Raw genomic sequence first — 56,210 nt, forward strand, 5'->3', positions numbered from 1 at the left:
TCGCGGGAGGTACCAAAGCGGCGGCCCGGAGGGCCGCAAAGTACGGGCTTGGGTTCATCTCGCAGACCGAATCGCCGGGACTGAAAGAGTTCTACGAGTCCGAGTGCCGAGCCAACGGTCACGAACCGGGCGTGACGCAATTTCCGGCGGCGGGTGTGCCGACGGCGGTCTTCGTCGCCGACAACATCGACGCGGCATGGGACGAGCTCGGCCCTTACCTGCTTCACGATGCCGTCACTGCCGCGTCGTACCGGCACGGTGAGGACTCGGTGGCCAGCATCTCCCGGGCCGACAGCGTGGGCGCGATGCGCCAATCTCAAGGTCCCTACCGGATTCTCACGATTCCGGAGGCCGCCGCCTACATCCGCGCCGGGCGACCGTTGCCGCTCCTTCCGCTGTGCGGCGGCATCCCGCCGGATCTGGCGTGGCCCTACCTCGAACGAGCCGTCATGGCGACGGAGCGGGCATGAACCGACAGGAGGATCACGTGACAACTCCGATGCGGATTGTGGTCTGGGCGACCGGGGGAGTCGGATCCATCGCCATCGACGCGGTTCGGCGCAGACCGGACCTTGAACTGGTCGGAGTGTGGGTGCACTCCAAGGACAAGATCGGCAAGGACGCGGGCGAGCTGGCGGGCGGCGACCCGCTCGGCGTGCGTGCCACCGACGACGCCGGCGCGCTGATCGCGCTGCGGCCCGATTGCGTCGTGTACTCCGCGAGCGGACCTGATCGGGATGCCGGCGCGGTGCCTGATTACCTGCGATTGCTGACGGCAGGCATCAATGTCGTATCGACGTCGTCGACGAGTCTGGTCTATCCGCCTGCGTACTACTCGCCCGAATGGCGTGATCAGATGGCGGCCGCGGCCCGTGCGGGGAACGCGTCCTTCTACGCGTCCGGCATCTTCCCCGGCTTCGGCTCTGACCAGCTCGCTTTATTGCTGTCGACGCAGTCGAAGACAATCCGATGCCTCAAAGTCACCGAGGTCGCGCTCAACGACCACTATCCGGTGGCCGACGTCATGATGAACGGCATGGGCTTCGGGCGCCTGCTCGACTTCGAACCCTTGTTGAAGACACCGGGTTTCATCGAGATGGCCTGGCGGGCACCGATTCATCTCATCGCGACGGGCCTCGGAGTGGAGGTCGAGGAGGTCCGTGGCACGCTCGACCGGCGCGTCACGGATCGAGACATCGAGGTGGCCTTCGGCACGGTGAAAGCGGGCACATGCGGTGCGGTGTCCACTAGGGCCGCCGGGCTGGTCAACGGCAGGGAAGCCATTGTCGTTGAGCACATCATCCGGATGGCCCGCGACGTAGCGCCGGATTGGTTGACATCCGAATTCGACGCCAGCTACCGCGTCGACATCGACGGTGAGCCCGACATCCACTGCGCCATGAACGTAGGCGCTTCCGAAGGGCATGGTGCCGGCCACGCCGCCATGGCCGCCACCGCGATGCGGGTAGTCAACGCCATTCCCTACGTGGTCGACGCGCCCGCTGGCCTGTTGAGCTCACTCGATATGCCGAACACACTGCCACGCTACGTATTCGATGACCGGACTGAGGGAGACGACGAATGACCGGCGCCAACTCGACCGATCTGTACTACGACCCCTTCGACTTCGAGATCGACAATGATCCGTATCCGATCTGGCGACGGATGCGCGACGAAGCTCCGCTCTATCACAACGAAAAATACGATTTCTATGCGCTGAGCCGCTACGACGACGTCGCGCGCGAGCTCCACAACTGGGACACTTTCCGGTCGGGCCGTGGGACCACGATGGACGTCATCATGAGCGGGGTCGAGGTGCCGCCCGGTGTCATCCTGTTCGAAGATCCGCCGCTGCACGACATCCACCGGAAAGTGTTGTCAAAGGTGTTCACGCCGCGACGGATTGACGCCATCGAACCGTTGACCCGTCAGTTCTGCGTCCGCGCGCTCGATTCGCTGGCCGGTGCCTCACGATTCGACGTCATCAGCGACTTCGGAGCGCTGATTCCGATGCGGACGATCGGCTACCTGCTGGGCATACCGGAGCAGGGCCAACAGCAGATTCGGGACAACACGGATGCCGCGATCGGTCTCAAAGACGGCAGCTTTCAGTCCGTGTCGGCGGCAACGTTCGAGAACGCGTATGAACTCTTCGCGGAGTACATCGAGTGGCGGGCTGACCATCCGTCGGACGACTTGATGACGCAACTGCTCAATGCTGAGGTCGAAGACGACGGAGAACTCCGACCGCTGACGCGCGTCGAGGTGCTGACCTACACCAGCATGATCGCCGGCGCGGGCAACGAAACGACCACCCGGCTGATCGGCTTCATCGCCCAACTTCTCGCCGAACATCCCGATCAGCGTCGCGAACTCGTCGACGACTTCTCGTTGATCCCGGGGGCTGTCGAGGAAGTCCTGAGGTTTCAGGCGCCGTCGCCGGTACAGGCGCGCTACGTCGCTCGCACTACCGAATGTCACGGGCAGACGATCGCCGAAGGTTCAGTGATGTTGTTGCTCAATGGTTCGGCCAACCGCGACGAGCGCCGCTACCCGGACGGTGAGAGCTTCGACATCCATCGCAGCGGACCCCACCTGTCGTTCGGCCAGGGGTTGCATTTCTGTCTCGGCTCGTCGCTGGCCCGCATGCAGGCAAGGGTCGCCCTCGAGGAGATGCTCCAACGGTGGCCGGAGTGGGAGGTCGATTACGAGAACGCCGCCATGGCGCACACCTCGAGTGTGCGCGGGTGGGGCGCGCTGCCGATCGTGGTGCGCTGAGCGCTGGGTGATTTCGACGTCACGGCGCGCGGACGCTGATGCCGCGCAAGGTGGTGTCACGGGCAAGTATCAGAGCGTTGCGGGTGCCGATCTGCTGCAGGATGTTCTCGGGGATCCACTGCTCACCGATGATGCAGCGGGCCAGCATGTCGGCGGCAGGACTGTCGTTCCGAATTTCGCCGGCGCGGATACCCTCGGACAGAAGGGATTTCATCTGCCGGATCCGCGTTGTGAACGACCATGCGGGGTTCGAGGTATCCGGGGGCGTGTGACGCAGCCAGGCCAGCTGAATCCGGAACTCGTCCGGGAACTGGTCGAGCGCGTTGATGTTCAGCCAGCTCAACGCGTCGAGCTTCTCGATCGTGGTGGCATCCGCACGCACAATGTCCGTCCACGCGCCGCCGACCTTGTGGCCGAATTCCAACATGATCGACATCAACAATTCGTCTTTGGAGCCGATGACGCGGTACACCGTGCCGGTGCCCAGTCCGGCGGCCGACGCGATATCCCGGATGGTCGTCATCTCGTAGCCGCGGCGGCCGAACTCGGCGCGGGCGACTGCTCGCACGTGCGCCGCTTTGAGGTCGCTGTCGTCCTCGGTGTCGACCCAGCTCTGGATCACGTTCTCAGCGGCCGCGAAAGCGTTCGACTTGTCCAGGTCTGTATCCGAAGGGACGTCGATCGCGAGGCCGTCGAGGGCGATGTGGCTTTTCAACGTGGCCAGTTCGTCTGCCGAAGCCTTGTGCCGGATCACGTCGAGGCCGACGTGCAACATGCTCTGGCATACCCGGTCGGCCAGTGTGGGCAGGTCCAGATCGGGTCGGATGTAGCCGCTCCAGCGGCCGGCCCGAAGCGCCTGCAGCATCGCCGTCTGGATGGTCGACGGCGGGCGCTGGGTCAGTTCGATCAGCTCGGGGTCTGAGCTCGGTCCCTCGTAGAACGACATCTGCAGCGCGGCCCGGTGCTCCACCGCACAGCGAGCGATCTCGCACCCGAGGTCGGTGATCTGCTCGGCGACGGGTCGGGGGTCCGGCTCGTCGAGACGCTTGAGCGCCAAGTCGCCGACGCGGTCCAGGTCAGCGTGGTAGCGCCTGATCAGCTCGACGAGAATCGCTTCCTTGGAGTCGAAGTGGTGATAGAGGCTGCCTGCGAGGATGCCCGCCGCGTCGGCGATCTGTTGCAGCGACGTCCGCAGACCACTGGTCGCGATGACCGAGTTCGCGGTCTTGAGGATCTCAGTGCGACGCGTCGCGTCGGCAGCCGGTCGGTCGGTAACCGCGGTGAGCTTGGCAGCACGCTGCCCCTTCATGGCGCCGGGCCGCGCGCTTCTCGAACTGCGCCTCACGGCGTCGGCATCGGCCATCGCTGATTGCGTACCTCTCCTGGCGTCCTCGGCTTCGACAACTGCAGGCGATCCTACCGACCGGCGCTCCTCCTGGGGGAACGCCGCGAACCACGCCCGCTCTCATCGGGGCGTCGGGAAGGCGACTTCTGCGTTGTCCGGCATTGCGCTGATGCCTAGACGGTCGCAGACCTCGAGGACTTCGTCGACGATCGACTCTGGCACGATGAACATGTCGGTCGCCGAGATGTCGTCGAAATGCTCAGCGATGGTTTCGGCGGTCGGTTGCGTCGCGGCGTCGGCCAACCAGCCCGCACCGAGGCCGACGAACACCCGGGCATAGCGGCCCGCGCACGCCGAGTAGTTGCAATGGGTGACCGGGCAGGCACGGCTTGCGAGGAACGTGACGAGCGGTACCACCAGCTCGGCCCGGATGGCGCGCATGAAGCCTGATTTCTCGAGGAAGTTTTGGTCGCCGACCGTCTCGGTAACCATTCGCGAGAAGCCCGTGGGCAGAACGGTATTCGACAGTATCCCGTGCGCGGCGCCCTCGATCGCGATGACGTTGGACAGCCCGACCAGGCCCGTCTTGGCGGCCGCGTAGTGCGCCTCCATCGGCTGGCCGAAGTTGCCCGCCGAGGATGAGATGAATACGAAGCGGCCGTAGCCGCCCTGTTGCGCCATCACCCGATAAGCGGGCTGGCTCAGGTAGAAGCCACCATCGAGGTGCACCTGCAGCATGCGGCGCCAGTCGTCGGCAGAGAGCGCCTGGAACGGAATGGCGTTGAAGATGCCGGCGTTGCTGACGACGGCGTCCAGCCGTCCGAAGCTATCCACCGCGGCGTCGACGATGGCCTGGCCACCCTCGGGACTGGCCACCGAGTGATGCGACGCGAGCGCCCGTCCCCCCGCTCGAGTGATCTCGTCGACGACCTGATCCGCGACGGTGGCGTCCGCGCCTTCGCCGCGCATGGTGCCGCCGAGATCGTTCACCACCACGGCCGCGCCCCGGCGAGCGAGGTCGAGGGCATACAGCCGACCCAAGCCGCGACCCGCCCCCGTCACGATCGCGACTTGACCTTCGAAGTCGATCACGATGCACCCCTTGCGAAGTCGACGCCAGTGCCGGCGGCCGGGCAATCACTTCTATCGCCGGAGACCACTTCGATTGACTCCGGTACGACCGGACTCTACGGTGGAACAGATATTTGGTCAACGAATTCGCGGAGGTGGCCGTGTCAAACGAGCGCCTGCAGTCGCTCGGCCTGTTGGCCTCCGCCATCGCCGGTCGGCCCCTTGCGGTGGCGGCGCTCGATCCAGGCCAGCCGTCGTGGACCGATGGGCAGACGGTGTTCGTCGATCCCGCCGCGAGCCCGCGCCGGAATCTGGAATCGGTCGCGGTGCACGCGTCAATGATCGCGGCGGACAGCCTGACCCCGGAAGTCGTCGGCGCCCTGCTTCGGCATCCGCGGGTGGCCAGGCGTTATCTGGCCGTGGAGGGACACCGCGCTCTCGCCACCAACAGTGAGGTGTTGCCCGCGGCGTTGAGCTCGCTGACCGATCCTGACGTGGCCTGTCGCAGCCACTCTCCTGGATCGTCGTTGGCCATTGCGTCGAGCAGGGACACTCTGACCGATCCGCCGTTGGCATTCGGCGTCATTCGCGCCAAGAAGTTGATGGCCGCCGCCGACCGGGCTGCTGAACAGGTGGCTCACGCGGCGGGTCACATCCCGCGGCGCGATAGCGAGCAGGCACTCGAGGAACTCGATGACGGCGAGGTCGACGACGGCGACGATCCCGATCTGTTCACCAGCCCCGTCGGTGGCGGCGGGTTCATCGGCAAGTGGTTGAAGAAGATGTTGTCGTCGGCCCGCAAGTCGGGCGGCAGCGGCGGCGGACCGCCGGGTGCCGATTCGCCCACCCACCGTACGAACTCCGGTGATCGCGGGGCGTTCGCGGTGTCGTCGACGGCCACAGCAGCGGTCGAGAACGTGGCCGACATCAGGGCGCACGGATTCACCTACCCGGAGTGGGACGCCGACAGCAAGAGCTACCGGGCCGACTGGTGCACCGTGCGCGAGGCCGACCCGCAGGTCAAGGCGTCCGCCGCCGATGCCATCGACGCTGCGATCGGTGTCCGGCGCCCGCTGGCCCGTCTGGGCATGGGTCTGCATCGCCGGCGCCGGCAATCTCAGGGTGACGACATCGACATCGATGCGGCAGTCGAGGCCCGGGTCGAAGTCAGGGCCGGGTCGGTGCCCGATGAGGCGGTCTACCTCGACAGTCTGCGGCGCCGTCGCGACTTGTCGGTACTCCTTCTGCTCGATGTGTCCGGGTCGGCCGCGGAACCGGGAACGGTGGGACGCACGGTGCACCAGCAGCAACGAGCGGTGATCGCCGACCTCACCGTCGCGCTGCACGACCTGGGTGATCGCGTCGCGCTGTATGCGTACAACTCGCAAGGGCGGAGCGCTGTGAACATGTTGCCGGTCAAGCGATTCGACGATCATCTCGATACGCGGGTGATGCGACGGTTGAACAGTCTCGAGCCTGGGGCGTACTCGCGCCTCGGCGCGGCCATTCGCCACGGATCGGCGGTCCTGGAACAGCGCGGTGGAACGTCGCGGCGCCTACTGGTCGTGGTGTCCGACGGCATGGCGTACGACCACGGCTACGAGCGTGCCTACGGCGCCGCCGATGCCCGTCGCGCGCTGACCGAAGCGCGCCGCCGCGGAATCGGTTGCGTATGTCTGACCGTTGGGGCCGGAACCGACGTGGGCACACTGAAGAAGGTCTTCGGAAGCGCGGCACACGCCACCATCGCGCGACCTGACCAGGCGCCGAGCATCATCGGCCCGCTGTTCCGCTCAGCCATCCGATCCGGGGAAGTGCGGCGGCGCGTCTCGTGACATGGCCGGTGCGTCAGCGACGAGAGCCGACACTTGAAAACAAACATCTGTTCCGGCTAGGCTCTGCAATCACCCGCAACGACGCGGAGACGAAAGGGGCGCCATGGGCACCGAGCCCGGGCTTGCGTACCAGAATGACGTGATGCCACAGGCCGATCCCGCACGCCCGTACTACCGGCAGGTGGGCAACGAGGAGGCCGTGTTCAAGGCCGCATACCGGCAAGGTTTGTCGCTGGTCCTCAAGGGGCCGACCGGTTGCGGGAAGACCCGCTTCGTCGAGGCGATGGCACACGACCTCGGCCGACCGCTGATCACGGTGGCTTGCCACGACGATCTCACCACTGCCGATCTGGTCGGTCGATACCTGCTCAAGGGCGACGAGACCGTATGGGTGGACGGGCCGCTGACCCGCGCGGTGCGGGAGGGGGCGATCTGTTACCTCGACGAGGTCGTCGAAGCGCGTCAGGACACCACGGTGGTGCTGCACCCGCTCGCCGACTATCGACGGCAACTGCCGATCGAGCGGCTGGGCATCACCCTTGACGCGGCGCCGGGCTTCGGCCTCGTGGTGTCGTACAACCCCGGTTACCAGAGCGTGCTGAAAGACCTCAAGGACTCGACGCGGCAACGGATGGTCGCCATCGAATTCACTTTCCCGACAGCCGAGATCGAGGAAGGCATTGTCGCTCACGAGTCGGGGGTGGACCACGCAACGGCCGTCGAGCTCGTCAAGTTCGGTCAGGCGATCCGGCGCCTGGAGACCGGGGGGTTGCGTGAGGTCGCATCGACGCGGGTGCTCATCGCGGCGGGACGACTCATCGCCGAGGGTCTGGCCGTGCGCGATGCCGCCAGAGCCGCGATCGCCGGGCCGCTCACCGACGACGCGTCAGTGGGGCGGGGTCTGAACGAGATGATCGACGTCTACTTGGGCGTGTCCGACTTCGATTGACCGTGCGGAGTGGTCCCGCTATGGTCTGAACAAATATTAGGTCACTGAGGTGGAGGTCGAATGTCCTACGAGAGCACGGCCGAGCCCATCAAGGTCGGCTACCTGATGGACTTCACGTTGCCCCCGGGCTTTCCCGAGGAGCTGCTAGCGTCCTTCACCAGGTGCTTCGACCTGATCTTCGAAGAGGCTGTTGAACAGGGCCTGATGGACCGGCCGGTCCGGATGATCTACCGCGAAGTCGAGGGACTTCCGAAGGGTTCGGTGAAGGCGGTCATCGATGCCTACGGTGAGCTCGTCGACGAGGGCTGCCTCGTGGTGTTCGGGCCCAACATCACTGACAACTGCGTGCCGGTACGTGAGGCGATCGAGGAGCGGTTCAAGGTCCCGGCGATAAGCGTCACCGGCACCGACGACTGGCTGGGCGAGTGGACATTCGCCTTCCCTCAGGGGTCGATGACCGACGAGCCGATCTTCCTCGCCGACCTTGCCGCCAAGCGCGGCCTCACCGAGATCGGTGTCCTGGTCGAGCAGAGCCTCATCGGAGAGAGCTATCTGAAGAACCTGCGGACCGCGTGTCGGCGCAAGGGACTCCGGATCGTCGCCGAGGTGGAGATCGCGCAGACGGCCCAGGACACCAACCAGGCGGTGCGAACACTGCACGAAGCGAAGGCCCAGGCGATCATGCACCTCGGTTTCGGATTCGGCATCGTGTTCGTGAATCCGGCTCTGGCAGAGCTTGATTGGGACCCGCCCCGGTTCACCACCACCGCGTTCCAGAACGCGTGGGTCAACCCGATCATGTGGCAGGCGTTCATGGGCTGGGTCGGGGTGGACCAGTACGACGAGCAGAACCCCATCGGGCAGGACTTCCTGGACCGTTACGCCGCGAAGTACGACGGCAGCCGGCCGGAGTTCTGCGTCACAGTGGTGAACCGCGACGTCGCCGCGACCCTGGTGCGCGCCTTCACCGATGCCCACCCACTGAGCCCGCGTGGCGTGAAAGAGGCCCTCGAGCGGGTCAAGATGATGCCCGCCGCGTCCGGGGCGCCGGGAACGCGTGTGTCGCTCGGCAAGTGGACGCGCCGCGCGTGGATGGGGTCGGGGTATCTGGTGGCTCGCACGCTCGACGCCGACGGCGTCAACTCTCATCTGGTCGACCGGTTCGGGGAGGAATGACATGACCGCGGAACCGAGATCGCTCGAGACCAAGCCGGAATCACCTGGCGCCGTTGCGAAACGCCCGAACTGGGGCCGGGTCGTATCCCTGCTCGCCTGGCTTGGCTTCCTCGGTCTGTTCGTCGCGGTCGGGCGGACGGACGTCGATCCCCGGGTGGCCAATCCGAACGTCGAAGGCCGGCCCCGTCCGGTCGAGTTCCTGACCTCCTTCGACCAGTGGCAGATCATCCCGCAGGTGGGTGCGGTGATCATCGTCGTGGTGTTCACCGTCGCCTTCATCCGCGGCTGGCGGAAGAATCCCGGCAGCCCCGTGCTGCTGATGGTCCTGGTCACCACGCTGATCGTGTGGCAGGACCCGATCATGAACTGGTCGCCCTACGCGGTGTACAACCCGATGCTGCTGCACTGGCCGGAATCATGGCCGCTGATCATGATGTCGCCGACCGTCGAACCCTTCATCGTGTTCGGCTACGTGCTGTTCTACTTCGGTCCGTACTTCCCGGCAATCTGGATCCTGCGCAAGATGCAGGCAAAGCGGGGCCCGGAAGCCTTCGTCAGCAGGCATCCGCTGGTGAGCCTGGGCGCGCTGGTCCTGGTGATCGGCTTCATCTTCGACGCCATCCTTGAGATCAGCCTGGTGCGCACCGGGCTGTACATCTACTCGCAGGCCATTCCGTTCGGAACCTTGTTCCCCGGCACTACGTTCCAATTTCCGCTCATCTGGGAGTCGCTGTCAGTGACGTTCGTGATGGTCCCCGCGGCCATCCTCGTCTACCGCGACGACACGGGAAAATCGATGGCCGAGAAGCTCGCCGCGAAGGCCAGGCTGTTTCCCGCCAAGCCGGTGCTCGGCACGTTCCTGGTGATGTTCGCGATCATCAACGTGTCGTACTTCGCCTACGGCGGCTGGTTCTGGGCGATCAAGGCGAGCGGCCTGGCGACGTCGGTCGCCTGCCCGTGGCCGTATCCCGAGGCCAAAGTGTATGACCCGCAGGGCTATTACGAGGAGAACGGCGCCGAAGGACCATACTCGGTCGGCAAGTGGTCGACCTGGCAGCAAGGTCTGCCGGATGGTCGCCCGGATGTCGAGTTGGGTTCGAAGAGCAATCGATGCGCGACCGGCGATGACTGAAAGTCGTAGCGTCGTCATCACCGGTGCGTCACGGGGGCTCGGCCTTGCCTCGGCCGCCCACCTGTATCGACAGGGCTGGCAGGTCGTCGCGGCGATGCGGTCCGTCGATGCCGGCATGGCGAGGCTGCGGGCGAAGACCGGTGCCGGTACCGGTGATGCGCGCCTGACCGGTGTCACGCTGGACCTCACCGACCCGGCGTCGGTCGCCGCTGCGGCGAAGGCCGTCGAGCAGGCCGTCGGCGCTCCTTATGCCCTCGTGCACAACGCGGGCATCTCCGCCGCCGGGATGGTGGAGGAGGCTCCGGTCAGCCTGTGGGAGCGCATGTTCGCCACCAACATCTTCGGGCCGGTCGCGTTGACGAAGGCGCTGCTGCCGTCGATGAGGGCCGCGGGCCGCGGGCGCATCGTGATGGTCTCGAGCGCGGGTGGGGTGCGCGGAATGCCCGCGACCGCCCCCTATTCCGCCGTGAAGGGCGCCCTGGAACGCTGGGGGGAATCGATGGCCGGCGAGGTCGCCCCGTTCGGCATCGGCGTCACGATCCTTGTGACCGGCACCTATGACACCGAGATCATCACAGACGCGGGCACGACGGACAGCCGTGTCCTCGACGGACCCTATGCCCGCCATCACCACACCATGGACAAGCGGGGTCGCGAGGCGATGAAGCGCGCCGCGAAGGCGCCGGACCGCTTCGCTGGCGGCCTCGCACAGGCGCTCGAGAGCACCAAGCCGTTCGTCCGGCGATCCGTGGGACCTGATGCGCGAATGCTGATGATCGCCAACAGGTTGCTTCCCGGCGCTGGAATGCACACGCTGACGCGCCTGATGATGGGCATCCCGCGGTTCGGCGCCCTCGGCGGCACGCCGGCCGCGAGCATGGGAGCGCCGGACCCGAATATCCAGGAGAGCGAAGAGAATGGCTGACACCCCAGTGCGATTCGAGACACGGATGATGATCGACGGCAAGCTCGTCGACGGGGAGGCGGGCACCTTCACCAACATCAACCCGGCGACAGAAGAAGTGCTCGGCGAGGTCGCCGACGCGTCGAAGGCCGACATGCACCGGGCGATCGACGCCGCGCGCCGAACGTTCGACGAGACAAGCTGGTCGACCGATCACGCGTTCCGCCAGCGCTGCCTGCTGCAGCTGCAAGAGGCCATTGAATCCGAGCAGGAGGAGTTGCGCGAGGAGTTGATCCTGGAGGTCGGCTGCCCCCGCGCGATCACGTACGGGCCGCAGTTGGACGCGCCGCTGGCCGACGGACTGAGGTATCCGGCCAAGCTGATCGACGAATATCCTTGGGAGACCTCGCTGGGCGACGCGATGGTCTCGGTCACCGGAATGAACACCACCCGCAAGGTGTGGCGCGAACCGGCAGGGGTCGTCGGCGCAATCGTCCCGTGGAACTTCCCGTTCGAGGTCACCATCCAGAAACTCGGCCAGGCGCTCGGTACGGGAAATACCGTCGTGCTCAAGCCGGCGCCGAACACCCCGTACAACGCCACCCGACTGGGCCGACTGATCGCCGAGAAGACCGACATCCCGCCCGGTGTCGTGAACGTCGTGACGGCGTCCGACCATTTCGTCGGCGAAGAGCTCACGCTGTCACCAAAGGTCGACCTGATCTCCTTCACCGGATCCACCGTCGTCGGGCAGCGGATCATGGAGAAGGGCGCCGCGACCATGAAGCGCCTCTTCCTCGAACTCGGCGGCAAGTCCGCGACGATCGTCCTCGAAGACGCCGACTTCGCGTTGGGCTGCATGATGGGCATCGCCCCCTGCATGCACGCCGGCCAGGGCTGCGCCAACCCCACCCGCCTGCTGCTACCTCGGTCGCGCTACGACGAGGGCGTGGAGATCCTCACGGGGATCTACGAGGGGCAGGCGCCCGGGGACCCGCAGGACCCCGGCACATTGTGCGGACCCGTCATCTCCGACAAGCAGCGCAGCCGCATCCGCGGTTATATCGACAAGGGTGTCGACGAAGGTGCTCGCCTACTGGTGGGCGGACCGGAGCAGCCTGACGGGTTGGACAAGGGATTCTTCGTCAAACCAACGCTTTTCGTCGACGTCGACAACTCGATGACCATCGCGCAGGAGGAGATCTTCGGACCTGTGCTGACCGTCATCCCGTACACCGACGAGGACGACGCGGTCCGCATCGCCAACGACAGTCCCTACGGGTTGGCGGGCAACGTGATAGCCGGTTCGATCGAGCACGGTCTGGCGGTGGCCAGACGACTGCGGGCCGGGTTCATCGGCCTCAACGGCGCCGCCGGATACGGCGCGGACACGCCATTCGGCGGATACAAGGCCAGCGGTGTCGGACGGCAGAACGGCACCGCCGGGTTCGACCAGTACACCGAAGTGAAATCCGTGGCCTACCCGGCCGGCTGAAGGAGCAGACTTTGTCAGACCTATTCGACGACCTCGAGGACTTCGGAGCTTTCGACGACGCGATCTCCGGCGACGTTCGGGACCCGTACACGGAGCTGGCGCGAATCCGCCGCGAGGAGCCGGTGCAGCGACTCGAAACCTCCGGCGCGTTGCCGCATGAGGAATCGCTACCGATGTTCATCGTGTATCGCCACGAGGACGTCCAGCAGATGCTGCGCGACAACGAGACATTCTCGTCCGCCGCGGTCATCGCAGCCTTCGGCCCAGTCTTGGGTGAGAACGTGATGCTGGGCATGGATGAGCCGATTCACGGCCGGCTGCGTGGCCTTGTGTCGAAGGCTTTCGCGCAGAAGTCGTTAGCGCGGTGGGAAAACGAGCTCGTCGCCCGGGTGGCCAACGGCCTCATCGACAAGTTCGCGTCCAAGGGTAGGGCTGATCTGGTCAAGGAGTTCACCTTCGACTATCCGAGCCAGATCATCGCCGGGCTGCTCGGCCTGCCCGAAGAGGACTACCCGCAGTTCCAGCGCTGGTCGATCTCCCTGTTGAGCTGGCTGATGAATCCCGAGCGGGGACTTGCAGCCTCGGCTGCGCTGTGCGACTACTTCGCCCCGATCCTCGAAGCACGCCGTGCCCAGCCGCGCGACGACTTGATCAGCGCGCTCGCGGCGGCCGAGATCGACGGCGAGAAGCTCGCCGACGAGGAGATCTTCTCGTTCCTTCGACTTCTGCTGCCTGCGGGTGTCGAGACGACCTACCGGTCGCTCGGCAGCCTGCTTTTGGCGCTGCTGTCGAACGCGGATCAACTCGACGCGATCCGCGCGGACCGCTCGTTGCTCCCGCAGGCCATCGAGGAGGGTGTGCGGTGGGAGCCGCCGCTGCTGACCATCACGCGCGTGGCCACCAAGGACACCGTCCTGGGTGGGGTGGCGATTCCCGCGGGCGCAACCGTGATGCCGATGTTGGGATCGGCTACGCACCAGGAGGACCGGTTCCCCGATCCCGACAAGTTCGACATCTTCCGTCAGCAGAAGAGCAACCTCGCGTGGGGCCACGGCGTCCACGTCTGTCTCGGCATGCACCTCGCTCGCCTCGAGATGCGAACGGCCGTAAACCTTCTGCTCGACCGGCTGCCGAATCTGCGGCTCGACCCAGAAGGCGACGACCCGCATATCAGGGGACAGGTGTTTCGGTCACCGACCTCGGTTCCCGTGCTGTTTGACGCGGTGAGTTCCGCTCGCCCGACGGAAACCGGGAGTGATCAGTGACCGACTTCGAGACGGTCGACTTCTTCACCGACGAAGCCCTTGTGCCGGACCCCTATCCCTACTTCGACCACCTGCGGTCGAAGTGCCCGGTCGGCCATGCCACGCCGTTCAACGTGCTGGCCGTCACGGGCTACGACGAGGCGCTCGCCGTGTACAAGGATCCCGCGTTCTCGTCATGCGTCTCAGTCGCAGGCCCGTTCTCCGGCATGCCTTTCGGACCCGGTGACACCGACGACGTCACCGAGCTGATCGAGCAACATCGCGGAGCTGTTCCGATGGCCGAACACATCACGTCCCAGGATCCGCCTCTGCACACGCGTACTCGGGGCTTGCTGAACAAACTCATCACTCCCAAGCGCCTGAAGGAGAACGAGGACTTCATGTGGCGTTTGGCCGACCTGCAACTCGACACCTTCATCGACACGGGCGCCTGCGAGTTTCTGGCCGGCTACGCAAAGCCGTTTTCGCTGCTCGTCATCGCGGACCTGCTCGGGGTTCCGCTCGAGGACCACGAGGAGTTCAAATCGGTCTTCGCGCTGGAGACGGTCGGGGAGCTGGGCAAAGAGGCGCCGACATCGCACAACCCGCTGGAATGGCTCAACGAGAAGTTCTACGGCTACATCGAAGATCGAAGGCGTTCACCGCGTGAGGATGTGCTGACCGAACTGGCCCAGGCCAAACACGAAGACGGCTCGACCCCCGAAATCGAGGACGTCATGAACCTGTCGACGTTCCTGTTCGCGGCGGGCACGGAGACGACGACCAAGCTGGTCAGTTCGGCGGTCCGTTTCATCGGCGACAACCCGGGAGCCGAGAAGGAACTCCGCGATGACCGCAGCAGAATACCGGCGTTCCTCGAGGAGACGCTGCGGATGGAAAGCCCAGTGAAATGCCACTTCCGGATGGCGCGTACCACGACGAAGATCGGTGACGTCGAGGTGCCCGCTGGAACCACGGTCATGCTGCTTCCGGGGGCTTGTAACCGTGACGAACGGAAGTTCGCCGATCCGAACACGTTTCGGGCCGACCGGCCGAACGTGCGCGAACAGATCGCGTTCATTCGGGGCGCGCATTCCTGTCCCGGCGCGCCGCTCGCACGCGCGGAGGGGCGGATCTCGCTGAACAGGATCCTCGACCGGATGCGCGACATCGCGATCTCCGCCGAGCACCACGGTCCGGCCGGCGACCGCAACTACACCTACGAGCCGACGTTCATCATGCGTGGACTCAGCGAACTGCACATCACATTCACCCCGGTCACCTAGACGCGAGAAGGAGGACGCATGACCGGAAAGCTCGAGGGCAAGGTCGCCTTCATCACCGGCGCGGCCCGCGGACAGGGCCGCGCCCACGCGATCGCGATGGCCAGAGAAGGTGCCGACATCATCGCCGTCGACATCTGCCGCGACATTCCGTCCAACCCTTATCCACTGGCCACACCCGACGATCTCGCCGAAACCGAGCGCTGCGTCAAGGAGATCGGAAGGCGCGTCGTCGCGCGCATCGCTGATGTCCGTGAGCGCCACGAGCTACGGGACGCGGTCGACGCCGGACTGGCCGATCTCGGCAGACTCGACGTCGTCGTCGCCAACGCCGGCATCCTGCCGATGGCCATGGGCAATCCCGACCCCATGGGCTTCGTCGACGCCTCCGACGTCGACCTTGTCGGCGTGATGAACACCGTCGCGGTCGCGATCCCGCACCTGCCCGTCGGTGCGTCGATCATCGTCACCGGGTCGACCGCCGGTATGATTCGCGGCACGACCACCAGCCCGGACATGGGCCCCGGCGGTGCGGGATACGGGTGGAGCAAGCGCATCGTGATGGAGTACGTCGACGAGATGTGTCTTCATCTGGCGCCGAGAATGATTCGCGTCAATGCGATCCATCCGACTAACTGCAACACTCAGCTGCTGCAGAACGAGGGGATGTACGGCGTGTTTCGGCCGGATCTGAAGGCCGAGGGCAAGAAGGTCGCCCGCGAGGATGCGGAACCGTTATTCACGCTTTTCCAGGCCATGCCCATCCCGTACATCGAACCAGAGGACATGGCCAACCTTGGCGTATTCCTGGCCAGCGACGACAGTCGCTATATCACCGGGCAGCACATCCGCGTCGATGCCGGATCACTTCTCAAATGGCCCAACGGGCCCGGCGGTTAGGGCCGATGCAAGAACCCGTGCAGAACCGCCTGAACGAGTTCGTCGACGATCGCCTCTCTCGACGGCGGGCGCTTTCCGAAGAAGGTCGATCGCAGCGCGACCATGCCCGCGATCATCGCCACGGTGGAGTGCGCGGGCAAATCGGCTTGACCCGAGCGCATTCCGCGAATGCGCATGCCTTCGGGGCTGATCTGGCCGAGCAGAGTGAGTGCGCGTCTGATGTCGGCGATTCCGGCGCTCTCGATCTCGTCGTCAGTCAGCCCGTCAGCTGCCACGAGGGTCAATAGGAGACCCTTGTGCTCGACCAGGACGTCGTAGAGACGGCCGACAAATTGCCGGGACAACTCCTCCTCGGAGGTCTCCTCGGGGACGACGGCCTGCCAGGTCTTGCCGAAGTCGTCGACGAAGTCCGTGAACGGCAGAACGAGGGCTTCCCGAAAAAGTCCGGCCTTCGAGCCGAAGTGGCGGAACAGCAGGTACTCGGTGACCCCTGCCGCTTCGGCGATTTCGCGGGTGGTGGTACTGCGATAGTCCCGGCGCGAGAACAGGTCGCGTGCGGCGTCGAGCAGGAGCCGTCGCGCCTCGCCGCGGGGCCTGCGCGTGGACTGGACCTCGCCGGTGGACCCCATACTCGACGAACCTCGCTGGGACACAGGAAGTCACGATAGCCGTCTCTTGACCGCAGTCTGTTAATAGTATCCACTATTAAAACTACCGGGGTGCGCAGAAGGGATGTGGTCGTGGGCCAACTCATCATGCTCGGAACACTGTTCGGGCTGATCTTCTTGATATTCGGTGTGGTGCTCTACTTCGATCCCGAAGCTCGCGGCAAGCCGAGTGAGCACAGGCTCGGGGAGGACCAGTGAGTACCGAGTTGACGCCGGTAGTGATCGGCGGCCTCACCTTTGCCTACGTCGGCGGCATCGTGTTCCTGGCGGTGGGGGTGTTCCTGAGCATCCGCAGGGGCCGTCTGCATCCGTTGCTGCTGGTCTCCATATCAGCGATTTCGTTCTCCTGGATCGAAGCGCCGTATGACTGGGCGATGTACGCGCAGTTCCCCCCGGCACTTCCGCGCATGCCGTCGTGGTGGCCGATGAACATGACCTGGGGTGGCGGCCTGCCGTCTGCGGTGCCCATTGGCTACATCGCGTACTTCGTGCTGCCCGGCGTGATCGGCGCCGCCCTGGGCCGACGGGCGGCCGCGCGCTTCGGTTGGCGCAGGCCTGGCACGTTGTTGACCGTCGGATGGTTGGTGGGCTTCTGCTGGGCGCTGTTCTTCAACGCGTTCGTCGGCGCCCGGCTTGGCGTCTTCTATTACGGCTACGTGATTCCCGGGCTCGCCATCTTCGAGGGAACCAAGCACCAGTACCCGATCTATGACGCCATCGCGATGGGCGTGCAGGTGATGGTCTTCGCCTATCTGCTGGGCCGGACCGACTCCCAGGGCCGCAACGTCATCGAGGCGTGGTCGGACAAAATGTCGAGGACCCGCGTGCAGTCCACTGTCGTGTCCATCGCCGCTGTCGTGGTCGTCGGCCACCTGGTCTACGGCGCCGTGTTCGCACCTCATCTTGTGACGAAGTTGAGCGGTTATGTGACATCAGGACCGACCGAGCAGTTGTTCCCGGGCGTGCCGAACCAACCCCGATAGTGCATCGCAAGCTGACACACTGTGGGGGTGCGCGACACACCGAAGTGCTGGCTCACCGACATGGACGGGGTTCTCGTCCGCGAAGAACACGCTCTGCCGGGTGCCGCCGAGTTCCTGCAGCGCCTGGTGGACCGAGAACGCCCGTTCCTCGTGCTCACCAACAACTCGATCTTCACCCCCCGTGACCTCGCCGCTCGCCTGATGCGGTCCGGTCTCGTCGTACCCGAACCTTCGATCTGGACGTCCGCGCTGGCGACCGCCGCGTTTCTCACCGATCAGTTGCCGGGCGGTTCGGCCTATGTCATCGGCGAAGCCGGACTGACGACGGCACTGCACGAAGCGGGTTACACGCTGACCGACGTCGGCCCGGACTTCGTCGTACTCGGCGAGACCCGCACCTACTCGTTCGAGGCCATCACCAAGGCCATCCGTCTCATCCTCGCCGGGGCGCGCTTCATCGCCACCAACCCCGACGTCACCGGGCCATCGGCGGAGGGGCCGTTGCCCGCCACGGGTTCGGTCGCGGCGATGATCACCAAGGCCACCGGACGCGAACCGTACTTCGTCGGCAAGCCGAACCCGATGATGTTCCGCAGCGCGCTCAATCGCATCGAGGCGCATTCGGAAAGCACCGTGATGGTCGGCGACCGGATGGACACCGACGTCGTCGCGGGCATCGAGGCCGGTCTCGAGACCATCCTGGTGCTCACGGGTTCGACGTCGGTCGAGGAGATCGAACGGTATCCGTTCCGGCCGAGTCGCGTACTGCCCTCCATCGCCGAAGCCATCGATCTCGTGTGATCCCCGTCGAACTCGCCCCAGAGGTCTCCGCCTCGCTTCGCCGGATGAGAGACCGCGGTGAGCAACCGACGCGGTGCCACGACGGCGTGATCCGCAGCGCGATCACGGGCATGCTGAAGCGCCTGATCGGCGACGACCTCAGCGGCGCCGTGCGTCCGTGGGACCTTCCCGCGTTGCGGCGCGGGGCTGCCGAACTCGATGAAGTATCAACCGCACGTGCTGTTTTCGTCGACACTGAGGTGCTGGTCGCCCAACTGTTTCCTGGCGGCGAGCACCTCGTCTTTCGCGGGGTCGACGACACCTGGCGCCTGGTGCGCTTCGCCGACGGCGATGACGTGAGCCTGCGGCCCGAGATCACCTATCGCGTCGCGTTGCACGGCGACGGACCAGACGCGGTGCTGGCCGCCCTGGGCATCGCCAAGCCGGACGGCGTCGAGATGGAGTACTCGACCGAAGACCTTGGACAGGGCGAGTCGGAGAGCAGGCGCGGCTATCGGTGGACCGGGGCCGACGGCCGTTCGATTCTCGCCGAGGAAGTCAAGAATGAGATATTCGACGGCGCCACACCCTATTCCACTTACCTCAGGGGCCTGGTCATTGACCGAGACGGCGGCATGATCCTGACCGCAGAAGACGACAGCGCCGTGATCGTCGAGGGGTGACGCGTGGCCGAGATAGAAACCATCGGTGTGCCGTTCGACGGGTACGGGCGACCCGGCAACCAGGCGCGGGCCGCGTCGGTGTTGCGCGAGGCAGGTCTGCTCGACGCATTCGAACACCACCACCTCGCCGGCCACGGCGACATCGACCTGCCCGAGCCCGATCCCGCGCGCGGCGCGGTGACCGGCCTGATCAACGAACCGGCCTTGCTCGTGATGACCGAGCGCCTCAACGCGCGGGTTGGGGCGGCCGTGGCCGACGGCCGGTTCCCGTTCGTCTACGGCGGCGACTGCTCGACACTGCTCGGCATCGTCACCGGCCTACGCGACCACGTCGGCGACATCGGGTTGGTGTTCATCGACGGCCACGAGGACACCATGCCGCTCGACGTGTCCGAGGACGGCGAAGCGGCCAATGCCGAGATCGGACTGCTGCTCGGTGTGACCGGTCGGCAGCTCGCCGGTCAACTCGGGGAGCGTCTTCCCGCGCTGGCACGGGAACGGCTAGTGGTGCTCGGGCCCCGCGACGACGCCTGGCGTCGGCAGTTCAACGTCGGCACGCTCGCCGACTGCGGGGTGTGGGTGGCGCCGCTGGCCGAGGTCGCCGACGACCCACTGGGCACCGCGGAGCGTGCGGTGGCGCATCTCGCACGCTCCGCCGACCGCTGGTGGCTGCACATCGACCTCGACGTACTGGATCCGCTCGAGTTTGCCGCGCAGGGCCTGCCCGACGTCGCCGACGAACCCGGCGGGCTCACATGGGCCCAGCTGACCGACGTGGTGCACGCACTTCTGGCAGGCGGGCGGTGCATCGGCGCCAGCATCTCGATCTACGATCCGGACCAGGATCCCCAGCGCGCCGACGCCACCAATATCGTGTCGTTCGTGCGTGCGGTCGCCGGCCGCTACCGCGACGGCAACTAGTCGAGGAGATCGATGACGTCTGTGCCCGACCCCGCGCGGCCGCTGGCAGGTGTGCGGATCACCGAGATCTCCAGCTTCGTCGCGGTACCCCTGGCAGGGATGACGCTGGCCCAACTCGGCGCCGAGGTGGTGCGGGTCGACCCGATCGGCGGGGCCGCCGATTACCGCCGCTGGCCGCTGGCCGACGGTGGCGACAGCATCTACTGGGCCGGGCTGAACAAAGGCAAACGATCCGTCGCGGCCGATATGCGTTCGGCCGAGGGCCAGGAGCTGGTGCAGCGGCTGATCGTCGACAGCGGGGTGTTGGTGACGAATGTGGCCGGCAGGCAGTGGCATTCGTACGACACGTTGGTGCAGCTGCGGCCGGACCTGATTCACGTGGAGGTCTCCGGACGCGCCGACGGCGGCACCGGCGTCGACTACACGGTCAACGCGGGCATCGGGTTCCCGATGGTGACCGGCCCGGCCGAACTCTCCGCGCCCGTCAATCACGTGTTGCCGGCGTGGGATGTGGCGTGCGGGATCTATGCGGCGCTGGCCGCGGTCACCGCGCTGCGGCACCGCGACGCCACCGGGCAGGGGCAGCGCGTCAGTATTCCGCTGGAGAACGTCGCGCTGGCCACGGCGGGCAATCTCAGTTTCTTCACCGAGGCGATGGTGAACGGCACGGCACGCGAGCGGATCGGCAATTCGGTCTACGGCCAGTACGGACAGGACTTCGTCAGCAGCGACGGCGTCGCGTTCATGGTCGTCGCGCTCACGGGCCGACACTTCCGCGACCTCTGCGAACTCACTGGAACGACGAAATCCGTTGCCGCGCTTGCTCAGACACTCGGTGCCGACTTCACCGACGAGGGCTCGCGGTACCAGCATCGCGACGCGCTGACAGGCCTGTTCTCCGAGTGGTTCGGCGACCACACCGCCGACGAGATCACCGCCGCGCTGACGGAGACGTCTGTGTTGTGGGAGCGCTACCGCACCTTCGCCGAGGCCGTCACCGACGCGAAGGTGACGTCGAACCCGTTGTTCACCAGGCTCGATCAGCCCCGTATCGGCCAGTACCTGGCGCCTGGATTGCCGGTCGCGGTCAACGGCGCCTACGCGCCTGCGACGGCCGCGCCCGCACTCGGCGACGACACCACCGGGGTGCTGACCGAATGGCTGGGGCTGAGCCGAGACGACGTCGCGCGCCTGGCCGAGACCGGTACCGTCGCGTGAGCAGGCTGCTGCGACTGCTCGACCTGCGGTCGGCTGCGACCGAGGACATGCGGATCGGGCCGTCCAGCGGTCCCGACGGAAAACGTTCCTACGGCGGACAATTCATGGCGCAGAGTTTGGCGGCCGCGCACGCCACCGTGGACGGCGACCGCTTGCCGACGAACATGCACCTGCAGTTCCTGCGTGGCGGTGAGGCCGGAAAGGACGTCGAGTACACCATCACCCGGGTGTTCGACGGCCGGACCGCGGCTGCGCGCCGCATCGACGCCCGACAGGAGGATCGCCTGCTGACCACGGCCACCGTGTCGTTCGCGATCGACCTGCCTGGCCCCGAACACGGACGCAGGTCGCCGAGCACCGTCGACCCGGACACGCTGCCACGCACCGGGCCCGCAGGACCCGCGCCCTCGATGCCCCTGGATGAACTCGACATCCGCATCGACGACGAATCCTCCGGCGAGCAGTTCGTGCGGCGACTGTTCTGGCGCGCAACGGTTCCGCTTCCCAAGGATCCGATGGTCCACACCCTGGTGGCGGCCTACGTCACCGACGTCTACATGATCGACCCCGCGCTGCAGGTCCATGGGCATTCGATGCAGGCGCGCACCCACCGCAGCGGCACCACCGATTCGTCGATCTGGTTTCACCGGCCGGTGCGGGCCGACGAATGGAACCTGCTCGAGTCCCGCTCACCGGCCGCAGCACGCGGGCGCGGAGTGGTGACGGCCAGCCTGATCCGCGGGGACGGCGTCATCGCCGCTACGCTGGCGCAGGAAGGCCTCATCGCAGAGCGGTAACCGTAGACGGGTTGAGGCGCGCCCGCCTGTCAGCGATGCGTCTGCGGATGACGGCGACCACCTGTGTCAGCAGCACGCCGACCGCGATGGATGCGGCGACGCCGAGCGCCGGGTGATGATCGAACGCCGCGTAGACCTGATAGTGCACCAGGTAGGTGTACAGCGACGCCTCGGCGAGCACACCCATGACGGTCGTCAGCACACCGGGGCAGCGAATCGCGGGCAGCCAGATCAGCAACGCAAGACCGCCGAACACCAACGCTTCTCGCACAGTGCTGTCGAAGTATCCGTGCACGCTGACGATCAGCACCACGGTCACCGCCGCGCGTTGCCACAACGTCGACGCCTTGGCCGCCGCCCAGCCGATTGCGAAGAACCAGAAGGCCAGCATCGTGAACCATGCGTCGCGGCCCAGACCCAATCCCAGAACGTCGTAGCGCAGCGCCAGCCCTACCACCAGGAACGCGGCCGCGACGGTGAAGGGGTACCGACGTTCTGCGCGGTCCGCCGCGGGCAGCCAGAAGATCAACGCCAACGCGACGAGCGTCCACACCAGCACCTCGACGAACCACAGGCGTCCCGCGGTCATGCTGTCGAACGGACCGAGGAACTTGTTGGCCAGCAACAGATTCGTCCACGTGTAGTGGTCGGTGAACGCCAGCGTGGCCACGACCCACAGCACCGACGGCACAGCGATCCACCCGATGGTGTTGCGTAGGTGGCGCACGCGGTCGGTGCGCGGGACCGGCGTCAGGCAGAACCGGCCGAAGTTGTATCCGGCGATGCCCAACAGCAGATGGGCGCCGCCCCACAATTCGAACAGTCCCGCGTGCGTTCCGACGATCAGCACGATCGCTGCGGCGCGCAACGCCACGCTGGTCTCCAGCGTTGCACGCCAGGCCCACCACTTACGGCGTCTGGGCTTGCGCCAACGCTCCAGTTCCCGCAGCGGCAGCCGCTGCCAGTCGGCGGGCAACTGGCCCAGCGCCCGTTCCAGCTTCACCGACATCGACACGTAGGACAGCGAGTTGCCCCCGAGCTCGACAAAGCTGGCGTCCGGGTCGATGGAGGCCGCGTCGATGTGTAACACCTCGGCGAACAAGCCCCGCAGGTCGTCCGGTGGTGGGGCATCCGACGCGTGGGCCAGCCGGCGCACGGCAGAGAAGTCCGGCTTTCCCGAAGGCAACAGTGGCAGTTCGTCGACGATCACCGCCTGCACGGCGTCGACCGGCACCCCGGCCGCCTCCGCCGCGATGCGCTGCACGTCCCGTTCCTCGCGGCGCCCGGCCGCGGCTACCGTCAGGCGGTCGTCGTGGTCGATGCAGAACGCCGCGACGCCGTGCGCGCGCAGCACCGCCTCGATGCGCTGCAGGTCGATGCGAAGGCCGTACATCTTCACGAATCGACTGCTGCGGCCCACGATTTCGTACAACCCGTCCGGGGCGCGGCGGGCGATGTCGCCAGTGCGCAGGGTGTCCACGGTCTTGCCGAGCGCCAGGTCGTCAGGCCCGTGCGCGTAACCCATCATGACGTTGGGACCGCGGTAGATCAGCTCACCGATGTCGTCGTCGGCCGACCCGTCGAGCGGTTCGATGGCGAACGTCCCGCCGGGGATCGGCAGCCCGATGGCGGCTGGACGCGTGGCCGCGAGGTCGGGTCGTAGGTAGGCCATCCGGGCGGTGGCCTCGGTCGCCCCGTACATCACGAACAATTCGAAACCGTTGCGCTGCCCGAGTTCGGCGAATCTGCGCACGCGTTCGGGCGACATGCGCCCGCCCGCCTGGGTGATGTAGCGCAGATCGGGCAGGTCGACGGCCTCGAAGCCGATCCGCTCGAGCAACTCGAAGGTGTAGGGCACGCCGGCGAACGACGTGCCGCGGTGTCGCCGGAACAGCTCCCAGAACGCGTCGTCGACCACCGAGTGGTCGGTGAGGATCAGGCCGGCGCCGCGCAGCAGATGGCTGTGCACCACCGACAGCCCATAGCAGTAGGACATCGGCAATGTCGTTGCGGCCCGGTCAGTCTCCCGTATGCCGAGATACGCGACGATGGCGGCCGCGTTCTCTTTCAGATTGGTATACGACAGCCGAACCATTTTCGGTGAGCCGGTGCTGCCCGAGGTGGAGAGCAGAAGCGCGAGGTCGTCGTGCAGCGTGTGGGCTGTGCCGCGACGGCGGTGGCTGATCCCGGCGTCGTTGATGACCACATCAGGTTGGTAGATCTGCGACATCGCGCTGTGGTCACGTCCGGCCGGGACGAGCAGAGTTACCTGTCCATTGGCCATCGTGCCCAGATAGTGGACGAGCGTATGCAGGTCGTTGCGGGTTTCCAGCAGCACGAGGCGGCGGCCGCTGCCGATGTCGTTGGCGGCGTCGACAACTCGGTCGGCGAGTTGGCGGTAAGTCAGCTCCTGCGTGTCGCTCAGGACGGCGATGGCGTCGCCGTGACTGCGCAGAAGGTCCACCAGCGGGCTCACGGGAGCGCCACTCCGCTGCCCACCACCTCGATGCGCACCTTGGCGTCGACCGGTGGAGGGTTGAGGCTGTGCTGGCGCACGACGATCGGGGCGGCATCGCCCGCCGGGTCGATGGTGAGCAGAACATCGTGGCCGAGGAACTCAGTGGCGATCACGGTGCCGATGCCCTCGGGTCGGGCATTGTCCGAACTATCCGAAATCGTCTTGGCTACAAGCTGTTCGGGCCGTAGCAGAAGTGTCGCAGGCCCATCTTGCGCCCGTACGGGTACGCGACCGAGCACACTGTCGGCGAACCCGTCTTTGACCGCGCACGGCAGGGTGATGCAGTCGCCCAGGAACTCCGCGGTGAAGCGGTCGTGGGGTTCGCGGTACACGGCCTGCGGCGTGCCGACTTGAGTGAACCGGCCGTCGCGCATGACCGCGATCTGATCGGCGATCGATAGCGCCTCTTCCTGGTCGTGGGTGACCAGCAGGGTCGTCACGCCTGCGTCGGCGAGCATCTGCGCAACCGCTTTTCGGGTGGACGCGCGCAGCCCGGTGTCGAGGGCGCTGAATGGTTCGTCGAGCAACATCAGCACCGGCTGGCGAGCCAGCGCGCGGGCCAGCGCCACCCGCTGCTGCTGACCGCCGGAGAGCTCATGCGGACGACGAGCGGCGAAAGTCGAATCGAGCGATACGGTTTCGAGCAGCGATCCGACGCGGTGGCGCGCCGTCGTCCGGTCGATGCCGCGAAGGCCGTACGCGATGTTCTGTTCGACGGTCAGGTGCGGGAACAGGGCACCGTCCTGCGCGACGTAGCCGACGCTTCTGCGGTGTGGCGCCACCGCGCTTCCCGCGCCGGCCACCTGCCGTCCGGCGATCGCGATGGTGCCGGCCTGTGGGGTCTCGAAGCCGGCGATCAGACGCAACAGCGTCGTCTTGCCGCAACCCGAGGCGCCCACGACGGCCGTGGTGGTGCCCGGCTGCAGTTGCAGGTCGATGTCGGCCAGCACGGTGACGCCGTTGAAAGACTTCACCAGACCCTCGATGGCGAGCAGTGGTGTGGTCACAGCGCAGCCGCTTTCGTCGACTGCCGGAACAACACCACGGTCACCGGGATCGCCAACAGCACCAGCACCAGCGCGTACGGTGCGGCCGCCGCGTAGTCCAGTTCGCTGCTGTAGGCCCAGAACAGCATCGACAGCGTCCTGGTGCCGGTCGGTGCCAGCAGCAGGGTGGCCGTCAGTTCGGTGGCCACCGCGACGAAGACCAACGACGCCCCCGCGGCGGCGGCAGGCGCGGTGAGACGCAACGTGATCCGCACGAACGTCGCCGACGGCGAACTGCCCAGCGACCGTGACGCCTCCTCGAGACCGACCGGCATCTGGGCGAGGCCTGCCCGCACGTTGACCAATGCGCGCGGCATGAACAACAGCACGTAGGCGAAGACGATCAGCGCGACGCTCTGATACAGCGGCGGCGCGACGCGGATGGTGACGGTGACCAGCGCCAGCGCCGTGACGATACCGGGCAGCGAGCTGGTGATGTAGTTGGTGCCCTCCACGGCGCGGGCCAGCAGACCGGTCGACCGCACGGACACCCACGCAACGGGGTAAGCCAGCACGGTCGTCAGAACGGCGGCCGCGCCTGCCAGGGCGATGGTCTGGCCCAGCGCGGTGCCGATGTCGTCGAGGTTCCACACCTGTGCACCGCCGATCGACAGCCAGCGCAGGATGGTCCAAATCGGGACGCCGAGCGACAGCACCGCCAAACCAGCCAGCGCTGCTTGCACGAGTATCGCGTTGCGGCCCAACGTGATCGGAGTGGCGCGGCGCGGTGCGCCCGAGCCGATTCTGGCGAGGCGGGCGTTGCCGCGCGCCACTGCTTCGGCGACTAGCAGGGCAAGGCAGAGCAGGACCAGCACACCGGCGAGCATGCTGCCCGCGGCGCCGTCGAAGGTCGTTTGGAACTGCTGGAAGATCGCGACGGTGAAGGTGTCGAACCGCACCATCGCGAAGGCGCCGAACTCGGCGAGCAGATGCACTCCGACCAGCAGTCCGCCGCCCAGGATCGCCAATCGCAGTTGCGGAAGTACGACGCGGAAGAACACGCCCACCGAGTGGGAGCCCAGCGTACGGGCGGACTCCTCGACGGCCGGATCGAGTCGGCGCAGCGTGGCGGCGACGGGCAGGTACATGAACGGGAAGTACGACAACGTCGTGATCAACACCCCGGCCCACAGCCCGTTCAGCGACGGCACTGCACCGACCCATGCGTAGCTGTTGACGAAGGCCGGAATGGCAAGCGGGGCAACGAACAGCGGACGCCACACCGCGCGGCCCGCGAGGTCGGTCCGCTCCACCACCCAGGCCACCCCGACGCCGATCACGACGCACAGGGGCAGCGTGATCGCGACGAGAGCGACGGTGTTGAACAGCAATTCGGCGACGCGTGGCCGCACCACCAGTTCGTAGGCGCGGGTCCAACCGACCGACGCCGTGGCCCAACCGACATATCCGAGCGGGATCAGGGTGGCGGCGACCAGCACAGTGACGGTGGCACCGACCAACGGGCCGGGCCTGGCCGCTTTCTCGGACCGTATGGCCGGCGTCGTCGGGCGCGGGGGAGCGACCACCTATAACAAGCCGTCCTTCGTCATCAGGTCCGACACCTTCTGCGCATCGAGCGTCGACGGGTCGACCGCGGGCGCCTGCAGCGTATCCAGCGGCGGCAGTGCGGGATTGGAAGGCACAGCGCTGGCCACCGTGTATTCGAACGAGGTGCCCTTCTCCAGCACCTCCTGGCCGGCCTTTCCGGTGATGAACCGGATGAACTGCTGTGCCTGGTCCTGTTTGTCGCTGGACGCCAGCACGCCGCCGCCGGACAGGCTCACGAATGCGCCGGGATCTTCGTTTTTGAAGTAGTGCAGGGCCGTATTGGCGCTCATCTCTTTGGTTTTGGACTGGTCGCGGAACCAGTAGTAGTGATAGATGACCCCGCCGTCGACCTCACCGGCGTTGACCGCCTTGAGGGTGGCGATGTTGTCGCTGTAGATCTTGGCGTTGGCCTTCATCCCGGTCAGCCATTGCTGAGTCGCTGGCTCGCCCTTGAGTTGCAGCAGCGCGCTGACGATCGCCTGGAAATCGGCCTTGGTCGGCGGGGCGCCCCAGCGGCCCCTCCATGTGGGCTGCTGCAGATCGAGCAGCGACTTGGGCAGCTGGTCGGGCTGCAGCCGGCCCTTGTTGTAAACGAACACCGTGCTGCGGGCGGCGACGCCGGTCCACTTCCCCGTGGCCGGACGGCATTGCGCGGGAACCTGTTTCACTGTATCGGGTCCCAAATCAGCGAATAGTCCGGCTCTTTCGACTGCGGCCATGGCCGGTGAGTTCTCGGTGAGGAACACATCAGCGGGTGAGGCGTCGCCCTCGGCAACCAGCTGGTTACCCAACTCGGTGTCCCCGCCCTGGCGGTAGGTGACCTTGATGCCGGTCTCCTTGGTGAACGCGTCGATCCACTCCTTGGTCAGCGACTCGTGCTGGGCGTTGTAGATCAGTAGCTCGTCGCCCTCGTCGGAACTCGAGCAGGCGGTCAGGCCGGCGAGCAGGGCGAGGGCCGAAAGCGCTGCGGCGATCGGGCTGGCGATTCGACTCCAACGTGGTCGCATCCTGGCGGTCCCTCCCGCGCCAGCCACGGCGCTTTTAGCTGAGCATTACCTAATGGAACATACCCTTCCCTTGCTGACCATAGGCTTACGGTGTGCGCCGAGCCTCAGTTTCGGTTGCTCTGCGGGCCACCTGCGCCGGGCCGGCAACCACGTCGACGACACCTGGTAGTGCTCGTCGAGACCGACCGCTGGTCACGTCCGTCGAATTGGTTAGCTGACGGCGATTGGTCTTGAAGCGCTGTGGGTACGTCTGCGTCAGGTCCGGGGATAACTGATCATTGGCCCCACATCTGAGGACAGAACAATGAAGAAATCAACTACCGCTATCCGTCGGGGACTGTTGGGTGCGTTTGCCACGTGCGCAGTGGGCGGCGTCGCCGCCACCACGATTGCGCTGCCGTCGGCAGGCGCACAACCCGGGTGCACTGCGAGCGCGTTCTCGCACACCGCCAGCGGCGTGCTCGCCTCCGCCGGTGCGTGGCTCGACGCGCACCCGGGGGCCAACGATGTGCTGACCAAGGCGGGTATGCAGGGGGCCGGCGCCGAACAGTCGGTTCGCGACTACTTCGTCGCCCGTCCGCAGGAGTACCAGGAACTGCGCGGTATCGCGGCGCCGCTGGTCGACCTGCAGCGCAACTGCAATACGGCGATTCAGCCGATGCAGATCGCCGCGCTGTACCAGGCCCTGTCGTCCGGCGGGGTCGGGTAGCGCTGTTACATGCGGCCGTGCCGGCTGCGCACGAAGCTGTAGGCGCCGAACGCGGCGATGCCGAGCGCGGCCAGGATGAGCAGGATCTTGCCGAACGGCGCCTGGCCCAGCGTCTTGACCGCCGCGTCGAGCCCGGTGGCCTTGGACGGGTCGGCCTGCAGTGTCGCGACGATCACCAGCACACCCGCGCCGGCGAGCACCAGGCCCTTCGCGACGTAGCCGGCAATGCCGACCGCGGTGACGCCGGTGCCGCCCGCGACGCGCAGGTCCTTGAAGAACTTCTTAGTCGCGCCCTTGTAGACGTGGTAGCCGCCGACTCCGATGAGCCCGAGGCCGACCGCGACGAGAAGCGCCTTGCCCCAGCCGGATTGCATCAACTGGCCGCTCATCCCCGCGTTCTGCTGGCTGCTCTGCTGGCCGCTGCCGGTGGCGAAGCGGATGGCCGAGAACGCGATCGCGAAGTTGACCGCCGCCAAGCCCAGGGACTTGGCGCGCTTCCACGCCGGGGTGTCGTCCTGCTGCGAGCCGGACCCTTCCCCTGGCTTTGAGCCGACGATGGATTCGGCGATGCGCCACAGACCCAACGCGATGAGGCCGACCGCGACGGCCCACAAGATCAGGGTGCCGCCGGTCTGCTTCGCCAGCGTCGACAGTGCCCCTGACTGGTCGGCGTTGCCGCCGGTGCCGAAGGCCAGACGGCCGATGATGTAGGCGACGATCAGATGCAGCACGCCGCTGACGGCAAAGCCGGCGCGCGCCGTGTACTCGAAAGCATCGCTGTCGGTCGCGCGGTCGGCGACGCCGTGAAACGACTTGTCGGTCATGCCGCCCTGTACCCCGAATTTGACGGCGCCGAAACCGCGATCTTGGTGGCTGTGGACCAATCTGCGGTTGGGGAGGACCGCTGGCCGGGGGCACGGACCTGTCGGCGCCGATGCGCACCGTGGGCACATGACTTCGTTGACGCGTGCCGAGATCGGCGCGCTGGGTGAACAGCTTGCGGTCGAACATCTGCAGTCACTGGGGTTGCGGGTCGTGGAGCGCAATTGGCGGTGCCGGTACGGCGAACTCGATGTGATCGCGGCCGACGCGGGCGCCGCGGTGTTCGTGGAGGTGAAAACCCGCACCAGCGACCGGTTCGGTGGCGTGGCGCAGGCGGTGACGGAGCAGAAGGTGCGACGGCTACGACGGCTGGCGGGGATGTGGCTGGCAAGTCAGGAGGGCAACTGGGCATCGGTGCGCATCGATGTGATCGGGGTTCGGATCGGACGGCAGGCGACTCCGGAGATCAGCCACCTGGTGGGGGTGGGGTGATGACGCTGGGTCAGGCGTTCTCGGTCGCCGTGCGGGGGCTCGACGGGCAGATCGTCGAGATCGAGGCCGACATCACGTCCGGCCTGCCCGGTGTTCACCTGGTCGGGCTGCCCGATGCCGCGCTGCAGGAATCGCGGGACCGGGTGCGCGCGGCAATCACCAACTGCGGCAACACCTGGCCGATGGCGAGGCTGACGCTGGCGCTGTCCCCGGCGACGCTACCGAAGATGGGGTCGGTCTACGACCTGGCCCTCGCTCTGGCAGTGCTGTCGGCGCACAAGAAGCAGCGCTGGCCACGGCTTGAGAACACGGTGTTGCTCGGCGAACTGGCGCTCGACGGGCGCGTGCGGCCGGTCAAAGGTGTGCTGCCCGCAGTGGTGGCCGCCAAGCGCAAGGGGTGGCGGACGGTGGTGGTGCCTGTCGGCAACCTCGCCGAGGCATGCCTGGTCGACGGTATCGATGTATGGGGTGTGCGCACGCTCGCCCAGCTGCAGTCGTGGATCGCCGGCCGGGGCCACCTCGAGGACAGGATCTGCGCTGCGCCGTCGTCCGAGGAGTCGACAGCCGACCTCGCCGATGTGGTCGGCCAGACGCAGGCTCGCTACGCGGTGGAGGTCGCCGCGGCCGGCGCGCATCACCTGATGCTGACGGGTCCGCCGGGGGTCGGTAAAACCATGCTCGCACAGAGGCTTCCGGGACTCCTGCCGCCGCTGTCGGAGAGCGAGGCGTTGGAGGTGACGGCAATCCACTCGGTCGCAGGACTGCTGTCGGGCAGCACGCCGCTGATCACCCGACCGCCATTGGTGTCCCCGCACCACACCTCCAGCGTGGCGGCGATGGTCGGCGGCGGCTCCGGGCTGGCCCGGCCCGGCGCGGTCAGCTGTGCACATCGCGGCGTGCTGTTCTTGGACGAGTGCGCCGAGATCGGCGTCAGCGTGTTGGAGGCGCTGCGAACTCCGTTGGAAGAGGGTGAAATCCGGCTGGCGCGTCGCGACGGTGTCGCGCGCTACCCGGCGCGGTTCCAGCTTGTGCTCGCGGCCAACCCGTGCCCGTGCGCACCTGCCGATCCGCGGGATTGCACCTGCCCAAGCAGTATCAAACGACGGTATCTGGGCAAGCTGTCCGGCCCGCTGATCGACCGGGTGGACCTGCACATCGAGATGCACCGGGAGCGGGCCGGGGCCATCATTGCGCAGGAGGGCGAATCCACCGCCGCCGTCCGAGAGCGGGTCGCCGCCGCGCGCGAGGCGGCCGCGGCACGGTGGAAGCCACATGGCATCCGAACCAACGCGGAAGTCAGTGGCGCGCTGATGCGCAAGCACTTTCGGCTCCCGCCCACAGTCATGGCGCCGTTGCATTCTGCACTCGACCGCAATGTGGTCAGCATTCGCGGATTCGACCGCACCATGCGCGTCGCGTGGACGTTGGCCGATTTGGCCGGCCGGACATCCCCGGTGCGTGAGGACATGGCGACGGCGCTCAGTTTCCGACCGAACGGGGGAACGCGATGAACGACGACGAGGCCCGCGCGTGGGCGTACCTGTCACGAGTCGCGGAGCCACCGTGCCCGCACCTGGCAGCGCTGGTGGGCTGTGTCGGGCCGGTCGAGGCCGCTGCGCGGGTACGCGGAGGTGCGGTGCCGCAGTCACTCCGAAGCCACGTCGAGGCGCGGCGTCATATCGATTGTGCGGAGCAAGATCTGGCGATACTGAAAAGGCTCGGTGGCCGACTGGTCACGGCGGGCGACGAGGAATGGCCGGCCCTGGCGTTTGCCGCGTTCGCCGGGGTGACGGGTAGGCCGCAGTCACACGAGCCGTTGGTGTTGTGGGCCGTCGGCCCCGCGCGACTCGACGATGTGGCCGCGCGGGCGGCCGCCGTCGTCGGCACACGCGCGGCCACCGCGTACGGGGAACATGTCGCGGCCGACTTCGCCGCGGGTCTTGTCGGTCGGGACGCCGCGGTCGTGTCGGGCGGGGCGTTCGGCATCGACGGCGCCGCGCACCGCAGCGCTCTGGCGACCGAGGGACTGACCGTCGCGGCGCTGGCCGGGGGTGTCGACGTGCCCTATCCCTCGGGACACGCCACGTTGCTGCGCCGGATCGCCGACGAGGGGCTGGTGGTCAGCGAGTATCCACCCGGCGTGCGACCCGCCCGCTACCGGTTCCTGACGCGAAACCGGCTGGTGGCCGCATTGTCGGGGGCGACGGTGGTGGTCGAGGCGGGGGCACGCAGCGGAGCTGCCAACACCGCGGCGTGGGCGCGAGCCCTGGGTCGAGCGGTCTGCGCGGTGCCCGGCCCGATCACCTCGTCCGCGTCCGTCGGCTGTCACGCCCTGCTCAAAGACCACGCTCATGTCGTCACCCGCGCCAGTGAGGTCATCGAGTTGATCGGGCGCGTAGGCGAACTCGCGCCCGAGGAGTCGCGCCCCGTCTCGCCACTGGACGGCCTCGAGGATTCCGAGAAGCGGGTCTACGAGGCACTGCCGGCCCGGGGTGGGCGCACTGCCGATCAGCTCGCGGTGGCGTCCGGTCTGCCGCCAACACAGGTGCTCGGGCCGCTCGCCGTCTTGGAGGTGCTCGGACTGGTGGTTTGCCGGGACGGGCGCTGGAAGCTTGCGCTCCGGTAGGTTGACGCCATGCGATTACGGCTGGACAGGCTCGTCAGCCGGATAACGAGCGTGGTTCTGCTCATTGCCGCGCTGTCGGTCGTCGACGGCCGCACGGCCAGAGCCGAGGCGCTCGTCGTGCCCGCCGACGGGTACGGCTTCAGCGTCGGCGCTCCCATGACCTGGATGAGCGACATGGAGGCTGAGGGTGAGCTTGACGCCGCGGCACGCACCGGTGCGACGTGGCTGCGGGTGTTCATCGACTGGAGCCGCGTGGAACCGATGCCCGGCGCGTACAACTGGGGCTACGTCGACCACTGGATCAACGGTGCCCGAGCCCGGGGAATCAAGGTGCTCGGCCTGATCGGCTACAGCCCAGACTGGGCACGCGCGCCAGGGGTGTACTTCACCGGGCCGCCCGTTGATCCGAACCTGTACGCGAGCTTCGTATCCACCGTGGCGCAGCGCTACGGCGACCGGGTGTCGGACTGGGAGATCTGGAACGAACCAAACCTCCCGCTGTTCTGGGGGTATCAGGACAACCGCGCCGTCGGCTACACCGAACTGTTGAAAGCCGCCTATCCGGCGATCAAGGCCGTACAACCGAACAGCAACGTCATCGCCGGGGGACTGAGCCCGGCGTTCGCGCCCGACGCACCGCCGACCTTCGTCACCGACATGTACGCGATGGGCGCCGGGGGGCACTTCGACGCGATGGCCATGCACCCCTACGTCTTTCCGCACGGATTGGCCGCCGACACCCTCAACGGCTGGTCCGACGTCGAACGCGTGCACCAGATCATGGTCGCCAACGGCGATGGCGCCAAGAAGATCTGGATGACCGAGATGGGCGCGCCGACCAGCGCTCCGACGGCTGAAGGCGTCAGCCAACAGGAGCAGGCCCGGCAGATCGTCGACGGCCTGCGCAAAGCCGCCCAGACGCCGTACAGCGGCCCGGCGTTCATTTTCAGCATTCGCGACTCCAACAGCGCCAACCAGACCAACCGCGAAGACAACTTCGGGATCGTCACCACCGACTGGCAGCCCAAGGTGGTGGCCTCGGTGCTGGCTCGGTAGACCCCACCGGATCGTTTCGCGCTCGTATAGTTTGTGAGGTTGGCTAACGATGCGGGAGGCGAAGTGGCAGGACGTCCGATACACACCTTCGAAGTGGTGCGGACCGAGCAGTTGACGCCGCACCTCAAGCGCGTGGTGCTGGGCGGCGGCGGGTTTGAGACGTTCACCCCGAACGACTTCACCGACGCTTACGTCAAGATCGCCTTCGTGCCGGACGGCTTGAGTGTCGCTGACGTCGCTGCGCTGCCGACGCCGCTCACCCTCGACAGCTTCAACGAGCTGCCCGTCGAGCAGCGGCCGACCGTGCGCACCTACACCGTGCGACGCGTCGACGCCGAGCGCCGCGAGATCGCCATCGACTTCGTCGTGCACGGCGACCACGGCGTTGCCGGCCCGTGGGCCGCGTCGGCCACACCCGGCCAGCCGGCCTACCTGATGGGGCCGAGCGGTGCGTATGCGCCCGACCCGGCGGCCGACTGGCATCTGCTCGCCGGCGACGAAGCCGCAGTACCCGCGATCAGCGCCGCGCTCGAAGCGATGCCCGACGACGCGGTCGGCCAGGTGTTGATCGAGGTGGCGGGCCCAGACGACGAGATCGCCCTGACCGCTCCGCACGGAGTCGACATCCGGTGGATCCACCGTGGCGGTCGCGCCGACCTGGTGGCCGAGGAACGCGCCGGCGACCACGCCCCGCTGATCCAGGCGGTCAAGGAGGCGGCCTGGATGCCCGGACAGGTTCAGGTCTTCATCCACGGTGAGGCGCAGACGGTCATGCACAACCTGCGTCCCTACATCCGCAAGGAACGCGGCGTCGATGCGAAGTGGGCGTCATCGATATCCGGGTACTGGCGCCGCGGCCGCACCGAGGAGACGTTCCGGCAGTGGAAACGCGAACTCGCCCAAGCCGAAGTCAACTCCTGATCGCGCGGCTGGCACGCTAGCCGCATGGCCTACGGCGACTACCAGCTCGAGATCTACCTGCAAGGACTGTCCGGCATCGTCCCGTCGCTGCCGATGGCATACGCGGACTGGGAGGCCAAGGCCGAAGCCGCGATGCCGGCGTCGATCTGGTCCTACGTGGCGGGCGGCGCGGGTGACGAACGCACGCAGCGGGTCAACCGCACGGCCTTCGACCAGTGGGGACTGATCCCGCGAATGTTCAACGCACACCGGGAACGGGACCTGTCGGTCAATGTGTTCGGCCTGACGTTGCCGTCGCCGGTGTTCATGGCGCCGATTGGGGTCATCGGGCTGTGCGCACAGAACGGCCACGGCGACCTGGCGACCGCCCGGGCCGCGGCCCGCACCGGGGTACCGATGGCCATCTCGACGCTCACCGAGGACCCGCTGGAAGACATCGCCGCGCAATTCGGCGATACGCCAGGCTTTTTCCAGCTGTACACACCGACCGATCGCGAGCTCGCCGCCAGCCTGGTGCACCGCGCCGAAACGGCCGGATACAAGGGCATCATCGTCACCCTCGACACCTGGGTGCCGGGCTGGCGCCCGCGCGACTTGGCGACGTCGAACTTTCCGCAACTGCGGGGTCGCTGCCTGGCGAACTACACCAGCGATCCGGTGTTTCGCGCGAGCCTGCCGCAACCGCCCGAAGAGAACCCCCAAGGGACGGTGCTGCAGTGGGTGCAGATCTTCGGAAACCCGCTGACATGGGATGACCTGCCCTGGCTGAGGTCGCTGACCGACCTGCCCTTGATCGTCAAGGGCATCTGCCACCCCGACGACGCGCGGCGTGCCCGTGACGGCGGCGTGGACGGCATCTACTGCTCGAACCACGGCGGCAGGCAGGCCAACGGCGGGGTACCAGCGATCGACTGTCTGCCAGGGGTCGTCGAAGCCGCCGACGGGCTGCCGGTGCTGTTCGACTCCGGCATCCGCAGCGGCGCCGACATCGTCAAAGCACTGGCGTTGGGCGCGACGGCGGTCGGCGTCGGCAGACCCTATGCGTACGGGCTGGCGATCGGCGGTGAGGACGGCGTCGTGCACGTGCTGCGCTCGCTGCTCGCCGAGACGGATCTCATCATGGCCGTCGACGGCTATCCGGCGCTGAAAGACCTGACACCGGAGGCGCTGCGGCGCGTCACCTGAGTCTTGCCTCCGCCGGATGCGACGGTAAGACCATGGAGGCTCTGCTCGACGACTTCGACGAGTACCTCGCCCTGGAGCGAGGGCGCTCCGAGCACACCCGCCGCGCCTATCGCGGCGATCTGCGGTCGCTGTTCGCCTTCCTCGCCGAACGCTCACCCGATGCCGGACCGGCCGGGCTGAGCCTGCCGGTGCTGCGTGCGTGGCTCGCGGCGCAAGCCTCCGCCGGTGCGGCCCGCACGACGCTGGCCCGCCGCACCTCGGCGGTCAAGACCTTCACCGCGTGGGCGGCGCGACGCGGGCTGATCTCCAGCGACCCGGCGACCCGGCTGCAGGTGCCCAAGGCGCGGCGCACGCTGCCGGCGGTGTTGCGCCAGGATCAGGCGCTCGACGCGATGGCCGCCGCGAAATCCGGTGCACAGCAACGAGACCCGCTGGCACTGCGCGACCAGCTGATCGTGGAGTTGTTGTACGCCACCGGTATTCGCGTCAGCGAACTGTGTGGACTCGACATCGACGACGTCGACACACCGCGACGGCTGCTGCGCGTGCTGGGTAAGGGCAACAAGCAGCGCACCGTGCCGTTCGGCGAGCCGGCGCAGGCGGCGCTGACGGCGTGGCTTGCCGACGGGCGGCCCGCGCTGGCCACCGACGAGTCCGGGCCTGCGCTGCTGCTGGGCGCCCGTGGCAAGCGACTCGACCCGCGGCAGGCCCGCACGGTCGTGCACCAGACAGTGGCCGCCGTCGACGGTGCTCCCGACATCGGCCCGCACGGGCTGCGGCACAGCGCCGCCACGCATCTGCTCGAAGGCGGCGCCGATCTGCGGATCGTGCAGGAAATCCTCGGCCATTCGACGCTGGCCACCACCCAGCTGTACACGCATGTGACGGTCGCGCGCCTGCGCGCCGTCCACGACCAAGCCCATCCGCGCGCCTGATTCGCGCCGAAATGGAATTCCCGGGCGAACCGAGCGTGCATCTCGCGGACACCGGCGATGCGTGAGCTGAGCCATCCGATCGCCTCGGGCATGCAGGTGTATCCGGGCGATCCCGCCGTCAGCATCGAGCCCGCCCTGCTGCTGGCGCGCGACGGCGTCGACGTGGTCGCGCTGCATTTCGGGTCCCACACCGGTACACATCTCGACGCGCCGTCGCACAACATCGCCGGTGGACGCACGACGGGCCGAATCAGCCTGTTGGAGTTGATCGCCGACGCGCTCGTCGTCCATCTTCCATCTCTCGCGGCGCCGCCGCGCTGGACCATCCCGCGCTGTCGGCCGATGCCGCGGTCGATCTGATGCGCCGCGGGATGCACGTGCTCGCAGTCGACACACTGAGCCCGGACCTCACCGGCGACGTCGATTCCGGATTCCGGTGCATCAGGTCGTGCTGGGCGGCGACGCGTTGATCGTCGAGAACCTCTGCAATCTCGACGGTTTACCCGCCCACGTGCGGATGGGCTTCTTCCCGCTGCCGATCGACGCCGACGGAGCGCCGGTGAGGGCGCTAGTGTTCGACTCGGTTATCGCAGCAGCGCAATGACTTTCGCGAGGTCAGGCATCGCCGATGCTCGACCCACCCACTCGTCGAACACGGTCCAATAGCTCACCCCGAACCGCTGTCGGCGGTCCAGAAGTTGTTCCGCCATCTGTTCGTGGGTGCCGAGCAGCACGAACGGCGAGTCGAGCACGAAGTCGGCCGACACCCCGCCGAACGCGGCGGCCAGTTCGGCGGCCGATGCCTGGCGGTCGTCGGTGGGCACGACGAACTGGATGAGCGCGTTGAGTTCTATCGCGTCGAACCGGTCACCGGCGGCCTCGCGCACGACGGCGATCCGATCGGCCAGACCTGCCTCGTCGAAATGCGTCAACGACACCTTCGTCGCGTCGCGGTTGTGGCTGAAACCCGCCAGCCCCGCGATGTCGGCGACTCGACCCGCCAGCTGCAGGACCCGGGTGCCGTTGCCGCCGATGAGTAACGGGACGTGCACTTCCGGCGCGGCCACCAGCGCGCCTGCCTCGGCATGGACGCGGTAGTGCGCACCGTCGACGTCGACGGGCTCACCGGCCAGCAACGGCCGGATCACGTCGACCGACTCGATGAGCCGGTCCACCCGCGTCGCGCCGGAGTCGAATGCGAGGCCCGCGGCGTCGTACTCGGACTTCATGTGGCCCGCGCCGAGTCCGAGTTCGAAACGACCGCCGGAAAGGGCTGCGACGGTAGCTGTTTCGCGCGCAACCTCGATGGGATGACGCAGGTCGTTGTTCAGCACCAGAGTCCCGGTGTGCAGGCGTGACGTGGCCGCGGCCGCGCCGGCCGCTCCCGCGAACGGCGCCAGAGATCCCACGAGATGGTCCGGAATCGTCAGCACGTCGAATCCGGTGTCTTGCACCGAAACCGCGAAGTCGCCGAAGTCGGTGCCGCGGGGGAGCGCGGTGTGCAGTCCGAAACGGAACGGGCGGGCGCGGTGCGCGTCGGCGGCGACGGTCATGGCTCGACGCTAGGCGCCCGCTCGGTGTGTTTCGAGGATGCGCGTTTCGCTGAGAACGAACGACGTCTCGTGCGCAGCCTCACTGGTCGGGTTTGAGGCGGAGCGGTGTGCCGGCGAGCAGGCCCAGCGGGTCGACATAGTCAGCCCGCGACGACGGGCCCCACATCGCGCCCCAGTGCAGACACGCGGCGCTGGGGCAGCCGGCATGCCCGGCCTCGAGCCGGCCGATCCGGGCGCCGCCCTCGACACGCTGGCCGGCCCGCACCGACGGCCGCACCGGCTCGTAACTGGTCCGCAGCCCACCCGGATGAGCGATCGACACCAGCGGCCGTCCGGCGAGTTCGCCGGCGAACACCACCGTTCCCGCCGCAGCGGCCTGCACCGGCTGCCCTGGTGTTCCGGCGAGGTCGACGCCGCGATGACCCCGGTTCCAGTTCGGCGAGGGTGCGTCGAAGGTCCGCACGACGCTCGGATGCGGGAGCAGCGGCCAGTCCAGCCGCCCCTCGACGGCGGTCGCCGGCGGCGCCGTCCACATGATGGCGGCGAGAACGAGCGCGAACCGTCGCATCCGCCCAGCTCACCGCGTCACGGGCGGCCGGCGCCAGGTCCGTCGTCGATTCTGTGGACCAGCAGGTCAGTGTGGAAAAAGCACCCCTGTCCAGCGTGTAAACTGCTAACCGCAGCTCGCACCTGCGGGCTGACTTCGCGTGTCTGCACCTCGACCCGTTCCACTAGGTCGTATTCGGATGCCGTCGGTCCCGTTCGCACACGGGTCTGGCATCCGCGCGGTCACCAGGGCCCGGCATCACCCGATGCCGAGCGACAACCGACATATAAGTGAGGCATCACCATGGCCGTAGTGACCATGAAACAGCTGCTGGACAGCGGCACCCACTTCGGGCATCAGACCCGTCGCTGGAATCCCAAGATGAAGCGGTTCATCTTCACCGACCGCAACGGCATCTACATCATCGATCTGCAGCAGACGCTCACCTACATCGACAAGGCGTACGAGTTCGTCAAGGAGACCGTCGCCCACGGTGGCTCCATCATGTTCGTCGGCACCAAGAAGCAGGCGCAGGAGTCGATCGCCGAGGAGGCCACCCGCGTCGGCATGCCGTATGTGAATCAGCGCTGGTTGGGCGGCATGCTCACCAACTTCTCCACCGTGCACAAGCGTTTGCAGCGTCTCAAGGAACTCGAGACCATGGAGCAGACCGGTGGCTTCGAGGGTCGCACCAAGAAGGAAATCCTGATGCTGACCCGCGAGAAGAACAAGCTCGAGCGCAGCCTCGGTGGTATCCGCGACATGCAGAAGGTGCCGTCGGCGATCTGGGTCGTCGACACCAACAAGGAGCACCTCGCGGTTGCCGAAGCGCGCAAGCTGAACATCCCGATCATCGCGATCCTCGACACCAACTGCGACCCCGACCTCGTCGACTACCCGATTCCGGGCAACGATGACGCGATCCGCTCGGCCGCCCTTCTGACCAAGGTCGTCGCCGCTGCGGTCGCCGAGGGTCTGCAGGCTCGTGCCGGCGTGGGCCGCGACGGCGACAAGCCCGCCGCCGAGGGTGCCGAGCCGCTGGCCGAGTGGGAGCAGGAGCTGCTGGCGTCGGCGACCGCGTCGGCGACCGCTTCCCCGACCGCCGCGGGTGCAGAGCCCGGCACCCCCGAGGCCGACATCCAAACCGAACCCAAGAGCACGGAAGGCTGAAATGGCTAACTACACCGCTGCCGACGTCAAGCGACTTCGTGACCTGACCGGCGCCGGCATGCTCGCCAGCAAGAACGCACTGGTCGAGGCCGAGGGCGATTTCGACAAGGCCGTCGAGTTGCTGCGCATCAAGGGCGCCAAGGACGTCGGCAAGCGTGCCGAGCGGGCCACCGCCGAGGGCCTGGTCGCCGCCAAGGACGGCGCGCTGATCGAGCTGAACTCCGAGACGGACTTCGTCGCGAAGAACGCCGAGTTCCAGGCGGTCGCCGAGCAGATCGTCGCGGCCGCGGCCGAGTCGAAGGCCGGCGATGTCGACGCGCTCAAGGCAGCCAAGGTCGGCGACACCACCGTCGAGCAGGTCATCGCGGACCTGTCGGCCAAGATCGGCGAGAAGCTCGAACTGCGGCGCGCGACCTACTTCGACGGCACCGTCGAGACATACCTGCACAAGCGCGCCGCCGACCTGCCTCCCGCCGTGGGCGTGCTGGTCGAGTACCAGGGCGAATCGAAGGAAGCGGCGCACGCCGTCGCCCTGCAGATCGCCGCGCTGAAGGCCAGGTACCTGACGCGCGACGACGTACCCGCCGACGTCGTCGCCAACGAGCGCCACATCGCCGAGGAAACGGCCCGCAACGAAGGCAAGCCCGAGCAGGCCCTGCCGAAGATCGTCGAGGGTCGCGTCAACGGGTTCTACAAGGACGTCGTGCTGCTCGATCAGCCGTCGGTGTCGGACAACAAGAAGACGGTCAAGGCGCTGCTCGACGAGGCAGGCGTGACCGTCACCCGGTTCGTCCGCTTCGAGGTCGGCCAGGCCTAGCCAGCCGGTGCCCGGGCGGTACGAGTTGGTACCGTCTGGGCATGAAGCGGACGCACGCCTTCGGCAATGACGCCCTCGGTGACCTCGACGCGGTCGGACTTGTCGAGGCCATGAGGGCGGGCGCGGTATCGCGGTCTGAACTCGTAGACGCCGCGATCGCGCGGACCGAAGGCGTCAACCCTGCGCTGAACGGGTTGGCGTACAACGCATTCGAGCGGGCCCGCGCCCGGGCCAACTCATCGCGGGGGTACGGCGGCTACTTCGACGGCGTACCGACGTTCGTCAAGGACAACGTCGCGGTCGGTGACATGCCGACGATGCAGGGCACCGACGCGTGGGATCCGCGGCCGGCGCTGTCCGACGGTGACTTCGCGCGGACGTACCTCGCAACGGGCCTGCTGCCGCTCGGCAAGACCAGGATGTCCGAGTTCGGGTTCAGCGCGTCGGCAGAGCACCCGCGCATCGGGCCGGTGCGTAACCCGTGGAACCCCGACCACACCGCGGGCGCCTCCTCTTCGGGCGCCGGAGCCTTCGTCGCCGCGGGTGTGGTGCCGATCGCCCACGCCAACGACGGCGGCGGTTCGATCCGAATTCCCGCCTCCTGCAACGGATTGGTCGGTCTCAAGCCGACGCGCGGTCGATTGCCGGTCGACAAGGACGTGCGACGCATGCCGTTGCTCATCGTCGCCAACGGTGTCGTCACGCGGTCGGTGCGCGACACCGCCGCGTTCTACCGCGAGATGGAGCGGGTGTACCGCCATCCGAAGCTGCCCGCGATCGGCGACGTCACCCATCCGGGCCAGCGGCGACTGAACATGGCCGTGTGCACGCAATCGATCTCGCGTGAGGCCAGTCCCGAAGTCCGCGAGCTGACGTTGAAAACTGCTGCGCTGCTGGAGGAACTGGGCCACCGGGTGACGCAGATCGACAACCCGGTGCCCGCACGTTTCATGGACGACTTCCTGCTGTACTGGTCGTTTCTGGCGTTCGCGATCGTGCGGGGCGGCCGCAGGTCATTCGGGTCGAGCTTCGACCGCGCCAAGCTCGACAGCCTGACCGTCGGCTTGGAGCGCGAAGCCGCGCGCAACCTGCACCGGGTTCCACTGGCCATCGCGCGGCTCGCTCGGATCCGCCGGATCACGTCACGGCTCACAAGCACATATGACGTGGTGCTGATGCCGACGCTCGCTGACGTGACACCGCCGATCGGTCATTTCGATCCGACCGCCGACTATCAGCAGATCATCGACCGGCTCGTCGACTGGGTGGCGTTCACTCCGTTGCAAAACGCGACAGGTGAGCCGGCGATCTCCCTGCCACTGGCGCAATCGGCATCAGGCCTGCCCGTCGGCATGATGTTCCATGCCCCGCTGGGGCACGAGGCCCGGCTGCTGCAGTTGGCCTACGAACTCGAAGAAGCGCGCCCGTTCTCGCGCATTCAGGACTGAGACTTCGTCTTTCGGCCGCCGACACGCGGCACCCCGGCAAGCAGGCCGCGCTGGGGGACACCGGTGATCGGTTCGGCCGCCGCGCCGAGTTCGGCGAGCACGTCGTTGGCCGCGAGCACACCCGACATCGACGACCGTTCCATCAGTCCCGCAAGGTAGGGCAGTTCGACGAAGTCGCCTGCGACGCGCAGTCCGCGGGCGTCGCTGCGCACACCGGGCCGGGTGCCCGCAGATCTGGGCGGGAATGCGGGCGCGGTGGCCTCCAGCCGGTCGTGGCGGTGCAGCACCACGGCGTCGGCTGTCTCGGGCCACAGCGTGGCAAGCTCCTCGCGCATGGCCTTCGCGGCCGCATCGGCGGTGTCGAGTCCGCATGAGTACGAGTGCAATTCGACGATCGCCCCACCGGTCGCGGTGGCCCACTGCGCACTGGGTTGCTCGAGACGCGAATACACGGCGACCGAGTCGAGATTCGGTTGCCCGGTGACCGCGCTGAACGGAGCCCGCTCGGGCAGCACGTCGCGGTCGAACCAGAGCCTGCTCACGGCGAACGGTGGCGCAACGGAGAGACTCTCGCAGCGCTGAGCCAACAGCGGCGCAGCGTCGGCAGTCGTGGGGGAGGCCGCGAGGAGCGCGCGCAGTGCCCCTGGGTCGACGGCCAGGACGACGTGGCGACTGACGAGGTCGCCGGCGTCGGTGCGCACGAGCCAGGCTTGACCGTTCGGCTCGATCGTCGTGACCCGGGTTCCGGTCCGGATGTCGGCGTGGTTCCGAAGCAGGTGCTCTCGCAGCGGGTTCCAGATCGCCGTCGCGTGATCGGTGCGGGGCACGTCGAAGCCGATGCCCTCCGGGTTGCCGAGGAAGTAGTAGTGGAACATCGCCACCAGTTCGGCCGCCGACAGCTCGCCCTGGTTACAGAAGAAGGACCGGGCGAAGGCCTCGAAGAGCATGGCGCGGGTGCGCTCGCTCATTCCGAGCCGGTCCAGGAACGTCGCGGCGTCGATGCCGTCGAGTTCGGCAGTCGTGGTGGCGCGGTCGTAGGCGAGCAGCGCCCGCCCCGCATCGGGATCTGCATTCGTGAAATCCCTGCGGGACAGGCTCTTCGAGCGCAGCGCGAGTGCGATCAGGTTCAGCGGCGGCGCGGCAGGCAGCCCGGACAGATCTTCTGCGGGAAACGTCGCCGAGATGACGGGGTAACTCGGCACCGGTCGGAGGAACGACAGCTCGGGATCGACGCGGCGCAAGATCGACCGCCACGTGTAGTAGTGCCGGAAGAACGCGTGAAACCCGTGCTCGACGTACTGCTCGGTGCCGTCGGGTAGGCGTTCAGGCCAAGCTCCCAGCCGTCCGCCGAGGTGATCGGACGACTCCAAAACGGTGACGGTGACTCCTCTTTCGGCCAGCACGACCGCGGCGGAGATCCCGGCGATTCCGCCACCGACGACAATCGCCTCGGCTCCTGCGCCGACGTCACGCGGAAGCAGCGGGTCCGCGACGACGAGACGGCGCGGGCGCATCCGCAACGGCGCGGCCCGGCTCGTCAGCGCGTCGCTCACGCCGGCACCGCCCCGACGTCGCGGCGTCGGCGGCGCACGAGCGCGATTGCGAACGGCACCGCCACCGCGCCCATGATCACCGCGCCGGTGACCGCCGAACCCGGCAGACCGAAGAACACCGCGTGACCCATGACCGAAGAGAAATACACCCACAGATACAGCGCCGCCGCCGGCGCCGACGGCCCCGTCTCGCGCGGCAGCGCTCGGTTGAGAATCGCCATGATCACCGCCGACACCAACAGCCAGCCCGCGTAATTCGTCAGTGGAATGCCTGGAATCAGCGGCAGACCCGGCGTGCTGTCGAACCACGCCCAGTGACCGGCAGCCACCATCTGCGGGTCCAGGAACACGTCCCAGGCGGTGAGCGCCAGCGCTCCGAGCGCAACGACCGCGGGACCCCGTACCGCGAGGGTCCGGGCCACCACCAGGGCGGGCCACCCCATCATCACCCAGGCCAGCGGAACCACAACCGGCACGCCGAACAGCTCGGGACCGAGGGTGCCGGTGTAGGCGTAGTGCCCGAACGGCCGGCCCGTGGCCACGCCGACCGCTTCGGCGAACAGGCCGCCGCCGCCGGCCACGCCGATCAACACCGCGGCACCGGCGGGACCGTGCACTCGTGCGGCGTCCGCGACAGCGGCGACGAAGAAGACCACCACGCTGGCCATCGTGACCTCGGTGCGCAAGGCGTCCGGCATCAGCGGATAGGCGATCTGCACCAGCACGGCCGCGCCGACCAGGGTCCACACCAAATGGTTGATGCGCACCTGCACGGCGGGCACGGCCATCGCCACGCGTGATACCTCCGCTGTCAAACCGGTGCCCTCACCCCGTCGGCTGCGCGGTGCGGGCCGGACTTCGTAGAGTTTCCAAGGTGCCCGATGCGCGCTTCGCCGAAACCCTACGCGCGCTCGTTGTCACCGGTTCGTCACTGGCGTGCGCAGGAACCGCGCACCAGCTGATCAACGAGCGGCTGCTGCGCCGCCCGCCCGCCGACCCGCCGCCGGTGCACGCGCCGGTGTCGATCCTCGTTCCGGCCCGCGACGAAGCACACAGGATCGGGCCGACCATCCGTTCGCTGCTCGGCCAGCGGGGACTGCCCGATGCCGAGATCCTGGTGCTCGACGACGGTTCGACCGACGGTACGGCCGAGGTGGTCCGCGACGTGGCCGGCTCCGATTCGCGGGTCAAGGTGTTGACCGGCAGCGTCGTTCCGCCGGGGTGGCTGGGCAAGCCGCACGCCTGCGCGCAACTGGCCGCCGCGGCACGCGGTGAGGTCCTGGTGTTCGTCGACGCCGACGTGGTTCTGGTACCGAACGCCGTGGCCGCCGCGGTTGCGGTGCTGCGCGGGCCGCGACCTCTCGACCTACTGTCGCCGTGGCCCCGTCAGATTGTGACCGGACTGTCGGGCCGACTCGTACAGCCGCTGTTGGCCTGGTCGTGGCTGACCACCCTGCCGTTGCGGCTCGCCGAGCGGTCCGCGCGCCCGTCCATGGCAGCGGCCAACGGCCAGTTCCTCCTCGTGGAGGCCGGGGCGCTGGCCCGTGCGGGTGGCTGGCGGAGGGTGGCCGGCGCCGTGCTCGACGACATCGGGATGGCCCGCGCGATCCGCGCGACGGGCGGCCGGACGGGAATCGCCGACGGATCGGCTCTGGCGACGTGCCGGATGTATACCAGCGGGCGTGAGCTGCGCGAGGGTTACCGCAAGTCGCTGTGGGCGGCGTTCGGGTCCCCGGCCGGTGCGCTCGCGGTTGCGGTCGCGCTGTCGGTCGTCTACGTCCTGCCCGCGGCGGCCGCGGTGACCGGGTCGCGGATCGGCGCGCTCGGCTACGCTGCCGCCGTCGTCGGCCGAATGTCGGCCTCGCGGTGGGCCGGTCGGCCGCTCGACGCCGTGGCGCACCCGGTCTCGGTCCTCACCCTGCTGGTGTTGCTGGCGTCCTCGTGGGTGGGTCGTGCGCGAGGCTCACTGCAGTGGAAGGGCCGACCGGTATGAGTCGGGTGGTCGTCATCGGCGCGGGACTCGGCGGGCTTGCCACGGCCGCCCGCCTGGTCGCCGCCGGGCACCGCGTCACCGTCTTCGAGAGCGCCGACACCACCGGCGGGAAGCTCGGCGTCCTCGAGCGCGACGGGTTCACCTTCGACACCGGTCCTTCGCTGCTGACCATGCCCGCCGTGCTCGAGCAACTGTTCGCCGACACCGGCGGCCCTGCGGACCTGCGGTTGACCGCCGTCGACCCGGCATGCGCGTACGTCTTCGGGGACGGCAGTGAGTTGGTGCTGCCGCACGATTCGGCGAAGGTACCCGCGGCGTTCGACGAAGCGCTGGGGCCGGGTGCCGGTGACGCATGGCGGCGACTGCACGCCCGGTCGAGGCGGCTGTGGGAGCTGGTCGGCGAGCCGGTCCTTCGTCGGCCGGTCTCGCTGACGGCCATGGTCCGGATGAGCGCGCGGCCCGCGGATCTGCGTGCCGTCGCGCCGTGGCTGACGATCGACAAGCTCGGCCGCCGGATGCTGCCCGATCCGCGGCTACGGACATGGCTCAACAGATACGCCACCTACTCGGGATCCGATCCACGCCGCACCCCGGCCGTGATGGCGGTGACGTCGTTCGTCGAGCAGGAGTTCGGCGCGTGGTACGTGCCCGGCGGACTGCGGCGCATCGTCGAGGCGGTGCAGGCCCGCTGCGAAGAACTCGGCGTCGAGATCCGCACCGGCTCACCGGTCGAGTCGGTCGCGGTGTCGGGCGGCCGCGCAACGGGTGTTCGGGTCGACGGTCGCGACGTGGTGGCCGACGCGGTGGTGAGCAACGTCGATGCGGCCGACCTGTACGAGCGGCTGCTTCCGACCGGCGCGGCACGGGCCATGCGTCGTCGGCTGCATCACCGGCCGCGGTCGATGGCCGGCTTCGTGCTGCTTCTCGGACTGGCGGGGCGGCGGCCCGGCCCCGCGCACCGCGTGTACTTCCCCCGCGACTACGACGCCGAGTTCGACGCGATCTTCGGCCAGAACCCGCAGCCGGTGACCGACCCCACGATCTACGTGCACTCACCGGACGACCCGGCCCTTCGACCCGACGACGACTCCGAGGGCTGGTTCGTGCTCGTCAACGCGCCCGCGCACGACCCCGGCCATGGCTTTGATTGGGACGCAGAGGGATTGCGTGACGACTACACCCGCCACATACTCGACCTGCTGGCCGACCGCGGTGCCGACGTCCGCGAGCGCATCCGATTCGTCGAGACGATCACCCCCGGCGACCTGCAACGGCGGACGGGCGCGCCGGGCGGGGCGATCTACGGCACCGCCTCGCACGGACCTCGGGCCGCGCTGCGCAGGCCCGCGAATCGCAGTCCAGTGCGCGGGCTCTACCTCGTCGGCGGTTCGGCGCACCCCGGCGGGGGCATCCCGCTGGTGCTGATGTCAGCCGAGATCGTCGCCGGTCTCATCGGGTCTACGGAAAATGCGGCGGAATCGAGCGCCGCACCCCGATCAGCAACTGGAGCATCCCGACGACCCCGACCACCGTCCACGTGACCGCGAACGTGGTTCCCCAGCCCCATCCGAGCCCGGGAACGGCCGGGAACGCCGCGGCGCCGCCGGCGGCCATTGCGACCACGATCAGCCGGGTCGGCCGCTCGGCGACGCTCACCGTGCCGACGCCTGGCATTCCGACCACCTGCGCGCGGGACCGGACATATTCGTGCAGCAGGACGAGGATGAGGGCGGCCGCCACCCACCAGGGCGGGGCTCCGAGCGTCAGGAGAATCGCCGGGAGCAACACATCACCGAGGCGGTCGGCGACCGAGTCGACGACCGCACCCATCGGCCGCGCCCGTCCCGTCTGCAGCGCGACCGCGCCGTCGAGGCCGTCCAGCACGCCCGCGGCGATGATCAGCGGCACCGCCAGCGCGGGCCACCCCGGTCCGGCGACGGCGGCCCAGGCCCCGACCAACACCAGCACCCCGGCCGCCGACAGCACGTCGGGCGGGATACGCAAGACCGGTCCGGCGGCCAGCGTCCGCACGACCCGTAGCCAGCCGCGGACCACTGCCGACGGCTGCACGCCGTCGTGCAGGGACGACCAGCCCACGTCGCCGGGGTCGCTGCCGGAGTCCGCGCTCACGGTGTCAGCCTGCCAGGGTTCGGTGAGGCGATGAGCCGGGTCCGCCGACTCGCGTCCGAAGTTCGCCAGACCTTTCCCGGCAGCGACCTGTCGCTGTGGGCGGCCGGCGCCACCTTCTTCGGCGTCATCGGGATCGCCCCACTCGCACTGGTGTCGCTGTGGGCGGTCGGCGCCCTGGTCGGACACCACACGGTCAACTCCGCGATGGACGCGGCCATCGGCGGCCTGCCCGGCGGACATGGCACCCCGGCGGCGCTGCGCACCCTGACCTCGGTCGCCCTGTCGATGTCGTGGGTGCAAGCGCTCGTCGTGCTGTTCCCTGCGAGCCTCTACGGCGAAGGTCTGCGCCGAGCATTCGTTCAAATGTCCTCGGCGCCAGACACTCTGACGGGCTGGCGGGGCCGGGTCGGCCTGCTCGGGGTGGCAGCCGTCGCACCGTTTCTGGTGCTCGCCGTGCTCGCCTCGGCGTCCTACGTCGGCCCGCTGTACGACGCCGGTGGTTGGTCGCTGGTGTGGGGGATCGTGGTGGCGTTCCACATCGTCTGGCTGACGGTGTCGACCGCGCTGGTCGGTGTGTTCGGGCTCATCGGCCCAGGCCGGCTGGCCTGGCGACCGCTGCTGATCGGCGCCTTCGGCACGGGTTCGATCCTGGCGGGGTTCCTCCAGGGCTTCCTGCTGTTCCTGGCGATCCCGATTCCCTGGTCGGCACCCTTTGGCGGCCTGCCGATCGTCGGTGCCGTCTCGGCGCTGGCGCTGTGGCTCTATCTGTTGCACATCATGGTGCTGTGCGGGTTCCGGGTCACCGTCGCACTCGACGAGGTGAGGCGCCCGTCGGCCGAGTCCTAGCTCACCAGGTCGCGGCACACCTCGGCGGTGGCCCGGGTCAGCGACTCGGCGCCGTCGCGCAGCGCCTGCTCGAGCGGTGTGCCCTCGGCGGTGATCGCGACGAGTCGCTCGACACCGTGGTCCAGCAGCACCGAAGCGTCCGGTCCCACGCGGCCGGCGAAGATGATCACGCGGGTGCCGTGGCGGACCGCCAGCTGCGCGACACCGAAGGGTGTCTTGCCCATCACGGTCTGTGCATCGACGCTGCCCTCCCCGGTGAACACCCAGTCCGCGTCGCGGAGCGCCCGTTCGAGTCCGACGGTCTGCGCGACTTCCTCGACACCGGGTTTGCTCTGCGCGCCAAGGAATTCGACGAGCGCGAAGCCCAGACCGCCTGCGGCGCCCGCGCCGGGATGGTCGGGATTCACGCCGCCCAAAGTCGTGGAGGCGACGGCGGCAAGGCGTGACAGTGCCGCCTCGAGTAGGTCCACATCGGCTGCGGTGGCGCCCTTCTGCGGTCCGAACACCGCGCTCGCGCCGGTGGGCCCGAGCAGCGGTGCGGTCACGTCGGAGGCGACGTGGATGCGGACTTCGCGCAAACGGGGATCGAGTCCCGATACGTCGATGCGGTCGAGTCGTTGCAGCGCGGCGCCACCAGGTGGCAGCACCTTGCCGCCCGCATCGGTGAACACCGCGCCGAGGGCGGTCAACATGCCGGTCCCGCCGTCGTTGGTGGCCGACCCGCCGATTCCGATGAGGATCTCCTCGGCACCTCGGTTCAACGCGGACAGGATGAGCTGCCCGACACCGAACGTGCTGGAGCGCAACACGTCCCGCTGACCAGGCGCGACGAGTTCCAGCCCGGCGGCGGCGGCCATCTCGATGACGGCCAGTTGGCGCAGGGGGACGTAGCCGTACTGGGCCGCGACGGGCCGGCCGCGCGGGTCGGAAACCTCCACGTCGACGTGCTGGCCGTGCAGGGCTTCGACGACCGCGTCCACGGTGCCTTCGCCGCCGTCGGCCATCGGCACACCGACGCACTCGGCGTCGGGCATCACCGACAGCACGCCGTCGCGCATCGCCGCAACGGCTTGGGTCGCGCTCATCGACTCCTTGAACGAGTCGGGCGCCAGGACGATTTTCATCGGCCGAGACTACGGAACTCCCGAGATGTGCGCCGATTCTCCCCGAAATCCGACGGCGTCAGTCGGCGCCCAGTGAGACGAGGATGCGCTTGAATTCCCGTCGCTGCTGCGCGGTCAGGTGCGCCATCAACTTCCGTTCGGCCGCGCGCACGCCCGAATCCGTGCGCGTCAACAGGTCCTCGCCCTCACGCGTCAACTCGGCCGGCAGCGAGCGGCCGGACGCGACGCTGGCCGGGCGGATGACCAGGCCACGGTCCTCCAGTCCGCGCAGCACCATGTTCATCGCCTGCGGCGTGACGTTCGTGTAGCGGGCCAGATCGGCGTTGGACCGCCCCGGGTACTTCGACAGGATCCGCATACAGATGTACTGCGGGAACGCCAGTCCCATGGGTTCCAGCACGGTCGCCGTCACCTCCGCGCGCAGTGCATTCGCCACGCGCGACAGCAGATAGCCGAGTGGCTGGTCCTCGAGCATGTCGCCTGCCGAGCCCGCGGGGCCAGATGGAGTCATATCAAGCATATTGACACATATCAAGTAGATTGATATACCGGGTGTCATGAATCAACCGATGGGTGAGATGTTCGAATCCGCATACCGAGGTGAGGCTCCGGAGATGACCGGCGCGAAGCCGCCGTGGAGCATCGGCGAGCCCCAGCCGGAGCTCGCCGCCCTCATCGAGGCTGGCAAGTTCCACGGCGACGTGCTCGACGCCGGTTGCGGTGAGGCGGCGATCTCGCTGTATCTGGCAGAACGCGGGTTCACCACCGTCGGGCTCGATCAGTCCGAGACGGCGATCGCACTGGCCAAGGAGGAGGCCGCCAAACGCGCCCTGACCAACGCCGAGTTCGGGGTTGCCGACATCAGCAACTTCGGTGGCTACGACGGTCGATTCGGCACGATCGTGGACTCGACGCTTTTCCATTCGATGCCCGTGGAGCTGCGCGACGGATATCAGCAGTCGATCGTGCGGGCCGCGGCGCCTGGTGCGTCGTACTTCGTGCTGGTGTTCGACAAGGCCGGCATGCCCGAGGGCCCGGCCAACCCGGTCACCGAGGACGAGCTGCGCGACGTCGTGTCCAGGTACTGGACCATCGACGAAATACGGCCCGCCCGCATCCACGCCCAGTTCCCGCCGAACTTCGAAGAGTTCTTCCCGGTGATCGACGTGCGCGACGAGCCCAAGGGCCGCAAGTCGGTGCGTGCCTTCCTGCTGTCCGCGCACCTGCCGGGCTGAGGCGACTCGCGACACCGACGACCCCTCGGCGGTCCGGTGGCCGCGATGAGGCAGGATAGGGGCCGATCTCAGCGACGACCCCAAGGAGTCGGATGGCGCAGCCCACCAACCCCAACGGCGCCGACGCTTCCTCTGAACCGAACCACGCCGCCACGGCGGGGATCCGGCCGATGTACTCGCGCGTCCTGCTCAAGCTCGGCGGTGAGATGTTCGGCGGCGGGGAAGTCGGCCTGGACCCGGACGTCGTCCACCAGGTAGCCCGTCAGATCGCCGAGGTGGTCCGCAGTGGTGTGCAGGTCGCCGTGGTGATCGGCGGCGGCAACTTCTTCCGCGGCGCCCAACTGCAGCAGCGGGGCATGGAACGCACCCGCAGCGACTACATGGGAATGCTCGGCACCGTGATGAACAGCCTTGCGCTGCAGGATTTTCTGGAGAAGGAGGGCATCGCGACCCGCGTGCAGACCGCGATCGCGATGGGTCAGGTCGCCGAGCCCTACGTCCCGCTGCGAGCGGTGCGGCATCTGGAGAAGGGGCGGGTCGTGATCTTCGGCGCGGGCATGGGCCTGCCCTACTTCTCCACCGACACCACCGCCGCTCAGCGGGCGCTCGAGATCGGCGCGGAAGTGGTGTTGATGGCCAAGGCCGTCGACGGCGTCTTCACGGCCGACCCGAGGACGAACCCCGACGCCGAACTGTTGACCGCGATCAGCCACCGCGAGGTGATCGACCGCGGCCTGAAAGTGGCCGACGCCACCGCCTTCAGCCTGTGCATGGACAACGGCATGCCGATCCTGGTGTTCAACCTGCTCAGCGACGGCAATATCGCCCGCGCGGTCGCAGGTGAGAAGATCGGGACACTGGTCACCACGTAGCCGGCCGCGCGCTTAAGGAGAACACCGTGATCGACGAGACCCTCTTCGACGCCGAGGAGAAGATGGAGAAGGCGGTGTCGGTGGCGCGCGACGACCTCGCGTCCATCCGCACCGGCCGCGCCAACCCCGGCATGTTCTCGCGGGTCAACGTCGACTATTACGGTGCGGCCACCCCGATCACGCAGCTGTCGAGCATCAACGTCCCCGAGGCCCGACTGGTGGTGATCAAGCCCTATGAGGCCAACCAGCTGCGCAACATCGAGGACGCGATCCGCAACTCCGATCTCGGCGTCAATCCGACGAACGACGGCAACGTCATCCGGGTCGCCATCCCGCAGCTGACCGAGGAGCGCCGCCGCGATCTGGTCAAGCAGGCCAAGGCCAAGGGTGAAGACGCCCGCGTGTCGGTGCGCAACATTCGTCGCAAGGCGATGGAGGAACTGCACCGCATCAAGAAGGACGGCGAGGCGGGCGAGGACGAGGTGTCGCGCGCCGAGAAGGATCTCGACAAGGCGACCCACACCTACACCACGCAGATCGACGAACTGGTCAAACACAAAGAGGGCGAGTTGCTGGAGGTCTAGTGACCGATCAGCATCGCAAGTCCGTGGCAGATACGCCGGTCGACGAACCGCCCAAGAAGAAGTCGCGGGCGGGACGCGACCTTCCCGCCGCCATCGGGGTCGGCGTGCTCCTCGGCGGAATGGCGATCGCCATCCTGCTCTTCGCGCCGATCGGGTGGCTGCCGGTGCTGGCGGTCTTCATTCCGGTCGCCACGCATGAGGTCATCCGCCGGTTGCGGGAGGCCGGCTACGCGCTTCCTGCGCTCCCGCTGCTGATCGGCGGCCAGGCGATGATCTGGCTGACGTGGCCGTACGGGGTCACCGGACTGCTCGGCGCTTACGGCGGCACGATCGTGGTCTGCATGGTGTGGCGCCTGGTCGGGCAGGGGCTGCGCGAGCAGCCGGTCAACTACCTGCGCGACATCTCCGCAGCGGTGCTGCTGGCGACATGGGTACCGCTCTTCGCCAGTTTCAGCGCGCTGCTGATCTTCCAGGACCACGGCGGCGGGCGCGTGTTCGCCGTGATCGTGACGGTGGTGTTCGCCGACATCGGGGGATACGTCGCGGGAGTGTTGTTCGGCAAGCATCTGATGGCGCCGGCGATCAGCCCGAAGAAATCGTGGGAGGGACTGGGCGGGTCGCTGCTGTTCGGAATCACCGCCTCGGTGCTCGCGGTGACGTTCCTGCTCGAAAAGCCGTGGTGGGTCGGCGTTCCCCTTGGTCTGCTGCTGGTGACCACCGGCGTGCTCGGCGACCTGGTCGAGTCCCAGGTCAAGCGTGACCTCGGCATCAAAGACATGGGCGCGCTCCTGCCGGGGCACGGCGGCGTCATGGACCGCATCGACGCCATGCTTCCGTCGGCGGTCGCCGGCTGGATCGTCCTGACCCTGCTGGCCTAGTCGCTCGGTAGCGCTGCGCGCATGGTGGACGCGGTCGGCGAGGCCACCGATCGCTGACGGCGGGCTCCTCGGGCGTTGAGCCAACACGCCAATGCACCGATGACGAGGCCCACCGCGATACCGATGTCGGGGCGTTCACCGAGCATCGCCCACGACAGCAGGCCGGCAACGGCCGGAATCACCGCGAACAGCATGGCGACCGCGGCAGCGCCGTAGTTGTTGATCGCCCGGACATAGAGCGACATGCACAGGGTGGCGTTGAACAGCACGACGGCCGCGACGGCGCCGGCCGCCTTCCACGGATCGGTCACGTGCCAGGGCATGACGGTGGCCAGCGCCGCCACCGGCAGCAGAGCCACTCCGTTCTGCAGCGCAGCGGAGGCGCGGAAGTCCACGTCGGAGCAGAAGCGCTGCTGGTAGACCCCGCCGACGGCCAGCGACACGAGGGCGACGATCAGGAGCAGCACGACCGTGTCGACGCCGCCGATCGCCAACAGCCGCCCCGCGCAGGCGGCCAGCACCGCCACCACGCCCAGGACCAACGCGCCGACGCGTGTCCACGAAAGGTTTTCGCTGAGGAACATCGCGGCCAGCACCGCCGTGATGACGGGATTCATCGAGATGACCACCGCGCCCAGGACCGCGGGCGCGCCGTGCATCAACGCGATGTACAGACAGATGAACTGCAACGCCTGGGTCAGCAAGCCGGTGATCAGCACGTGGACCAGCGCCCGGCCTGTGGGCCATTTCACGCGGGCGGCCAGGGCCCAGCCCGACAGGATGGCACCGGCGAGTCCGAACCGGAACACCAGCACAGCCATCGGTGACATGGCCGAAACCGCAAGCGCGCCAATGGGATAGCCGAGCGCATAGAAGAAAGTCAACGCCGATGCGGCCCCGAGGGGCATCGTACGTGTGGCCTTAGACATCATCGGACTCCATCGTTGCGAGCAACGCCTGTCCTCGCCAATCAATTTCCGCGCCGCGGAGGTGGGATACTGACAGGACACATGCCAACATCCCTGCCTCTGGTCTTCGACCCGCCGCGACGCGCCATGCCGCCGCGGCACTTCGCCGACCTCGACGCCGACGGCCGCGCTGAGGCCGTCCAACAGCTCGGGCTGCCCGCATTCCGCGGAAAACAACTGGCCAACCAGTACTACGGGCGGTTGATCGCCGACCCGCATCAGATGACCGATCTGCCCGCAGGAATGCGCGCGCAGGTCGCCGACGCGTTGTTCCCCAAGCTGCTCGATGAGGTGCGGGAGATCGAGTGCGACGCGGGGGAGACCCGCAAGGCGTTGTGGCGTGCGGTGGACGGCACCACGTTCGAGTCGGTGTTGATGCGCTACCGCGATCGCAATACCGTGTGCATCTCGTCGCAGGCCGGTTGCGGCATGGCATGTCCGTTCTGCGCGACCGGCCAGGGCGGCTTGAAACGCAATCTCTCGACGGCGGAGATCCTCGAGCAGGTGCGCGCCGCAGCGGTCGAACTGCGTGAGCGCGACGGGGACGGGATCGCGCCCGTGGCGCGCGGTGGCCGGCTGTCGAACATCGTCTTCATGGGCATGGGCGAGCCGCTGGCCAACTACAACCGGGTGCTGGCGGCGGTCCGGCGAATCACGGCGGCCTCGCCCAACGGGTTCGGCATCTCGGCGCGCTCGGTGACGGTGTCCACAGTCGGGCTGGCGCCGGCGATCCGCAAACTGGCCGACGAACGACTCGGCGTCACACTCGCGCTGTCACTGCACGCGCCGGACGACGAACTGCGCGACACCCTGGTTCCGGTGAACAACCGCTGGAAGGTGTCCGAAGCGCTCGACGCGGCGCGCTACTACGCCGATTCGACAGGGCGACGCGTGTCCATCGAGTACGCCTTGATCCGCGATGTCAACGACCAGCCGTGGCGCGCCGACCTTTTGGGCAGAAAGCTGCATGGCGCCCTGGGTCCGCTGGTGCACGTCAACGTGATCCCTCTGAACCCGACGCCGGGTAGCGAGTGGGATGCGAGCCCGAAGCCCGCCGAGCGCGAGTTCGTCAAGCGGGTCCGCGAGCGTGGCGTGTCATGCACGGTGCGCGACACCCGTGGCCGTGAGATCGCGGCTGCCTGCGGACAATTGGCCGCCGAGGGCTAATCGCCGGGAGCGCCCTCGAACCAGACGTTCTCCTCACGAAGTCGGCGGCTGCGCCAGCCGTCGGCGGTGCGCACCATTTCGTGGTGGTAATAGCCGCCGCACGAACTCATCTTCGCCACGCCGGGCAATTGCATCGGGTTGTAGAACATCGCGCGCACCTGGGCGGTGTCGCCGTCGATCTCGGCCTCGATATTGGTGATGTAGTGCATGCTCCACGGGATGACACCGAAGTTCGCAACGAACCAGTCGACCACCTCGTCGCGGCTTCCGACGACCGCTCCCGCCGACGAATAGTCGA

The 56,210-nt window shown here is 67.6% G+C and carries 57 protein-coding genes (2 of these 57 cut by a window edge); 40 read left to right on the forward strand and 17 right to left on the reverse strand.

Annotation, left to right across the window (positions count from 1 at the left end; translation table 11 throughout):
• The 3 genes in view from N4S67_RS12695 to N4S67_RS12705 are tightly spaced (each overlapping or abutting the next) and all read left to right on the forward strand, a layout consistent with a single transcriptional unit that may run on beyond the window.
• Positions 1-470 carry the 3' end of an LLM class flavin-dependent oxidoreductase gene (locus tag N4S67_RS12695; protein WP_260993332.1) on the forward strand. It extends 499 nt beyond the left edge of the window, so 470 of the gene's 969 nt are visible here — the last part of the coding sequence; the start codon falls outside the window, past its left edge; it ends in the stop codon at positions 468-470.
• Positions 467-1,585: an NAD(P)H-dependent amine dehydrogenase family protein gene (locus tag N4S67_RS12700; RefSeq protein WP_260993333.1), complete on the forward strand. Its 1,119-nt coding sequence runs from the start codon at positions 467-469 to the stop codon at positions 1,583-1,585. The genes N4S67_RS12695 and N4S67_RS12700 overlap by 4 nt, the downstream gene beginning before the upstream one ends.
• Positions 1,582-2,778, forward strand: coding sequence for a cytochrome P450 (locus N4S67_RS12705; RefSeq protein ID WP_260993334.1), 1,197 nt, complete (start codon positions 1,582-1,584; stop codon positions 2,776-2,778). Before N4S67_RS12700 ends, N4S67_RS12705 begins: the two co-directional genes overlap by 4 nt.
• A gap of 19 nt (positions 2,779-2,797) precedes the next feature.
• Here the strand turns inward: N4S67_RS12705 and N4S67_RS12710 are convergent, their stop codons facing one another.
• Together N4S67_RS12710 and N4S67_RS12715 are read right to left on the reverse strand one after the other, a co-directional pair.
• Positions 2,798-4,087, reverse strand: coding sequence for a TetR/AcrR family transcriptional regulator (locus N4S67_RS12710; RefSeq protein WP_260994021.1), 1,290 nt, complete (start codon positions 4,085-4,087; stop codon positions 2,798-2,800).
• A 156-nt stretch (positions 4,088-4,243) separates the two neighbouring features.
• Positions 4,244-5,215, reverse strand: a complete 972-nt coding sequence (locus N4S67_RS12715; RefSeq protein WP_260993335.1) for an SDR family NAD(P)-dependent oxidoreductase — start codon at positions 5,213-5,215, stop codon at positions 4,244-4,246.
• A 113-nt stretch (positions 5,216-5,328) separates the two neighbouring features.
• Between N4S67_RS12715 and N4S67_RS12720 the strand changes: the two genes are divergently transcribed.
• The 9 genes from N4S67_RS12720 (at position 5,329) to N4S67_RS12760 (ending at position 16,112) form a co-directional block, all read left to right on the forward strand.
• A complete protein-coding gene (locus N4S67_RS12720) occupies positions 5,329-7,029 on the forward strand; it encodes a nitric oxide reductase activation protein NorD (protein WP_390893346.1) in 1,701 nt (566 codons plus the stop codon).
• Positions 7,030-7,132: 103 nt separating this feature from the next.
• A complete protein-coding gene (locus tag N4S67_RS12725) occupies positions 7,133-7,978 on the forward strand; it encodes a CbbQ/NirQ/NorQ/GpvN family protein (RefSeq protein ID WP_260993337.1) in 846 nt (281 codons plus the stop codon).
• 60 nt (positions 7,979-8,038) lie between these two features.
• Positions 8,039-9,154 carry an ABC transporter substrate-binding protein gene (locus N4S67_RS12730; protein WP_260993338.1) on the forward strand — a complete coding sequence of 372 codons (1,116 nt, stop codon included), beginning with the start codon at positions 8,039-8,041 and terminating at the stop codon, positions 9,152-9,154.
• Position 9,155: 1 nt separating this feature from the next.
• Entirely contained in the window at positions 9,156-10,286 is a 1,131-nt protein-coding gene (locus N4S67_RS12735; RefSeq protein ID WP_260993339.1) for a spirocyclase AveC family protein, read from the forward strand.
• Entirely contained in the window at positions 10,279-11,211 is a 933-nt protein-coding gene (locus N4S67_RS12740) for an SDR family oxidoreductase (protein ID WP_260993340.1), read from the forward strand. The genes N4S67_RS12735 and N4S67_RS12740 overlap by 8 nt, the downstream gene beginning before the upstream one ends.
• Positions 11,204-12,685, forward strand: coding sequence for an aldehyde dehydrogenase family protein (locus N4S67_RS12745; RefSeq protein ID WP_260993341.1), 1,482 nt, complete (start codon positions 11,204-11,206; stop codon positions 12,683-12,685). The genes N4S67_RS12740 and N4S67_RS12745 overlap by 8 nt, the downstream gene beginning before the upstream one ends.
• 11 nt (positions 12,686-12,696) lie before the next feature.
• Complete coding sequence (locus N4S67_RS12750; protein WP_260993342.1) at positions 12,697-13,950, forward strand: cytochrome P450; 1,254 nt, start codon at positions 12,697-12,699, stop codon at positions 13,948-13,950.
• Positions 13,947-15,215, forward strand: coding sequence for a cytochrome P450 (locus N4S67_RS12755; protein WP_260993343.1), 1,269 nt, complete (start codon positions 13,947-13,949; stop codon positions 15,213-15,215). The genes N4S67_RS12750 and N4S67_RS12755 overlap by 4 nt, the downstream gene beginning before the upstream one ends.
• 18 nt (positions 15,216-15,233) lie before the next feature.
• Positions 15,234-16,112 (forward strand): mycofactocin-coupled SDR family oxidoreductase, encoded by an 879-nt coding sequence (locus N4S67_RS12760; protein WP_260993344.1) that lies wholly within the window; start codon positions 15,234-15,236, stop codon positions 16,110-16,112.
• Here the strand turns inward: N4S67_RS12760 and N4S67_RS12765 are convergent.
• Positions 16,109-16,765, reverse strand: a complete 657-nt coding sequence (locus N4S67_RS12765; RefSeq protein WP_390893347.1) for a TetR/AcrR family transcriptional regulator — start codon at positions 16,763-16,765, stop codon at positions 16,109-16,111. The two genes, N4S67_RS12760 and N4S67_RS12765, sit on opposite strands and share 4 nt — an antisense overlap.
• Positions 16,766-16,852: 87 nt before the next feature.
• Between N4S67_RS12765 and N4S67_RS12770 the strand changes: the two genes are divergently transcribed.
• Genes N4S67_RS12770 through N4S67_RS12800 form a run of 7 tightly spaced genes read left to right on the forward strand, consistent with a single transcriptional unit; the run spans position 16,853 to position 22,162 of the window.
• Complete coding sequence (locus N4S67_RS12770; protein ID WP_260993346.1) at positions 16,853-16,978, forward strand: hypothetical protein; 126 nt, start codon at positions 16,853-16,855, stop codon at positions 16,976-16,978.
• Positions 16,975-17,763 (forward strand): spirocyclase AveC family protein, encoded by a 789-nt coding sequence (locus N4S67_RS12775; RefSeq protein WP_260993347.1) that lies wholly within the window; start codon positions 16,975-16,977, stop codon positions 17,761-17,763. Before N4S67_RS12770 ends, N4S67_RS12775 begins: the two co-directional genes overlap by 4 nt.
• Before the next feature lie 60 nt (positions 17,764-17,823).
• Positions 17,824-18,564, forward strand: coding sequence for an HAD-IIA family hydrolase (locus N4S67_RS12780; RefSeq protein WP_390893391.1), 741 nt, complete (start codon positions 17,824-17,826; stop codon positions 18,562-18,564).
• A gap of 44 nt (positions 18,565-18,608) precedes the next feature.
• Entirely contained in the window at positions 18,609-19,226 is a 618-nt protein-coding gene (locus N4S67_RS12785; RefSeq protein WP_260993349.1) for a hypothetical protein, read from the forward strand.
• Positions 19,227-19,229: 3 nt separating this feature from the next.
• Positions 19,230-20,147 carry an arginase family protein gene (locus tag N4S67_RS12790; RefSeq protein WP_260993350.1) on the forward strand — a complete coding sequence of 306 codons (918 nt, stop codon included), beginning with the start codon at positions 19,230-19,232 and terminating at the stop codon, positions 20,145-20,147.
• Positions 20,148-20,159: 12 nt separating this feature from the next.
• Entirely contained in the window at positions 20,160-21,365 is a 1,206-nt protein-coding gene (locus N4S67_RS12795; RefSeq protein ID WP_260993351.1) for a CoA transferase, read from the forward strand.
• Positions 21,362-22,162: an acyl-CoA thioesterase gene (locus N4S67_RS12800; protein WP_260993352.1), complete on the forward strand. Its 801-nt coding sequence runs from the start codon at positions 21,362-21,364 to the stop codon at positions 22,160-22,162. Before N4S67_RS12795 ends, N4S67_RS12800 begins: the two co-directional genes overlap by 4 nt.
• Here N4S67_RS12800 and N4S67_RS12805 read toward each other — a convergent pair.
• From N4S67_RS12805 to N4S67_RS12820, 4 genes are read right to left on the reverse strand one after another with little or no spacing between them, the layout of a single operon-like run.
• Positions 22,146-24,638, reverse strand: a complete 2,493-nt coding sequence (locus N4S67_RS12805; protein ID WP_260993353.1) for an AMP-binding protein — start codon at positions 24,636-24,638, stop codon at positions 22,146-22,148. The two genes, N4S67_RS12800 and N4S67_RS12805, sit on opposite strands and share 17 nt — an antisense overlap.
• A complete protein-coding gene (locus tag N4S67_RS12810) occupies positions 24,635-25,687 on the reverse strand; it encodes an ABC transporter ATP-binding protein (protein WP_260993354.1) in 1,053 nt (350 codons plus the stop codon). Before N4S67_RS12810 ends, N4S67_RS12805 begins: the two co-directional genes overlap by 4 nt.
• Positions 25,684-27,252 carry an ABC transporter permease gene (locus tag N4S67_RS12815; protein WP_260993355.1) on the reverse strand — a complete coding sequence of 523 codons (1,569 nt, stop codon included), beginning with the start codon at positions 27,250-27,252 and terminating at the stop codon, positions 25,684-25,686. Before N4S67_RS12815 ends, N4S67_RS12810 begins: the two co-directional genes overlap by 4 nt.
• Positions 27,253-28,281, reverse strand: coding sequence for an iron ABC transporter substrate-binding protein (locus N4S67_RS12820; protein ID WP_260993356.1), 1,029 nt, complete (start codon positions 28,279-28,281; stop codon positions 27,253-27,255).
• A gap of 304 nt (positions 28,282-28,585) precedes the next feature.
• Here N4S67_RS12820 and N4S67_RS12825 point away from each other — a divergent pair, with 304 nt between their 5' ends.
• Positions 28,586-28,990, forward strand: coding sequence for a heme-binding protein (locus N4S67_RS12825; protein WP_260993357.1), 405 nt, complete (start codon positions 28,586-28,588; stop codon positions 28,988-28,990).
• A 5-nt stretch (positions 28,991-28,995) separates the two neighbouring features.
• Here the strand turns inward: N4S67_RS12825 and N4S67_RS12830 are convergent, their stop codons facing one another.
• Positions 28,996-29,814, reverse strand: a complete 819-nt coding sequence (locus N4S67_RS12830; protein ID WP_260993358.1) for a DUF1206 domain-containing protein — start codon at positions 29,812-29,814, stop codon at positions 28,996-28,998.
• Between the two features lie 127 nt (positions 29,815-29,941).
• On the opposite strand from N4S67_RS12830, the gene N4S67_RS12835 reads away from it, so the two are divergent.
• The 9 genes from N4S67_RS12835 to N4S67_RS12875 all read left to right on the forward strand — a co-directional run bounded on the left by N4S67_RS12835 (position 29,942) and on the right by N4S67_RS12875 (position 37,631).
• Positions 29,942-30,304 (forward strand): YraN family protein, encoded by a 363-nt coding sequence (locus N4S67_RS12835; protein ID WP_260993359.1) that lies wholly within the window; start codon positions 29,942-29,944, stop codon positions 30,302-30,304.
• Positions 30,304-31,815, forward strand: coding sequence for a YifB family Mg chelatase-like AAA ATPase (locus N4S67_RS12840; protein ID WP_260993360.1), 1,512 nt, complete (start codon positions 30,304-30,306; stop codon positions 31,813-31,815). Before N4S67_RS12835 ends, N4S67_RS12840 begins: the two co-directional genes overlap by 1 nt.
• A complete protein-coding gene (gene dprA / locus N4S67_RS12845; RefSeq protein WP_260993361.1) occupies positions 31,812-32,930 on the forward strand; it encodes a DNA-processing protein DprA in 1,119 nt (372 codons plus the stop codon). Before N4S67_RS12840 ends, dprA begins: the two co-directional genes overlap by 4 nt.
• 9 nt (positions 32,931-32,939) lie before the next feature.
• Complete coding sequence (locus N4S67_RS12850; RefSeq protein ID WP_260993362.1) at positions 32,940-33,986, forward strand: cellulase family glycosylhydrolase; 1,047 nt, start codon at positions 32,940-32,942, stop codon at positions 33,984-33,986.
• Between the two features lie 63 nt (positions 33,987-34,049).
• Positions 34,050-34,907: a siderophore-interacting protein gene (locus N4S67_RS12855; RefSeq protein ID WP_260993363.1), complete on the forward strand. Its 858-nt coding sequence runs from the start codon at positions 34,050-34,052 to the stop codon at positions 34,905-34,907.
• 24 nt (positions 34,908-34,931) lie between these two features.
• On the forward strand, positions 34,932-36,092 hold the full coding sequence (locus N4S67_RS12860) for an alpha-hydroxy-acid oxidizing protein (protein WP_260993364.1): 1,161 nt from the start codon (positions 34,932-34,934) through the stop codon (positions 36,090-36,092).
• Between the two features lie 32 nt (positions 36,093-36,124).
• Positions 36,125-37,027 (forward strand): tyrosine recombinase XerC, encoded by a 903-nt coding sequence (locus N4S67_RS12865; RefSeq protein WP_260993365.1) that lies wholly within the window; start codon positions 36,125-36,127, stop codon positions 37,025-37,027.
• A 57-nt stretch (positions 37,028-37,084) separates the two neighbouring features.
• Complete coding sequence (locus tag N4S67_RS12870) at positions 37,085-37,387, forward strand: cyclase family protein (protein ID WP_260993366.1); 303 nt, start codon at positions 37,085-37,087, stop codon at positions 37,385-37,387.
• A gap of 76 nt (positions 37,388-37,463) precedes the next feature.
• Complete coding sequence (locus N4S67_RS12875) at positions 37,464-37,631, forward strand: hypothetical protein (protein WP_260993367.1); 168 nt, start codon at positions 37,464-37,466, stop codon at positions 37,629-37,631.
• On the opposite strand, the gene N4S67_RS12880 is transcribed toward N4S67_RS12875, so the two are convergent.
• A complete protein-coding gene (locus tag N4S67_RS12880) occupies positions 37,612-38,580 on the reverse strand; it encodes an LLM class F420-dependent oxidoreductase (protein ID WP_260993368.1) in 969 nt (322 codons plus the stop codon). The genes N4S67_RS12875 and N4S67_RS12880 overlap by 20 nt on opposite strands.
• A 79-nt stretch (positions 38,581-38,659) precedes the next feature.
• Positions 38,660-39,148: a M23 family metallopeptidase gene (locus N4S67_RS12885; RefSeq protein ID WP_260993369.1), complete on the reverse strand. Its 489-nt coding sequence runs from the start codon at positions 39,146-39,148 to the stop codon at positions 38,660-38,662.
• A gap of 282 nt (positions 39,149-39,430) precedes the next feature.
• Between N4S67_RS12885 and rpsB the strand changes: the two genes are divergently transcribed.
• From rpsB to N4S67_RS12900, 3 genes are read left to right on the forward strand one after another with little or no spacing between them, the layout of a single operon-like run.
• Positions 39,431-40,297 (forward strand): 30S ribosomal protein S2, encoded by an 867-nt coding sequence (gene rpsB, locus N4S67_RS12890; protein ID WP_260993370.1) that lies wholly within the window; start codon positions 39,431-39,433, stop codon positions 40,295-40,297.
• Position 40,298: 1 nt separating this feature from the next.
• On the forward strand, positions 40,299-41,114 hold the full coding sequence (gene tsf / locus N4S67_RS12895; RefSeq protein WP_260993371.1) for a translation elongation factor Ts: 816 nt from the start codon (positions 40,299-40,301) through the stop codon (positions 41,112-41,114).
• A gap of 41 nt (positions 41,115-41,155) precedes the next feature.
• Positions 41,156-42,562, forward strand: coding sequence for an amidase (locus tag N4S67_RS12900; protein ID WP_260993372.1), 1,407 nt, complete (start codon positions 41,156-41,158; stop codon positions 42,560-42,562).
• Here N4S67_RS12900 and N4S67_RS12905 read toward each other — a convergent pair.
• Together N4S67_RS12905 and N4S67_RS12910 are read right to left on the reverse strand one after the other, a co-directional pair.
• Positions 42,553-44,115, reverse strand: coding sequence for an FAD-dependent oxidoreductase (locus N4S67_RS12905; RefSeq protein WP_260993373.1), 1,563 nt, complete (start codon positions 44,113-44,115; stop codon positions 42,553-42,555). The two genes, N4S67_RS12900 and N4S67_RS12905, sit on opposite strands and share 10 nt — an antisense overlap.
• Positions 44,112-44,903 carry a carotenoid biosynthesis protein gene (locus N4S67_RS12910; RefSeq protein ID WP_260994022.1) on the reverse strand — a complete coding sequence of 264 codons (792 nt, stop codon included), beginning with the start codon at positions 44,901-44,903 and terminating at the stop codon, positions 44,112-44,114. Before N4S67_RS12910 ends, N4S67_RS12905 begins: the two co-directional genes overlap by 4 nt.
• 86 nt (positions 44,904-44,989) lie before the next feature.
• Between N4S67_RS12910 and N4S67_RS12915 the strand changes: the two genes are divergently transcribed.
• Positions 44,990-46,108 carry a glycosyltransferase gene (locus N4S67_RS12915; protein WP_260993374.1) on the forward strand — a complete coding sequence of 373 codons (1,119 nt, stop codon included), beginning with the start codon at positions 44,990-44,992 and terminating at the stop codon, positions 46,106-46,108.
• A complete protein-coding gene (locus tag N4S67_RS12920) occupies positions 46,105-47,649 on the forward strand; it encodes a phytoene desaturase family protein (RefSeq protein WP_260993375.1) in 1,545 nt (514 codons plus the stop codon). Before N4S67_RS12915 ends, N4S67_RS12920 begins: the two co-directional genes overlap by 4 nt.
• Here the strand turns inward: N4S67_RS12920 and N4S67_RS12925 are convergent.
• The gene (locus tag N4S67_RS12925) at positions 47,567-48,238 is read right to left on the reverse strand and encodes a CDP-alcohol phosphatidyltransferase family protein (protein ID WP_260993376.1); all 672 of its coding nucleotides are present in this window, start codon (positions 48,236-48,238) and stop codon (positions 47,567-47,569) included. The two genes, N4S67_RS12920 and N4S67_RS12925, sit on opposite strands and share 83 nt — an antisense overlap.
• A gap of 30 nt (positions 48,239-48,268) precedes the next feature.
• On the opposite strand from N4S67_RS12925, the gene N4S67_RS12930 reads away from it, so the two are divergent.
• On the forward strand, positions 48,269-49,084 hold the full coding sequence (locus N4S67_RS12930; RefSeq protein WP_260993377.1) for a YihY/virulence factor BrkB family protein: 816 nt from the start codon (positions 48,269-48,271) through the stop codon (positions 49,082-49,084).
• Here N4S67_RS12930 and N4S67_RS12935 read toward each other — a convergent pair.
• Positions 49,081-50,208, reverse strand: coding sequence for a glycerate kinase (locus tag N4S67_RS12935; RefSeq protein ID WP_260993378.1), 1,128 nt, complete (start codon positions 50,206-50,208; stop codon positions 49,081-49,083). The genes N4S67_RS12930 and N4S67_RS12935 overlap by 4 nt on opposite strands.
• 58 nt (positions 50,209-50,266) lie before the next feature.
• Positions 50,267-50,719, reverse strand: coding sequence for a MarR family winged helix-turn-helix transcriptional regulator (locus tag N4S67_RS12940; protein WP_260993379.1), 453 nt, complete (start codon positions 50,717-50,719; stop codon positions 50,267-50,269).
• Between the two features lie 46 nt (positions 50,720-50,765).
• On the opposite strand from N4S67_RS12940, the gene N4S67_RS12945 reads away from it, so the two are divergent.
• The 4 genes from N4S67_RS12945 (at position 50,766) to N4S67_RS12960 (ending at position 53,777) form a co-directional block, all read left to right on the forward strand.
• Positions 50,766-51,443 (forward strand): class I SAM-dependent methyltransferase, encoded by a 678-nt coding sequence (locus N4S67_RS12945; RefSeq protein ID WP_260993380.1) that lies wholly within the window; start codon positions 50,766-50,768, stop codon positions 51,441-51,443.
• Between the two features lie 92 nt (positions 51,444-51,535).
• On the forward strand, positions 51,536-52,315 hold the full coding sequence (gene pyrH / locus N4S67_RS12950) for a UMP kinase (RefSeq protein WP_390893351.1): 780 nt from the start codon (positions 51,536-51,538) through the stop codon (positions 52,313-52,315).
• Positions 52,316-52,341: 26 nt separating this feature from the next.
• Positions 52,342-52,899: a ribosome recycling factor gene (frr, locus tag N4S67_RS12955; RefSeq protein WP_260993381.1), complete on the forward strand. Its 558-nt coding sequence runs from the start codon at positions 52,342-52,344 to the stop codon at positions 52,897-52,899.
• A complete protein-coding gene (locus tag N4S67_RS12960) occupies positions 52,899-53,777 on the forward strand; it encodes a phosphatidate cytidylyltransferase (protein WP_260993382.1) in 879 nt (292 codons plus the stop codon). Before frr ends, N4S67_RS12960 begins: the two co-directional genes overlap by 1 nt.
• On the opposite strand, the gene N4S67_RS12965 is transcribed toward N4S67_RS12960, so the two are convergent.
• The gene (locus N4S67_RS12965) at positions 53,774-54,706 is read right to left on the reverse strand and encodes a DMT family transporter (RefSeq protein ID WP_390893352.1); all 933 of its coding nucleotides are present in this window, start codon (positions 54,704-54,706) and stop codon (positions 53,774-53,776) included. The two genes, N4S67_RS12960 and N4S67_RS12965, sit on opposite strands and share 4 nt — an antisense overlap.
• Before the next feature lie 81 nt (positions 54,707-54,787).
• On the opposite strand from N4S67_RS12965, the gene rlmN reads away from it, so the two are divergent.
• On the forward strand, positions 54,788-55,912 hold the full coding sequence (rlmN, locus tag N4S67_RS12970; protein ID WP_260993383.1) for a 23S rRNA (adenine(2503)-C(2))-methyltransferase RlmN: 1,125 nt from the start codon (positions 54,788-54,790) through the stop codon (positions 55,910-55,912).
• On the opposite strand, the gene N4S67_RS12975 is transcribed toward rlmN, so the two are convergent.
• Positions 55,909-56,210 carry the 3' portion of a nuclear transport factor 2 family protein gene (locus tag N4S67_RS12975; protein ID WP_260993384.1) on the reverse strand. 106 nt of this gene lie beyond the right edge of the window, so 302 of the gene's 408 nt are visible here — the last part of the coding sequence; its start codon lies beyond the right edge, outside the window; its stop codon occupies positions 55,909-55,911. The two genes, rlmN and N4S67_RS12975, sit on opposite strands and share 4 nt — an antisense overlap.

This window comes from Mycobacterium deserti (assembly GCF_025345615.1).
GTDB lineage: Bacteria > Actinomycetota > Actinomycetes > Mycobacteriales > Mycobacteriaceae > Mycobacterium > Mycobacterium deserti.

Excerpts from the sequence above, each read along its gene's own strand:
- N4S67_RS12840 (WP_260993360.1), top strand. The coding sequence starts at position 30,304 with ATGACGCTGGGTCAGGCGTTCTCGGTCGCCGTGCGGGGGCTCGACGGG.
- N4S67_RS12920 (WP_260993375.1), top strand. The coding sequence starts at position 46,105 with ATGAGTCGGGTGGTCGTCATCGGCGCGGGACTCGGCGGGCTTGCCACG.
- N4S67_RS12900 (WP_260993372.1), top strand. The coding sequence starts at position 41,156 with ATGAAGCGGACGCACGCCTTCGGCAATGACGCCCTCGGTGACCTCGAC.
- N4S67_RS12710 (WP_260994021.1), bottom strand. The coding sequence starts at position 4,087 with ATGAAGGGGCAGCGTGCTGCCAAGCTCACCGCGGTTACCGACCGACCG.
- N4S67_RS12880 (WP_260993368.1), bottom strand. The coding sequence starts at position 38,580 with ATGACCGTCGCCGCCGACGCGCACCGCGCCCGCCCGTTCCGTTTCGGA.
- N4S67_RS12935 (WP_260993378.1), bottom strand. The coding sequence starts at position 50,208 with ATGAAAATCGTCCTGGCGCCCGACTCGTTCAAGGAGTCGATGAGCGCG.
- N4S67_RS12820 (WP_260993356.1), bottom strand. The coding sequence starts at position 28,281 with ATGCGACCACGTTGGAGTCGAATCGCCAGCCCGATCGCCGCAGCGCTT.
- N4S67_RS12865 (WP_260993365.1), top strand. The coding sequence starts at position 36,125 with ATGGAGGCTCTGCTCGACGACTTCGACGAGTACCTCGCCCTGGAGCGA.
- N4S67_RS12885 (WP_260993369.1), bottom strand. The coding sequence starts at position 39,148 with ATGCGACGGTTCGCGCTCGTTCTCGCCGCCATCATGTGGACGGCGCCG.
- N4S67_RS12795 (WP_260993351.1), top strand. The coding sequence starts at position 20,160 with ATGACGTCTGTGCCCGACCCCGCGCGGCCGCTGGCAGGTGTGCGGATC.
- N4S67_RS12910 (WP_260994022.1), bottom strand. The coding sequence starts at position 44,903 with ATGGCCGTGCCCGCCGTGCAGGTGCGCATCAACCATTTGGTGTGGACC.
- N4S67_RS12740 (WP_260993340.1), top strand. The coding sequence starts at position 10,279 with ATGACTGAAAGTCGTAGCGTCGTCATCACCGGTGCGTCACGGGGGCTC.
- N4S67_RS12830 (WP_260993358.1), bottom strand. The coding sequence starts at position 29,814 with ATGACCGACAAGTCGTTTCACGGCGTCGCCGACCGCGCGACCGACAGC.
- N4S67_RS12825 (WP_260993357.1), top strand. The coding sequence starts at position 28,586 with ATGAAGAAATCAACTACCGCTATCCGTCGGGGACTGTTGGGTGCGTTT.
- N4S67_RS12760 (WP_260993344.1), top strand. The coding sequence starts at position 15,234 with ATGACCGGAAAGCTCGAGGGCAAGGTCGCCTTCATCACCGGCGCGGCC.
- N4S67_RS12730 (WP_260993338.1), top strand. The coding sequence starts at position 8,039 with ATGTCCTACGAGAGCACGGCCGAGCCCATCAAGGTCGGCTACCTGATG.
- N4S67_RS12850 (WP_260993362.1), top strand. The coding sequence starts at position 32,940 with ATGCGATTACGGCTGGACAGGCTCGTCAGCCGGATAACGAGCGTGGTT.
- N4S67_RS12700 (WP_260993333.1), top strand. The coding sequence starts at position 467 with ATGAACCGACAGGAGGATCACGTGACAACTCCGATGCGGATTGTGGTC.
- N4S67_RS12780 (WP_390893391.1), top strand. The coding sequence starts at position 17,824 with ATGGACGGGGTTCTCGTCCGCGAAGAACACGCTCTGCCGGGTGCCGCC.
- N4S67_RS12785 (WP_260993349.1), top strand. The coding sequence starts at position 18,609 with ATGAGAGACCGCGGTGAGCAACCGACGCGGTGCCACGACGGCGTGATC.
- N4S67_RS12940 (WP_260993379.1), bottom strand. The coding sequence starts at position 50,719 with ATGACTCCATCTGGCCCCGCGGGCTCGGCAGGCGACATGCTCGAGGAC.
- rpsB (WP_260993370.1), top strand. The coding sequence starts at position 39,431 with ATGGCCGTAGTGACCATGAAACAGCTGCTGGACAGCGGCACCCACTTC.
- rlmN (WP_260993383.1), top strand. The coding sequence starts at position 54,788 with ATGCCAACATCCCTGCCTCTGGTCTTCGACCCGCCGCGACGCGCCATG.
- N4S67_RS12965 (WP_390893352.1), bottom strand. The coding sequence starts at position 54,706 with ATGTCTAAGGCCACACGTACGATGCCCCTCGGGGCCGCATCGGCGTTG.
- N4S67_RS12870 (WP_260993366.1), top strand. The coding sequence starts at position 37,085 with ATGCGTGAGCTGAGCCATCCGATCGCCTCGGGCATGCAGGTGTATCCG.
- N4S67_RS12945 (WP_260993380.1), top strand. The coding sequence starts at position 50,766 with ATGAATCAACCGATGGGTGAGATGTTCGAATCCGCATACCGAGGTGAG.
- N4S67_RS12705 (WP_260993334.1), top strand. The coding sequence starts at position 1,582 with ATGACCGGCGCCAACTCGACCGATCTGTACTACGACCCCTTCGACTTC.
- N4S67_RS12725 (WP_260993337.1), top strand. The coding sequence starts at position 7,133 with ATGGGCACCGAGCCCGGGCTTGCGTACCAGAATGACGTGATGCCACAG.
- pyrH (WP_390893351.1), top strand. The coding sequence starts at position 51,536 with ATGGCGCAGCCCACCAACCCCAACGGCGCCGACGCTTCCTCTGAACCG.
- N4S67_RS12735 (WP_260993339.1), top strand. The coding sequence starts at position 9,156 with ATGACCGCGGAACCGAGATCGCTCGAGACCAAGCCGGAATCACCTGGC.
- dprA (WP_260993361.1), top strand. The coding sequence starts at position 31,812 with ATGAACGACGACGAGGCCCGCGCGTGGGCGTACCTGTCACGAGTCGCG.
- N4S67_RS12835 (WP_260993359.1), top strand. The coding sequence starts at position 29,942 with ATGACTTCGTTGACGCGTGCCGAGATCGGCGCGCTGGGTGAACAGCTT.
- N4S67_RS12860 (WP_260993364.1), top strand. The coding sequence starts at position 34,932 with ATGGCCTACGGCGACTACCAGCTCGAGATCTACCTGCAAGGACTGTCC.
- tsf (WP_260993371.1), top strand. The coding sequence starts at position 40,299 with ATGGCTAACTACACCGCTGCCGACGTCAAGCGACTTCGTGACCTGACC.
- N4S67_RS12745 (WP_260993341.1), top strand. The coding sequence starts at position 11,204 with ATGGCTGACACCCCAGTGCGATTCGAGACACGGATGATGATCGACGGC.
- N4S67_RS12930 (WP_260993377.1), top strand. The coding sequence starts at position 48,269 with ATGAGCCGGGTCCGCCGACTCGCGTCCGAAGTTCGCCAGACCTTTCCC.